The sequence below is a fragment of the Nocardiopsis sp. KDC1DS13DA1 genome (assembly GCF_055632325.1).
The window spans coordinates 1-56172 of the sequence record NZ_JBVMUY010000009.1 but is presented as its reverse complement, the minus strand read 5'-3'; the positions used below and the strand labels follow the sequence as shown (position 1 = coordinate 56172).

The 56172-nt window shown below is 71.5% G+C and carries 50 protein-coding genes and 2 CRISPR repeat arrays; of the genes, 28 read left to right on the top strand and 22 right to left on the bottom strand.

Annotation, left to right across the window (positions count from 1 at the left end):
- The first annotated feature begins 256 nt into the window (after positions 1–256).
- Positions 257–1078: an enoyl-CoA hydratase-related protein gene (locus tag ACTVAJ_RS06665; protein ID WP_470387180.1), complete on the top strand. Its 822-nt coding sequence runs from the start codon at positions 257–259 to the stop codon at positions 1076–1078.
- A 128-nt stretch (positions 1079–1206) separates the two neighbouring features.
- Positions 1207–1860: an MBL fold metallo-hydrolase gene (locus tag ACTVAJ_RS06660; RefSeq protein WP_470387179.1), complete on the top strand. Its 654-nt coding sequence runs from the start codon at positions 1207–1209 to the stop codon at positions 1858–1860.
- 33 nt (positions 1861–1893) lie between these two features.
- Here ACTVAJ_RS06660 and ACTVAJ_RS06655 read toward each other — a convergent pair whose 3' ends face one another.
- The 3 genes from ACTVAJ_RS06655 to ACTVAJ_RS06645 form a co-directional block, all read right to left on the bottom strand.
- Entirely contained in the window at positions 1894–3999 is a 2106-nt protein-coding gene (locus ACTVAJ_RS06655) for a CHAT domain-containing protein (RefSeq protein WP_470387178.1), read from the bottom strand.
- 276 nt (positions 4000–4275) lie between these two features.
- Positions 4276–4698, bottom strand: a complete 423-nt coding sequence (locus ACTVAJ_RS06650; protein WP_470387177.1) for a hypothetical protein — start codon at positions 4696–4698, stop codon at positions 4276–4278.
- Positions 4695–5369, bottom strand: coding sequence for an RNA polymerase sigma factor (locus ACTVAJ_RS06645; protein ID WP_470387176.1), 675 nt, complete (start codon positions 5367–5369; stop codon positions 4695–4697). The genes ACTVAJ_RS06650 and ACTVAJ_RS06645 overlap by 4 nt, the downstream gene beginning before the upstream one ends.
- A gap of 219 nt (positions 5370–5588) precedes the next feature.
- On the opposite strand from ACTVAJ_RS06645, the gene ACTVAJ_RS06640 reads away from it, so the two are divergent.
- Both ACTVAJ_RS06640 and ACTVAJ_RS06635 read left to right on the top strand, forming a co-directional pair.
- Positions 5589–6083: a DUF3145 domain-containing protein gene (locus ACTVAJ_RS06640; protein ID WP_470387175.1), complete on the top strand. Its 495-nt coding sequence runs from the start codon at positions 5589–5591 to the stop codon at positions 6081–6083.
- Positions 6084–6214: 131 nt separating this feature from the next.
- Entirely contained in the window at positions 6215–6751 is a 537-nt protein-coding gene (locus tag ACTVAJ_RS06635; RefSeq protein ID WP_470387174.1) for a MepB family protein, read from the top strand.
- 27 nt (positions 6752–6778) lie between these two features.
- Here the strand turns inward: ACTVAJ_RS06635 and ACTVAJ_RS06630 are convergent, their stop codons facing one another.
- The 4 genes from ACTVAJ_RS06630 to ACTVAJ_RS06615 all read right to left on the bottom strand — a co-directional run bounded on the left by ACTVAJ_RS06630 (position 6779) and on the right by ACTVAJ_RS06615 (position 9931).
- Entirely contained in the window at positions 6779–7246 is a 468-nt protein-coding gene (locus ACTVAJ_RS06630) for a DUF1707 SHOCT-like domain-containing protein (RefSeq protein WP_470387173.1), read from the bottom strand.
- Positions 7247–7372: 126 nt separating this feature from the next.
- Positions 7373–8161, bottom strand: a complete 789-nt coding sequence (locus ACTVAJ_RS06625) for a 3'(2'),5'-bisphosphate nucleotidase CysQ family protein (RefSeq protein WP_470387172.1) — start codon at positions 8159–8161, stop codon at positions 7373–7375.
- Positions 8158–9153: an ATP-grasp domain-containing protein gene (locus ACTVAJ_RS06620; RefSeq protein ID WP_470387287.1), complete on the bottom strand. Its 996-nt coding sequence runs from the start codon at positions 9151–9153 to the stop codon at positions 8158–8160. Before ACTVAJ_RS06620 ends, ACTVAJ_RS06625 begins: the two co-directional genes overlap by 4 nt.
- Positions 9154–9400: 247 nt before the next feature.
- Positions 9401–9931, bottom strand: a complete 531-nt coding sequence (locus ACTVAJ_RS06615) for a YbhB/YbcL family Raf kinase inhibitor-like protein (protein WP_470387171.1) — start codon at positions 9929–9931, stop codon at positions 9401–9403.
- Between the two features lie 263 nt (positions 9932–10194).
- Between ACTVAJ_RS06615 and ACTVAJ_RS06610 the strand changes: the two genes are divergently transcribed.
- Positions 10195–11163: an LLM class F420-dependent oxidoreductase gene (locus ACTVAJ_RS06610; RefSeq protein ID WP_470387170.1), complete on the top strand. Its 969-nt coding sequence runs from the start codon at positions 10195–10197 to the stop codon at positions 11161–11163.
- Between the two features lie 11 nt (positions 11164–11174).
- On the opposite strand, the gene ACTVAJ_RS06605 is transcribed toward ACTVAJ_RS06610, so the two are convergent.
- Complete coding sequence (locus tag ACTVAJ_RS06605; RefSeq protein WP_470387169.1) at positions 11175–12380, bottom strand: PucR family transcriptional regulator; 1206 nt, start codon at positions 12378–12380, stop codon at positions 11175–11177.
- A gap of 156 nt (positions 12381–12536) precedes the next feature.
- On the bottom strand, positions 12537–13433 hold the full coding sequence (locus ACTVAJ_RS06600) for a LysR family transcriptional regulator ArgP (protein WP_470387168.1): 897 nt from the start codon (positions 13431–13433) through the stop codon (positions 12537–12539).
- Positions 13434–13505: 72 nt separating this feature from the next.
- Between ACTVAJ_RS06600 and ACTVAJ_RS06595 the strand changes: the two genes are divergently transcribed.
- Together ACTVAJ_RS06595 and ACTVAJ_RS06590 are read left to right on the top strand one after the other, a co-directional pair.
- Entirely contained in the window at positions 13506–14129 is a 624-nt protein-coding gene (locus tag ACTVAJ_RS06595; protein ID WP_470387167.1) for a LysE/ArgO family amino acid transporter, read from the top strand.
- Positions 14130–14255: 126 nt separating this feature from the next.
- Positions 14256–14708 (top strand): hypothetical protein, encoded by a 453-nt coding sequence (locus ACTVAJ_RS06590; RefSeq protein WP_470387166.1) that lies wholly within the window; start codon positions 14256–14258, stop codon positions 14706–14708.
- Between the two features lie 63 nt (positions 14709–14771).
- Here the strand turns inward: ACTVAJ_RS06590 and rpsN are convergent, their stop codons facing one another.
- The 5 genes from rpsN to ACTVAJ_RS06565 all read right to left on the bottom strand — a co-directional run bounded on the left by rpsN (position 14772) and on the right by ACTVAJ_RS06565 (position 17411).
- Positions 14772–15077, bottom strand: a complete 306-nt coding sequence (rpsN, locus tag ACTVAJ_RS06585; RefSeq protein ID WP_470387165.1) for a 30S ribosomal protein S14 — start codon at positions 15075–15077, stop codon at positions 14772–14774.
- A 1-nt stretch (position 15078) separates the two neighbouring features.
- A complete protein-coding gene (gene rpmB / locus ACTVAJ_RS06580; RefSeq protein WP_470387164.1) occupies positions 15079–15315 on the bottom strand; it encodes a 50S ribosomal protein L28 in 237 nt (78 codons plus the stop codon).
- Between the two features lie 44 nt (positions 15316–15359).
- The gene (gene rpsR / locus ACTVAJ_RS06575) at positions 15360–15620 is read right to left on the bottom strand and encodes a 30S ribosomal protein S18 (protein ID WP_470387163.1); all 261 of its coding nucleotides are present in this window, start codon (positions 15618–15620) and stop codon (positions 15360–15362) included.
- Between the two features lie 13 nt (positions 15621–15633).
- The gene (locus ACTVAJ_RS06570; RefSeq protein WP_470387286.1) at positions 15634–16728 is read right to left on the bottom strand and encodes a CobW family GTP-binding protein; all 1095 of its coding nucleotides are present in this window, start codon (positions 16726–16728) and stop codon (positions 15634–15636) included.
- Between the two features lie 260 nt (positions 16729–16988).
- Positions 16989–17411 (bottom strand): CBS domain-containing protein, encoded by a 423-nt coding sequence (locus ACTVAJ_RS06565; protein ID WP_470387162.1) that lies wholly within the window; start codon positions 17409–17411, stop codon positions 16989–16991.
- Between the two features lie 191 nt (positions 17412–17602).
- Here ACTVAJ_RS06565 and ACTVAJ_RS06560 point away from each other — a divergent pair, with 191 nt between their 5' ends.
- The 7 genes from ACTVAJ_RS06560 to ACTVAJ_RS06530 all read left to right on the top strand — a co-directional run bounded on the left by ACTVAJ_RS06560 (position 17603) and on the right by ACTVAJ_RS06530 (position 25629).
- A complete protein-coding gene (locus ACTVAJ_RS06560) occupies positions 17603–18658 on the top strand; it encodes a LacI family DNA-binding transcriptional regulator (protein WP_470387161.1) in 1056 nt (351 codons plus the stop codon).
- A gap of 227 nt (positions 18659–18885) precedes the next feature.
- Positions 18886–20091 (top strand): MFS transporter, encoded by a 1206-nt coding sequence (locus ACTVAJ_RS06555; RefSeq protein WP_470387160.1) that lies wholly within the window; start codon positions 18886–18888, stop codon positions 20089–20091.
- Between the two features lie 80 nt (positions 20092–20171).
- Entirely contained in the window at positions 20172–20543 is a 372-nt protein-coding gene (locus tag ACTVAJ_RS06550; protein WP_470387159.1) for a cyclophilin-like fold protein, read from the top strand.
- Positions 20544–20708: 165 nt separating this feature from the next.
- On the top strand, positions 20709–21497 hold the full coding sequence (locus ACTVAJ_RS06545; protein WP_470387158.1) for an SAM-dependent methyltransferase: 789 nt from the start codon (positions 20709–20711) through the stop codon (positions 21495–21497).
- A 306-nt stretch (positions 21498–21803) separates the two neighbouring features.
- Complete coding sequence (locus tag ACTVAJ_RS06540; protein WP_470387157.1) at positions 21804–22385, top strand: (2Fe-2S)-binding protein; 582 nt, start codon at positions 21804–21806, stop codon at positions 22383–22385.
- Positions 22385–23389: an FAD binding domain-containing protein gene (locus ACTVAJ_RS06535; protein WP_470387156.1), complete on the top strand. Its 1005-nt coding sequence runs from the start codon at positions 22385–22387 to the stop codon at positions 23387–23389. Before ACTVAJ_RS06540 ends, ACTVAJ_RS06535 begins: the two co-directional genes overlap by 1 nt.
- Positions 23386–25629, top strand: coding sequence for a xanthine dehydrogenase family protein molybdopterin-binding subunit (locus ACTVAJ_RS06530; protein ID WP_470387155.1), 2244 nt, complete (start codon positions 23386–23388; stop codon positions 25627–25629). Before ACTVAJ_RS06535 ends, ACTVAJ_RS06530 begins: the two co-directional genes overlap by 4 nt.
- Positions 25630–25753: 124 nt before the next feature.
- Here ACTVAJ_RS06530 and ACTVAJ_RS06525 read toward each other — a convergent pair whose 3' ends face one another.
- Positions 25754–26728 (bottom strand): NADP-dependent oxidoreductase, encoded by a 975-nt coding sequence (locus ACTVAJ_RS06525; RefSeq protein WP_470387154.1) that lies wholly within the window; start codon positions 26726–26728, stop codon positions 25754–25756.
- 70 nt (positions 26729–26798) lie between these two features.
- On the opposite strand from ACTVAJ_RS06525, the gene ACTVAJ_RS06520 reads away from it, so the two are divergent.
- The gene (locus ACTVAJ_RS06520) at positions 26799–27758 is read left to right on the top strand and encodes a GlxA family transcriptional regulator (protein ID WP_470387153.1); all 960 of its coding nucleotides are present in this window, start codon (positions 26799–26801) and stop codon (positions 27756–27758) included.
- Positions 27759–27769: 11 nt separating this feature from the next.
- On the opposite strand, the gene ACTVAJ_RS06515 is transcribed toward ACTVAJ_RS06520, so the two are convergent.
- A complete protein-coding gene (locus ACTVAJ_RS06515; RefSeq protein WP_470387152.1) occupies positions 27770–29146 on the bottom strand; it encodes a DUF2254 family protein in 1377 nt (458 codons plus the stop codon).
- A gap of 471 nt (positions 29147–29617) precedes the next feature.
- Between ACTVAJ_RS06515 and ACTVAJ_RS06510 the strand changes: the two genes are divergently transcribed.
- Positions 29618–30250, top strand: a complete 633-nt coding sequence (locus ACTVAJ_RS06510; RefSeq protein WP_470387285.1) for a LysE family translocator — start codon at positions 29618–29620, stop codon at positions 30248–30250.
- Positions 30251–30304: 54 nt separating this feature from the next.
- Here ACTVAJ_RS06510 and ACTVAJ_RS06505 read toward each other — a convergent pair whose 3' ends face one another.
- The gene (locus ACTVAJ_RS06505) at positions 30305–31009 is read right to left on the bottom strand and encodes a response regulator transcription factor (RefSeq protein WP_470387151.1); all 705 of its coding nucleotides are present in this window, start codon (positions 31007–31009) and stop codon (positions 30305–30307) included.
- 455 nt (positions 31010–31464) lie between these two features.
- Here ACTVAJ_RS06505 and ACTVAJ_RS06500 point away from each other — a divergent pair, with 455 nt between their 5' ends.
- From ACTVAJ_RS06500 to ACTVAJ_RS06490, 3 genes are all read left to right on the top strand, one after another.
- On the top strand, positions 31465–33012 hold the full coding sequence (locus tag ACTVAJ_RS06500) for a tryptophan halogenase family protein (protein WP_470387150.1): 1548 nt from the start codon (positions 31465–31467) through the stop codon (positions 33010–33012).
- Between the two features lie 21 nt (positions 33013–33033).
- Positions 33034–33612: a flavin reductase family protein gene (locus tag ACTVAJ_RS06495; protein ID WP_470387149.1), complete on the top strand. Its 579-nt coding sequence runs from the start codon at positions 33034–33036 to the stop codon at positions 33610–33612.
- A 95-nt stretch (positions 33613–33707) separates the two neighbouring features.
- Positions 33708–34199: an aminoacyl-tRNA deacylase gene (locus ACTVAJ_RS06490; protein ID WP_470387148.1), complete on the top strand. Its 492-nt coding sequence runs from the start codon at positions 33708–33710 to the stop codon at positions 34197–34199.
- A gap of 6 nt (positions 34200–34205) precedes the next feature.
- On the opposite strand, the gene ACTVAJ_RS06485 is transcribed toward ACTVAJ_RS06490, so the two are convergent.
- Genes ACTVAJ_RS06485 through ACTVAJ_RS06465 form a run of 5 tightly spaced genes read right to left on the bottom strand, consistent with a single transcriptional unit; the run spans position 34206 to position 40048 of the window.
- Positions 34206–35384 (bottom strand): NAD(P)/FAD-dependent oxidoreductase, encoded by a 1179-nt coding sequence (locus tag ACTVAJ_RS06485; protein WP_470387147.1) that lies wholly within the window; start codon positions 35382–35384, stop codon positions 34206–34208.
- A 39-nt stretch (positions 35385–35423) separates the two neighbouring features.
- A complete protein-coding gene (locus ACTVAJ_RS06480) occupies positions 35424–36368 on the bottom strand; it encodes a hypothetical protein (RefSeq protein ID WP_470387146.1) in 945 nt (314 codons plus the stop codon).
- On the bottom strand, positions 36365–36826 hold the full coding sequence (locus tag ACTVAJ_RS06475) for a VOC family protein (protein ID WP_470387145.1): 462 nt from the start codon (positions 36824–36826) through the stop codon (positions 36365–36367). The genes ACTVAJ_RS06480 and ACTVAJ_RS06475 overlap by 4 nt, the downstream gene beginning before the upstream one ends.
- A gap of 33 nt (positions 36827–36859) precedes the next feature.
- On the bottom strand, positions 36860–38671 hold the full coding sequence (locus ACTVAJ_RS06470; protein WP_470387144.1) for a gamma-glutamyltransferase family protein: 1812 nt from the start codon (positions 38669–38671) through the stop codon (positions 36860–36862).
- A 9-nt stretch (positions 38672–38680) separates the two neighbouring features.
- Entirely contained in the window at positions 38681–40048 is a 1368-nt protein-coding gene (locus ACTVAJ_RS06465) for a TrpB-like pyridoxal phosphate-dependent enzyme (protein ID WP_470387143.1), read from the bottom strand.
- Positions 40049–40624: 576 nt separating this feature from the next.
- Between ACTVAJ_RS06465 and ACTVAJ_RS06460 the strand changes: the two genes are divergently transcribed.
- The 9 genes from ACTVAJ_RS06460 to cas2e all read left to right on the top strand — a co-directional run bounded on the left by ACTVAJ_RS06460 (position 40625) and on the right by cas2e (position 53266).
- The gene (locus ACTVAJ_RS06460; protein ID WP_470387142.1) at positions 40625–41383 is read left to right on the top strand and encodes a DUF2637 domain-containing protein; all 759 of its coding nucleotides are present in this window, start codon (positions 40625–40627) and stop codon (positions 41381–41383) included.
- Positions 41384–41708: 325 nt separating this feature from the next.
- A CRISPR array of direct repeats spans positions 41709–43445; the repeat unit is 29 nt; unit sequence GTGAGCCCCGCGAACGCGGGGATGGACCG.
- A gap of 142 nt (positions 43446–43587) precedes the next feature.
- The gene (locus ACTVAJ_RS06455) at positions 43588–46440 is read left to right on the top strand and encodes a CRISPR-associated endonuclease Cas3'' (protein ID WP_470387141.1); all 2853 of its coding nucleotides are present in this window, start codon (positions 43588–43590) and stop codon (positions 46438–46440) included.
- A gap of 502 nt (positions 46441–46942) precedes the next feature.
- Positions 46943–48544 (top strand): type I-E CRISPR-associated protein Cse1/CasA, encoded by a 1602-nt coding sequence (gene casA, locus ACTVAJ_RS06450; RefSeq protein ID WP_470387140.1) that lies wholly within the window; start codon positions 46943–46945, stop codon positions 48542–48544.
- Complete coding sequence (casB, locus tag ACTVAJ_RS06445) at positions 48541–49278, top strand: type I-E CRISPR-associated protein Cse2/CasB (RefSeq protein WP_470387139.1); 738 nt, start codon at positions 48541–48543, stop codon at positions 49276–49278. The genes casA and casB overlap by 4 nt, the downstream gene beginning before the upstream one ends.
- 5 nt (positions 49279–49283) lie before the next feature.
- Positions 49284–50429, top strand: a complete 1146-nt coding sequence (gene cas7e, locus ACTVAJ_RS06440; RefSeq protein WP_470387284.1) for a type I-E CRISPR-associated protein Cas7/Cse4/CasC — start codon at positions 49284–49286, stop codon at positions 50427–50429.
- Positions 50426–51223, top strand: a complete 798-nt coding sequence (gene cas5e / locus ACTVAJ_RS06435) for a type I-E CRISPR-associated protein Cas5/CasD (protein ID WP_470387138.1) — start codon at positions 50426–50428, stop codon at positions 51221–51223. Before cas7e ends, cas5e begins: the two co-directional genes overlap by 4 nt.
- Positions 51208–51909 carry a type I-E CRISPR-associated protein Cas6/Cse3/CasE gene (cas6e, locus tag ACTVAJ_RS06430; RefSeq protein WP_470387137.1) on the top strand — a complete coding sequence of 234 codons (702 nt, stop codon included), beginning with the start codon at positions 51208–51210 and terminating at the stop codon, positions 51907–51909. Before cas5e ends, cas6e begins: the two co-directional genes overlap by 16 nt.
- Positions 51906–52928, top strand: a complete 1023-nt coding sequence (gene cas1e / locus ACTVAJ_RS06425; RefSeq protein WP_470387136.1) for a type I-E CRISPR-associated endonuclease Cas1e — start codon at positions 51906–51908, stop codon at positions 52926–52928. Before cas6e ends, cas1e begins: the two co-directional genes overlap by 4 nt.
- The gene (gene cas2e / locus ACTVAJ_RS06420) at positions 52928–53266 is read left to right on the top strand and encodes a type I-E CRISPR-associated endoribonuclease Cas2e (protein WP_470387135.1); all 339 of its coding nucleotides are present in this window, start codon (positions 52928–52930) and stop codon (positions 53264–53266) included. The genes cas1e and cas2e overlap by 1 nt, the downstream gene beginning before the upstream one ends.
- A 39-nt stretch (positions 53267–53305) precedes the next feature.
- A CRISPR array of direct repeats spans positions 53306–56141; the repeat unit is 29 nt; unit sequence GTGAGCCCCGCAGACGCGGGGATGGACCG.
- Positions 56142–56172: the final 31 nt, after the last annotated feature.

Sequence of the window (56172 nt, the reverse complement as noted above, 5' to 3'; positions counted from 1 at the left end):
CCCGCAGGAGGAGGCTGCGCCGTCAGGTGCCCGCTGAGGGCGGCGGCGCGGGCGTGTGAGCACACGAAAACACAGCCGTGACAGGGACTTAACGAACACGGTGCCGGGCAGCGTGGTGTCTTAACAATCCGGCCGTCTAAGGTTGAACCGGATTCGTGCATACCGCCACAAGCGAGACGTGCCAGGTCGCAAACCGGGCACGTGCGCGTCGCGTCCCCCGGACCCGCGCGCCCACACGGAGAAAGGTCAGCCTGCGATGACGCAGCACCCGTCCCCGGCGTCCCCGGAGGACGCCCCCCTGGTACGCCTGACCGTCGACCGCGCCATCGCCACGGTCACCCTCGACTCCCCCCGCAACCGCAACGCGCTGTCCGCCCGGCTGCGCTCGGAACTGTCCAAGGCCCTGTCCGACGCGATGGCCGACGACGAGGTGCGCGGCATCGTGCTCACGGGGACCGGCCCGGTCTTCTGCGCGGGGGCCGACCTGAAGGAGGTCGGAGCGGCGCTGCGGGGCGAGACGGTCGAACCCGCACCGGAGCTTCCGGCCATCTTCGAGCAGATCATGGGTGCCCCCAAACCCGTCATCGCGGTCCTCAACGGCGCCGCCCGCGCGGGCGGGATCGGGCTGGTGGCCTCGGCCGACATCGCCCTGGCGCCCAAGAGCGCGACGTTCGCCTTCACCGAGGTGCGCATCGGCGTGGTACCGGCGATCATCTCCGTCCCGGTGTCCGCGCGGATGCACTCACGCCAACTCAGCCGTTACTTCCTCACCGGGGAGCTGTTCGACGCCTCGGCGGCGGCCAAGGCCGGGCTGATCACCCAGGCGGTCCCCGACCGGGAGATGGCGCACGCCGTGGACGCCGTCCTCCAGGGGCTGCGCGGGTCGGCGCCGCGCGCGCTGTCGCGCACCAAACAGCTCCTCGACGAACTCGGTTCCGGTGCCCTGGCCAGCGCGGACCGGCGCACCGAGGCCTTCACCCGGATGGGCGAGCTGTCCGCCGAGTTCTTCGCCGGAGAGGACGCCGCCGAGGGGCGCGCGGCCTTCTTCGACAAACGTCCTCCCCGCTGGGCCCAGTAACCGGCCCGCGGGGTCGCGCCCCGCCGTTCCCGCACCCGGCCGCGGCCAGAGGTCGGACGCTCCGGTGACCCCGGCGTCCGATCCCGGCCGGGGTACGCCTCCGTCGGTGGACGGTCCACAATGGAGGGGTGAGCTACTCCGGAGATACCAGGGTCGGCGGCCCCGCCGACCTGCGCCAACTACCGCACCTGACGATCGCCAAACTCTCTGTCGGCCCCATGGACAACAACGTCTACCTGCTGCGTTGCCAGGCCACGGGGGAGGGCGTACTGATCGACGCCGCCGACGAGGCGGATCGGATCCTCGACCTCATCGGTGAGCGGGGACTGGCCCGCGTGATCACCACCCACCGCCACCAGGACCACTGGAGGGCCCTCGCCGAGGTCGTCGGCCAGACCGGCGCTCGCACGGTCGCCCACCCCGCTGACGGGGACGACCTCCCCGTGTCGGTGGACGAGCCCGTCGAGCACGGTGCGCGGGTGCCCGTCGGCGCGTGCTCCCTGACCGTGGTCCACCTGCGCGGGCACACGCCCGGGTCGATCGCGTTGCGCTACGACGACCCCGAGGGCCACACCCACCTGTTCACCGGTGACTCCCTGTTCCCGGGCGGGGTCGGCCGCACGCTGCGCGACGAGGACTTCCGCTCCCTCTTCGCCGACGTGAGCGAGCGCCTGTTCGACGAGCTGGACGACGACACCTGGGTCTACCCCGGGCACGGACGCGACACCACGCTGGGTGCGGAACGCCCCAAGCTCGCGGAGTGGCGCGAGCGCGGCTGGTAGCCGCCCCGGCGACCACCGGGTCAGGCGGCCCGGTCAGGCGCCGAAGCAGCAGAACCCGGCCGGTCCGAGGTGGAGAGCCACCGCCTCGGACGCCGGGACCCCCGCCGCCAGCGCGCGGTGGAAGCGCACCATGGCGTCACCGGTCTCGGTGTCCCGGACGGGGACCGGGCTGGCCACCACCGTGCGTGCGCCGCGGGCGTGCAGGGCGCCGACGAACCCTGACGGAGTCCCCGTGACACCTCCGAAACCGCGCCCGTTCCAGCAGGTCGAGAGGGTCACCAGGGCGGGCACCGCGGTGAGCTTGGTCAGGTCGCGGGCGAGCAGGGGGCCGTCCGCGAGGTCGACTGAGGCGAGCAGGGGTACGCGGTCCGGGACGTGGCCGTGCCCGGCCAGGTGGACGACGTCGGATTCCCCGAACCCGGCCAGCACGTCGGCCGACCGGGCCCTCTCTCCGCCGAGGACGCGCGCTCCCGGATAGACGCGGGTCAACGCGGTCACCTCCCGACACGCTCCGCCGGGTGTGGGGGCGGCCACCAACAGAACCCGTTCCGCCGACGGGCGCGGCCGGTCCGCGCGCTCCACCCAGAACCGGGCGGTGGGCACCAGGTCGACCGGCCGTCCGCACAGGGCGGGCAGCATCCCCCACGGCGGGTCGCCCAGGCGCGGGTCGGCGGCCAGCACCAACGGGCGGTCCCCGAGCAGGGGGAGGAGCGGTGCCAGGAGCGCCCGGGAGGCCTCCGCCGCGGCGCTGCGGACCTCCACCGCGCGGACGCGGCACGCAGGCGCGGGCAGCGCGTGGGTGAACCGCGCCAGGGCCCGGACGGCGGGGGAGAGCGGGCCCAGGGGACGCGCGTGGACCCGCCCGGCGACCGCGACCAGGGCGACGGTGTCGTGTCCGGCCCAGGTGAGGTGGACGAACGCCCGGTCGGGCCCCAACCGGTCCAGCAGTGCGGCGGCGACCGGGGCCGGTACGGCGCGTCCGGTGCGCTCCAGGCCGCCCCGCCCGCGACACGCGCGCCACCGCGCCGCCTCCCACATCCGGGCGTGGTGCTCGGTCCGCGGTCCCCGACCCCGGGCCAGGGCGGTGCGGTATCGCCCGGCCAGTTCGGCCAGGTCCGGGGAGGCGGGCTCGTGCGGCCCCGGAACGTGCGCCGCGGCCCAGGTGCGGGACAGCTCCGCCCACTCCAGCGCGGTCACGGGCGCTCCCGCGAGGAGCGCGGCCTCCAGCCCGGCGCGGACGACGTGCGGGTCGTGGGCGGCCGACCCCAGCCACGGCCCGGGCGCGGGCGCGGCACCCCGGGCCAGGACGTCCAGGGCCCGCAGAGGAGCGGCCCGGAGACGGTGCTTCGCGGGTGGGGCGACGAGGGGAATCCGGACGCGCAGGCCGTTCCTGGCCCGGCCGACCGGGGTCGATCCCCGGGCCGGTCCAGGGTGGGCGTCCGTGGTCGGGCGGGCGGGTGTCCGAGCGGTCGGGGCGGCGGCGAGGGCGAGGCGTTCGAGACGGGCCGCGAGCCGATTCCACAGGGATCCCGGTCCGAACGTGCCGCGTACCCTCCGCGTGAGTTCGACCGCGCGTTGGCGGTCCCCCTCCAGGAAGCGCAGTTTGGCCTCCACGAGCAGGGCGCTCGCGGAGGTCGAGCCGTTCTCGAGCCACGGTCCCTCGTCGAGCGTGGCCGCGGCCTCCTCGACCAGTCCCTCCGACAGCAGGGCCTCGGCCAGGTCCACGTGCAGGGCCTCACGCCGTGCGGTCGGCAGGCGGGGCAGCAGGCCCAGGAAGGTGTCGATGGCCGTGACCGTGTCGCCCCGGTAGAGGGCGAGGCACCCCTGGTTGTGCCGAGCGACCAGTCCCAGGAGCGGGAGTCCGCGTTCGAGGGTGAGCGTGTGGGCCTCGGCGAGGTGGTCCTCGGCCTGGTCGAAACGGCCGCACATGGTCTGGGCCAGCCCCAGGTTGACCAGGACCCCCGGCAGGACCGGTGCGTCCTCGGCGGCGGGGTGGCCGCGCAGGCGGCGGTGGGTGTCGGTGAGGAGGTCGGCCGTGGTCGCGAACAGGCCGCTGCGCGCGAGCCGCACCCCGCGCCTGATCCGGGCCAGGAGGTGTCGGCCGGACGCCGGGTCGGACCGGTGGACGTCGGAGGTCACGTGCGCGCCGCCTTTCGCGAGGGGAGGGCTCGGGCCCGCCGCCCTGCGGGGGCCACCCGGATCCACTGATAGCAGCGGGCGGTCGCGCGGGGGAGCCTTCGCGGTCAAGCTGTGCAAAGGCCCGGGTGCGAAGGCGGACGAAGCGGGTGAAGGCGGGTGCGTCGCGCCGGGTTCGTGTGTGTTCCGAACCCGCTTTCGGAGTGTCCTGTTCTGTGGCGTCCGGTGCGTGGCCGGTGCCCTTCGGACGACCGCCCGCGGTCGCCCGGTTGCCGGGGCTCAGGCGGTGAACCAGCCCGTGACCAACGGTGGGCGGCCGGTCCGGTGCAGGGCGAGGCTGAGCGGTCCGCGCCGGAGCCCGGGCACGGAGAAGCGGCCGTCGGAGCCGACACGGAGGCGGTCGGTGGTTCCGGGGTACCGGACGTCCACGATGACGAACGAGAAGTCCCCGCTGACCAGCCCGGACAGGGACCGGTGCGGCCCGTGGACGCGGATCCGCAGGTCGAGGGTGAGGCCGCCGTGGTCGAACCGCAGCGTGGTCAGCAGGGCGCCGTCGGTGTCGCGCGCGTCCTCGGGGGCCGGCGGAGTCTGGAGGGTGAGGTCGGCGAGGTCGGCGTCGTCGTCGCGGCGGTCGAAGGCGGCCAGGGCCGCCTTCCGGCCCTCGGTGGCCCACGGAGGGAGGTGGTCGGTGCGTTTCCTCACTGCGGTTCCTCCAGGATGCGGCGGAGTCGGCGCCTGACGCGGCGGCGCCGGTTCGCGTCGACGCGGGGGTCGGAGCGGGTGTCGGGGTCGCGCGGGGTGTCGTCGAGGAGGCGCAGTGCCACGATCCGGTCCTGCGGGGGCAGGCGGCGGATCGCCCTGTGCAGCTCGTCGTGCCGTTCCCGCTCCAGGTACTGGGATTCGAGGTCGGGGCCGCCGGGGGCGGGCAGGCGGGTGAGGACGTCCGGGGCGACCGGGCTCTGCCGTGCGCAGTGCCGACGCTGGCGGGCGCACACGTCGTTGGTGACGCGGCGCAGCCAGGCGCGGAGCCGGTCGGGGGAGTGGAGCCGGGGAAGGTGCTGGTTCAGGGTGAGCCACACGGTCTGGACCGCGTCCTCGCGGTCCGGGTCGGAGAGGCGGTAGGAGCGGGCGACCGCGTTCACGAGCGGCAGGTGGCGGTCGACGATGCCCTCCCACGCCCGGGGATCGCCCTCCCGCGCGCCCCGGACGAGGTCGGCGTCGGCGGGTTCGGGGGCGGCGGGGCCGTCGGACTCCGGGGCGGAAGTGGCCGGAACCGGCAACGCGGCAGGGGTTTCGTTCCCGGTATCGGTCCACAGTACCGTTCCCCGGGAGGAGGAAGGGCTGCTCACGTCCTCGTACGGCTGGTCTGGCACACCCGCCCCCACTATGATCAGACTTCCTGTCCGCTCCGGGTGTCACGCTAGTCTCCGGGTGCCCCGGGCGTGGTGGGAACACCGCAAATCCCGGTGTTACCGCTGGTACCCAGAGAGCCCTTAGGGCACAATGGGGCGAAAGGTATTCAGGCGGGTCTGCAACCTTCTCGTGGATACGAGGGCGTCGGGGAAGCGCACTCGTTCGTATCAGGAGGTTCGGTGTCCGCACGTGGCGTCTTGTACGTCCACTCAGCGCCCGCGGCGCTGTGCCCACACGTCGAGTGGGCGGTCGCGGGCGTCGTTGGCGTACCCGTGAAACTTGACTGGGTCGCGCAGCCGGCGGCCCCCGGCCACCACCGCGCCGAGCTGAACTGGCAGGGCCGACCGGGGACCGCGGGCGAGGTGGCCTCGGCGCTGAACTCGTGGCAGCGCCTGCGGTTCGAGGTGACCGAGGAGGGGTCGCCGGGGTGTGACGGCGTGCGTTACAGCTACACGCCGTCCCTGGGCATGTGCACCGCGATCACCAGCGCCGCCGGCGAGGTACTGGTGCCGGAGGGGCGCCTGCGCGCCGCGATGACGCGGTCGGCCGCCAACGGCACCGATCTGGCCACGGAGATCGAACACCTCATGGGGCGGGCCTGGGACGAGGAGTTGGAGCCGTTCCGGTACGCGGGCGACGGAGCCCCGGTCCGCTGGCTCCACGCGGTGGGCTGAGGCCATGGCGGGGCGGGGACCCGAGGGCTCCATGGCCCCGTCGTCCGGCGTCAGCGTGCCGACCGGGTCGAGCATCGGCGGACGGCTGGGGGTCGGAGCGGTGCGCACGGGTGTGATGACAGGATGGCGGCATGGTGACGAATCAGCCGTGGACGGGCCTTCACGGTGACCTGTCGGCGGCGAAGACACTGGTGTACGACCCAATCGGTTTCGCCTGCCCGCCACCGGTGATCGAACCGGAGGGGGCTGACTACGCGGCGTGCGCGTTCACGCTCGACGGTCGCTCGGTCCGGTTCCGCGTGGCCAGGACCACCCCGGCGAAGGTCGGCCAGTTCGTCACCGTGTGGCAGCGCTCCGAGGAGGGGCCGATCCGGCCCTTCGACGTCGCCGACGGCGTGGACCTCTTCGTCGTCAGCAGCCGCGACGCCGACGGCTTCGGACAGTTCGTGTTCCCGCGCGAGGTGTTGTGCGAACGCGGCATCGTCTCCCGCGGCGGCTCCGGAGGCAAGCGCGGGTTCCGCGTCTACCCGCCGTGGGTGACCACGGCCAACCGGCAGGCCCGCGGCACTCAGGCATGGCAGGTGGAGTACTTTCTCGACCTCGGCGGGGGCGGGGGCGGGCCCGTCGACCTGACTCTCGCCCGGTCCCTCCACCACCCGTCGCAGTGACCCGTCCCGGGCGCCCTTCCCGGCCCCTCAGTGCGGTCCGTCCCCACCGGGCCAGACGGTGGCCGCGACCAGCACGGCTCCCCAGACGCCCAACGGCACCAGCGGCCAGTACGGTACGAGTTCGCCCGCGGTCAGGCTCACCACCGCCCACACGGCGGTGAGGACGGCCGCGACACCCGCCCACCACCGCCACTCGTCGCCCCACTCGCGCATCGGCACGGGCGGGGTGAGGTCCCCGTGGGCGGAGCGGTGCTCCCGGCGCGGGTCCGGGGCGGGGTCCGGTGCCGAAGGGGGGTCCCCGGTCCGCGGGAGGTCCGCGGTCAGCGACCACAGCTCCCCGACCAGCACCGAGGACAGGGCCAGACCCACCCTGCGGTCGTACTCCCCAAGGTCCAGGCGGCCCTCCACGAACGCCACGGTGAGGTGGTCGACCGTACGGTCGCGTTCGGCGTCCGAGGCGCGCATCCGGTGCAGAGGCAGACGTCGGTCCTCCACTTCCCACCCCCAGCAGGCGCGGTTGGTGACCACACCATACGCGCCGTGCCGGGCCCGGGGAAGGGATGCGCGGGCCCGCCTCACCACCTCCTCGACGCACCTCCCAGGAACGGGTGTTATCGCAGGTCAGGACGTTAACCAGTGGGCGACGGCGCGGCCCGTGGCGGGGTCGGCGGCGCCCACCAGGCCGGTGTGCTCGTAGGTTCCCCGGTAGTCGAACCCGGACCCGTCCAGCCGGGTGACCCGGCCCCCCGCCTCCTCCAGCACGAGCGCGGGCGCGGCCACGTCCCAGTCGCGCACGGGTACGTCCTTGACGAACAGGTGCGCCGACCCGTCGGCGACCCTGCACAGCTTCAGCGCGATGCTGCCGCTCTCCAGGTAGCCGCGGTACCCGAAGTGGTCGTAGACCCGCCGCGCGATCCCCCGGGGCTCGGGGGTGTTGTCGGTGAGCACGCCCGTCCCGGGCGGGGCCTGCGCGGGTCCGGTCAGGCGGCGGCCGTCCCGGCGGGCGCCCCGGCCCCGGACGGCCGTGTACAGCGTCGCGGTCTCCGGGGCGAACACCGCCGCCACCTCGGGCCGGTCGTCGACCACCAGGGCGGCCTGCGTCACGTAGCCCGGGAATCCGTGCGCGTAGCTGGCGGTCCCGTCGATGGGGTCGATCAGCCAGTAGCGCCGCGGCCGCTCCAGGACCAGCGACGCCGGGTCCTCCTCGCTGACCACGGGGACGTCCCGGTCGATCGCCGACAGCCGCTCGGACAGCGCGCGGTGCGCCATGGCGTCCGCCCGTGCCTTGAACTGGCTCCCCTCCCAGACCCCGCCGAGCGCGTCGGGGTCGGCCCGCCACTTCCTGAGCAGCGCGCCGACCTCCGTCACCGCCGCCGCGGCCGCCTCCGCCAGCGGGCGCGCGCCGCTCACCGGGACACCGTCCCGGCCGCCTCCGGTGCGGGGGACAGGCCGTGCGAGGTGAACTCCTCCTCGCTGATGAACTCGTCCGTCCACCGTCGTACCATCGCCACGCCCTCCCGCCACTCGTCGGTCAGCCGCGGCCCTCCCGTGACCGCCTGCCGCAGCAGCCCGGCGATCTCGTCGACCCCGGCCGCCGCCGTCAGCGCGGCCGTCGAGGAGAAGCGTGGGTTGATCTCGAAGATCCTGGGCCGCCCCGCGGCGTCCAGGCACAGCTGCACGTTGAACGGGCCGTCGGCGCGCAGGGCCGCCTGCACGGCCCGGCAGGTCTTTGCCACCGCCGGGGCGCGGCGGGTCACCGCGTACCGGGTGACCCCTTGTTTGAGGACCACCTCCTTGGGCACCACGGCCTGGACCCGGCCGTCGCGCCACACCACCACGGACACCGTGAACTCGGGTCCGGTGACGCGCTCCTGCACGATGAGCTCCTCGGGCGCGTACCCGCCCGCGGCCACGACCCCGGGCAGGTCGGCCCGGGAGCCGATGACCGCCACACCGCGGCTGCCCCGGCCGCTGCGGGGCTTGACGACGAACGCGCCGGGGGCGTCCCCGGCGTCGGACGGCCAGTCCGTCGCCGGCCAGGTACGGGGCACACCGATCCCGGCCGCGTCCAGCCGCCGCATGAGCAGCCCCTTGTCCAGGCAGGTGGTGACGAACTCCGTCCGGGGGAGCAGCACGCACACCCCCTCGTCGGCGAGCTCCGCGACCCTGACCAGCTCCTCGTCCACGAGGGGGACCACCGCGACCGCTCCCTCGCGGGCGCACAGCTCCCGCATCCGGGGCAGGAAGGCGTCGCTGTCCCCCGGAGGCACCAGGTACCCGCGGTCGGCGAGGTACAGGCCGGGCGCGGCGGGGTCGATGTCGGTGGCGACCACCCGGAAACCCGCCTCGCGCAGGTGGAGGATGGTGCCGGGGGTCGGGGCCGAACCCGCCGTCGTCACCACGACCGTCGGCCTCGTCACTGGTTGCTGGGGCACCGCTGATCCCTCCCGGGGTGTGGGGGCGGTCGGGCGACCGTGCGCCGAGCCTAGAGGTCTCGGGCGGAGTTCGCCCCGGAATTGGCCGAATCCGGCAGCGACGTCAACCGAAGCGGCCTCTCCCGCGTGTATCCCACGCCCCCGGGAGGGAGAGGGGCGGGTGCGGGTGCCCGGCGCCGCCGGGCACCCGCACCCGATCAGTCGGCCCGCGACCTCAGCTCCGCTCGTACACGGGAGCGATGACCGCACGCGCGATGGCGTGCGCGAACAGGTTGAAGCCGACGAAGGCGGGGCTGGCCGAGGCGTCCACGTCGAGGCGGGGTACGTCCAGGGCGTGGACCGCGAACATGTAGCGGTGCGGCCCGTGCCCGGGGGGCGGGGCGGCACCGACGTAGCGGTGGCCCCCGGCGTCGTTGCGCACGGTCACGGCTGGTTCCGGCAGGCCGGAACCCTCACCCGCGCCCGTCGCCAACTCGGTGACCTCGGCCGGGATGTTGCACACCGACCAGTGCCAGAACCCGCTGGCGGTCGGTGCGTCGGGGTCGAAGCAGGTGACGGCGAAGCTCCGCGTCCCCTCGGGGAAGCCGCTCCAGGACAGGTGCGGTGAGACGTCCTCGCCGCCAGCTCCCATGATGCCGCTGACCTGGGGCCTGGACAGGGTCTGCCCGTCGGCGACGTCGTCACTGGCCAGGGTGAACGTCGGCAGCTCTGGCAGGAAGTCGTAGGGGGAGGGTGGCGTGGCCACGGTCGGGGCCTCCTTCGCTCGGGTCGAGTGGGTTCCGGTGCCCGTCGGGTGCGCCGTCGCTCCGCGTCGCCGCTCCGCGCCGGGGCCGCGTTCCTCCGGGCCCTACGAACATACGCCCGGTCGGGGCGCCCCGTCGCCGTCGGTCGCCCGCCGTGTCGGAGGCGGCCGCCCGGGGCAGACGACATACCGACCGCGCGGTATGGTCGGGGTCGACAGCGGACACGAACCGGATGCGGTATCCGGTCCACCGACAGGGAGTCGCCATGACCGCTCGCTGGGGCATCACCATCCCCCTGGAGGGGGTTCCCCTCCTGGAACAGAGGTCCGTCATCGAGCAGCTGCCCGACCTCGGCTACACCGACGTCTGGTCAGCCGAGGCCAACGGCGCCGACGCCTTCACACCGCTCGCGCTCGCCAGCGTGTGGGCGCCGGGCCTCCGTCTGGGCACGGCCATCGTGCCCGTGTACACACGCGGTCCCGCGACCCTGGCGATGAGCGCCGCCGCGCTGGCGGCCGCCGCGCCCGGCCGCTTCGCGCTGGGGATCGGCACCTCGTCCAACGTCATCGTGGAGAAGTGGAACTCCATCCCCTTCGCGGAGCCCTACAAGCGGATCCGCGACACCCTGCGCTTCCTCCGCGAGGCGCTGACCGGCGCGAAGGTCCGGGCGGAGTACGACACCTTCTCCGTCCAGGGGTTCACCCTCGGGGCGGTGCCCGAGCAGGCCCCTCCGCTGCTCGTCGCGGCACTGCGGCCCGGCATGCTGCGGCTCGCGGGGCGCGAGGGCGACGGCGCGATCATCAACTGGCTGTCCGCGGAGGACGTGCGCACCGTCGTCCCCCACGTGCGCGGAGCCGCCGAGGACGGACAGGACCGGGAGGTGGTCGCCCGGATCTTCGCGATCCCCGACACCGACCCGGACACGGCCCGCGGGATCGGCCGCTGGGCCATCTCCGCCTACCTCAACGTGCCCGTCTACCGCGCCTTCCACGAATGGCTCGGACGCGAGGAGCTCACCCCCATGTGGAAGGCGTGGGACGAGGGCGACCGCAAGGGCGCACTGGAGGCCATCCCCGACTCGGTCGTGGACGACCTGATCGTGCACGGCCCCGCGGAGTACTGCCGGGAACGGATCCGCGCCTACGCCGACGCCGGGGTCACCACCCCCGTCATCGCGCCGATCGTGCCCGGGGACCCCGTGGCCGCCGTCCGCGCGCTGGCGCCCGCGACCTGACACCGCGGGGGTCAGCGCGACTCCAGCGGCCCCAACAGGCGGCGGGCGCGCAGTACCAGCTCCAGCTCGAAGCGGGCACCGGGATCACGCAGGCGCGGGCCGAACAGCTCGTCCAGCCTGCGTATCCGGTACCGCACGGTCTGCGGGTGCACGCGCAGGCGGAGAGCCGCCTCGTTGGCGTTGAACCCCGTCTCCAACCATGCCAGCAGGGTGTCGGCCATCCGGTCGCGCTGGGGCGCACGCAGTCGCGCGATCGGGGCCAGCCGCCTCCGCGCCAGTTCCGCCAGCAGGGCCGTGTCCCGCGACAGCAGCAGCGTCGACAGGTGGTCGACCCACCGCATGACGCCGTCGCCGGGCAGCACCCCGTCGCGGACCAGCTCCGCCAGGTCACGGGCCCGCGAGAGTGAGACGGGGACCTCCTCCGGCGCCACACTCGGCCCCAGGGCCGCCGAACCGCCGCGCAGCGACCGCTCCAGGGTCCGCAGCCGCCCGGGTCCGTCGGGGTCGGGCACCAGCGCGCACGGTTCACTCCGGTCCAGGTCCACCAGGACGTCGGACGGCAGTGCGGGGGGTACGGACCGCTCCCCGGGCAGCAGTACCGCAACCGCGACCCGTTCGGGGACCCGCCACCGCGCCGCCCGGGCCAGTGCCGCCACCGTCCCGGCGGCCCCGCCGGCGCCCGCCAGCAGCTCCTCCAGCAACCGTGCCCGGCTGCGCTCGCGCTGGTCGGAGTCGGTCCGGCGCACCCCGGCGTGGCCCTCGGCCGCGGCCGAGGTGAGCTCCTCCTGGAACGCGAACAGCGCCTCACCCAGGACCACCACGTCCTGACGGGTGAACGCGTCCGTGACCGCCAGCCGCCGCCACGCGATCGCCACCGCCGTGCGCATCCCGGTGTGCAGCCGCTCCAGCGTCCGCCCGCCGCGGGCCTCCTCGGCCCCGAACGCGCGGAACTCCTCGACGACGCCGACCGGGCCGTCGGGGCCGCGGCCGTCCTCCACCCGGTCGAGGAAGGCGTACGCCGCCGCCGCGACCAACGCGCGCCACGCCTCGGCGTCACCGGGCTCCAGGGCCGGGCCGTGTGCCTCCGCGCGGCGCCGCACCGCCTCGACCGCGTTCCGCGCCAGCCCCGGTACCAGGGGGCGCAGCCGCGCGCCCACGTTCGGGGGGAACCGGGAGAACGGGTCCGTCGGGGACTCCTCCCACTGCGGATACGCCATGCCACCTCCGGCGCGGACGCACGGCCCAAGCCGGTCGTGGCACGCCCGCGCGTGCTCCGTGCGCCAGAAAGCCCCATCGTTGACGCGGTCCGCCGGGGCGCACCGCGGTCCCATCCCACCAGAGGGCCGCCGCGCCGACAACCCCGATCCTCGGCGCTACAGCGGATGCAGGTGGGCGGCGGCGGAGGCCCGTACCCCCTCCGACACCCGGTCCAGCAGCGGCGAGCGCAGGTTCCAGCGCTGCCAGTACAGCCGCACCTCCACCGGGCGGTCGGGGGCGAGCGCGACCAGCCGCCCCTCCCCGATCTCCGCCAGGCACTGCTGCTCGGGCACCACGCCCCACCCGAGCCCGAGCAGGATGGTTTTGGCGAAGTCCGTCGAGGCCGGGATGAAGTGGCACGGCGCCTCCGGTCCGCGTCCGGTCAGCTCACGCAGGAACTGCTCCTGGAGTTCGTCCTTGCGGTCGAAGTTGACCACCGGAGCGTGCGCGAGCCGTTCGGCGTCGACCGGGTCGCCCAGGTGCGCGGCGGCGAAACCCGGGGTGCACACGGCGTGGTAGCGCATGGTCCCCAGACCCTCGACCGCGCACCCCTGGACCGCCTCCGGGGTCGAGGTGACCGCGGCCATCACGGTCCCGGAGCGCAGCAGCGACGTGGTGTGCTCCTGGTCCTCCCGGTGGACGTCGAACACCGCGCCCAGGTCGGAGGGGAGTTCGGCGAGCGCCTCCAGGAACCAGGTGGAGAGGCTGTCGGCGTTGACCGCCAGCGGAACGCAGACCCGGCCGACCCCGTCCTGCCCGGCCTGGAGTTCGGCCAGCACGTCCCCGTCCAGGAGGACCACCTGCCGGGCGTAGCGCAGGACCACGTCGCCCGCCGACGTCGGCGCCACCGGGTTGGTGCGCCGCACCAGGACCTTGCCCGCGGCCTGCTCCATCGTCCGGATCCGCTGGGAGACCGCCGAGGCGGTCACGTGCAGGCGCCGGGCGGCGGCCTCGAAGGTCCCCTCGTCCACGAGCGTGGTGAGGGTGCGCAGGTGGTCGAACTGGAAGGGCATCAACAGCCTTTCTTAAGGGTTCTAAGAAAGTTTAGCTTTACTGCATACCCTGGGGGTCCTAACGTTCCGGACGTGAACGAATCCCTGCTCGCGGCGGTGCTCGGCCTGGGCACCGGGCTCGCCCTCATCGTGGCCATCGGCGCCCAGAACGCCTACGTCCTCCGGCTCGGCATCGACGGCCGCCCCCGCACGGTCCTGGCCGTGGTCCTGGTCTGCGCCCTGTCGGACGCCGTCCTCATCACCGCCGGGGTCCTCGGCGTCGGGGCCGTCGTCGAGGCGGTGCCGACGGCGCTCGTCGCGGTGCGCGTCCTCGGCGCCGGGTTCCTGGTGGTGTACGGCCTGCTCGCGGCGGTCCGGGTCGTGCGCCCCGGCGCGCTCGCCTCCGACGGCGGTCCGCGCTCCCTGCGGCTCGGCTCCGCGGTCGCCACCGCCCTCGCCATGACCTGGCTCAACCCGCACGTGTACCTCGACACGGTGGTCTTCCTCGGCTCCGTCGCCAACCAGCAGGACGGCGAGGCGCGCTGGTGGTGGGCGCGCGGCGCGGTGACCGCCAGCTTCCTGTGGTTCTTCGCCCTGGGCTTCGGCGCCCGGCTCCTGCGCCCGGTGTTCGCCCGGCCGGGCGCGTGGCGGATCCTGGACGGGGTGATCGCCGTCGTCATGCTCTCGCTCGGCGCCCGCCTGGCCCTCGGCGGCTGACACCGCCCGGGACGTGTCCCGGGGCGCGCCCTACGTCGGGAGGCGACCCGGGGGCCGCCCCCCGGCGTAGCGGGACGGGCTCCGGAGACGACGCGCCGGCCGCGGTCCCGTTCCTAGGGTGGACCCATGACCGACCAGAAGCGGGCCGCCCCCGGCCTGTCGTACCCCGTGCTCGTACTCCTGGCGCTGCTCGCGGTACCCCGCGTGGTCCTGCACGACCTGTCCGTCATCGCGCCGGGCACCCTCGCCAACGGGCTGCTCGTCTTCGTGCCCCCGCTGGTGTGGATCGCCGTGGTCCTGGTCCGGCGGGTGCCCCGCCCGTTCGCGACCCTCCTGGCCGTGGGGGCGGTCTACGGCGTGTTCCTCGCGCTCGGGCACCAGCTGCTGTGGAGCTGGTCCTTCGGCGACGACCAGCCCGCGCTCGGCGGCAACCTCGCGGACCTCGCCCCGGCGGCGCAGACCGTTGTCATCCGCGGATTCTCCGTGGTCAGCAGCCTGGTGACCGGTACGGCCGTGGGTGCGCTGTGCGGGCTGGCGGCCCTGGCCGCCCGGAGGCTCACGGGCACGCGGGCGGCCTGATCCGGTCCGGGACCCGGAGCCCGGGCCGGATCAGGCCCCGAAACGGGAGCGCGGGGTCCGTGCTCACCAACTGGACGTGGTCACACCGGGCAGCTCCCCCCGGTGGGCCGCCTCGCGGAACCGGATCCGCGACAGCCCGAACCTGCGCAGGTGCCCGCGCGGGCGGCCGTCCACCGAGTCCCGGTTGCGGACCCGCGTCGGACTGGCGTCGCGGGGCTGGCGCTGGAGCTCGCGTACGGCGGCCTCGCGCTCCGCCGGGCCCGACTCCGGGCTCCGGATGATCCGCTTGAGCTCGGCGCGCCGCTCGGCGTGGCGGGCCACGATCCGCCTGCGGTGCTCGTTCCGGGCGATCTTGCTCTTCTTGGCCATCTCAGATCCTCTCCCCGCGCGCCCGGATCCGGGCGACCACCCGTTCGATGCCCTGGGCGTCGATGACCCGCATGCCCCTGGCGCTGACCCGCAGTCGGACGTACCGGTTCTCGCTGGGCAGCCAGTACCGCTTGTTCTGGATGTTCGGGTCGAACCGGCGGCGGGTGCGCCGGTGCGAGTGCGAGACGGCGTTCCCGAAGCTCGGGGCACGGCCCGTCACCTGGCAGACACGTGACACGGTGGTTCCTCCTCGTTCGTTCGGTCGGGGCTCTCCGCGGCCGGTCAGGGTTTCCCGGACGCGGGGGTGTGGGGCGGGTACGGGAGCAGGGCCGTCTCGCGGGCGTTCCTCACCGCCGCGGTGACGAGCCGCTGCTGCCCGGCGGTCAGCCGCGTGACCCGGCGGCTGCTGATCCTGCCCTTCTCGGAGACGAACCCGCCCAGCAGTGCCACGTCCTTGTCGTCGACGTGGTCGGCGTCGCCGAGCGGGTCGGCGCATCTGCGGGACGGACCGCTTCCTCCCGTCCGTCGGGATCCGGAGCTCATGGGCGGTCCTCTCTCACAGGGCGTCGGCGAAGGGGTCGTTCCGGAGCGGCCGTCCGGTCTCCTCCTCGGTGACCAGGCACGAGTCGAGCAGCGCGACCAGGCCCTCGGCGTCCAGGTCGACCCCGGTGAAGGCCAGGTGCTGTCCGCGGTCCCCGACGACCGGGTCCCAGTCCAGCCGGGCGGCGGAGCGCCGGGCCTCGGAGACCAGCTCCATGGCGGCTCCGGGCAGGGCGTCCAGCCACGGGCCGCCGCTCTCCAGGACCAGGGCGTCGCTGTGGGCGTCCCAGACCAGGAGGGTGTCGGGTCGGCTGGCCAGCCAGATCCGCCCCCGGCTGCGCAGACCGGCCGAGACCAGCCGCTCCAGCGCCTCGTGCGTGCGCTCCGGGTGCAGCGGCCTCCTCCGGGACCAGGTCACGGTGCGCACCCGGCCGTCCGTGCGGGGGAAGTACCGCGCCCACGCGAGGTTGGTGCGGTTGGCCGCGGCCTCGGGGTCGAACCGGCCGCGTGCGAGGTCGGCCAGAGCCGCTCCGGGCGTGAGGAGGGCGGCGGCCGGGTTGAGCTGTTCCAGCAGCGAGCGCGCCTCGTCGCGGTATCTGTTCCCGTGCAGGGCGATCGCGGTGGGGTACTCGATCTGGCGCGCCAGGACCTCGGCGACGGTGCGGTCGTCCTCCACGGCGATGTCCAGGCCGCGGTCGCGCAGGTCGTCGTGGGTGGCCAGGTCGGGGAGCAGGCGGTCGGCGCTCACCGCGGTCAGGACGGCGGCCAGTTCCAGCTCGGGCCGGGCGGCGACGGTCTCGGCGACCGTCCGGGGTTCGACGACGTCCCAGGCCTCGACCACGCACAGGGTGTGCTCGCCCTCGGCGGCCAGCCGCAGCAGGAGCGGCACGAGGTCCTCGCGCAGGGTGCACGACGCGCACAGGTGGTCCAGTTCGACCGGGGCGCGGTCGAGGGGGCCCCAGCGGTCACGGATGACGCGGTGGACACGGCCCTCACCGATCCCCTCGAGGTCGTGGTGGACCGCCACCGACCTCGGCACCGCGGCGAGCAGCGCGTCCACCGTCCGCCCGCGCTCGGCGCGGTGCAGGCCGGTGGCCACGACCACGCGCATGGGGCTTGTCGGCTCCATCGGGCGACCTCCGTTCTCTGGATGGAAATGATAATCATTATCGTAACCCATCCAGGACGGAGCCTCGGCCGGCGGGCTGTACGGACGGGGGAGGGGCGGATCGGACGGGGAGGGACGCCCGTGCGGGACCGCCACGCCCCGGGCCGTCCCCCGTGGGCGGTCCGGTCGGACGTGGCGGCCGTCTCACCGTCCGGGGGCGTCCGGTCCCCGGACGGGCCGGGACGCGTCCCGGCGGTGGGAGTTCAGCGGTTAGCCTGGGCCGAGCTGATGTCGGCCAGCGCGGAGTGCTCGTCGACGGCCTGGGCCAGGTCGCCGATCGAGATGATCCCCACGAGGTCGTCCTCGTCCACGACGGGCAGGCGGCGCACCGCCTTGGACCGCATCATGGCCACGGCCTCCGACACGCGGCACTGCGGCGGCACCGTCGCCACGTGCGCGGAACAGGTGGCGCCCGCGGTCATGGAGTCGGGGTCGCCCCCGGCGGCCAGGCAGCGCACCACGATGTCGCGGTCGGTGAGGATGCCCATGAGCGAGCCGTCCTCCCGGGTCACGACCACGTCGCCGACGTTCTCGTCCCGCATGATCCGGGACACGGACCGCAGGGACGTGTCCGGTGCGACCGTGCGCGCGGGGCTGGTCATCAGTTCGGAGATGGTCCTCGCCATGATCCCTCTCCTTTCGTCCGGTAGGTGTCCCGCACTGGACCCCTAGCCGATCCCGGGTGGGCCAAACCTGCCGGAGACCGCCCGTCGGCGCAGGTCGGGTCGGTGCCGAGGCCGGTTCCCGCCGTTGTCGGGGGGAGGGGCCGTTGCCACTACCATCGGCAGCACCGAGGCGCCGGGAGGTGGGGGACGGGATGCCGGAGACCGGGAACACGGGCGGATCGCGGCCGGGGGCGCCCCCCGCGCGGCGGCCCACGATGGCCGACGTCGCGGCCCGTGTCGGTGTGTCCCGGCAACTGGTCTCCCTGGTGATGGGCGACCGCCCCGGGCCGAGCGCGGCGACGCGGCAGCGGGTCCTGCGGGCCGCCGAGGAGATGGGGTACTGCGCGGACAGGGCGGCCAGACTCCTGCGCCGGGCCCGCAGCCGTCAGGTCGGGGTGCTGTTCACCATGGAGCACCCGCTCGACGTCCATCTCGTCGAGGCCGTCTACCCGGCCGCCGCCGCGCTGGAGTACGGCGTCGTGCTCAGCGCCCTGCTGCCCACCCGGGGCGAGCGCGAGTCCGTCGACGACCTGGTGGGTCTGCGCTGCGAGGCGCTCATCCTCATCGGGCTCTCCACCGCGGCCCCCGCGTACCTGGCCACGACCGCGGCGCAGGTCCCCGTGGTGGAGATCGGCCAACGTACGGGGGTGGAGGGTACCGACAGCGTCCGGACCGCGGACGCCGACGGAGCGCGCCGGGCGGTGGACCACCTGGTCTCGCTGGGGCACCGCGCCGTCACGCACGTCGACGGCGGGGACCTGCCGGGTGCCCCCGAACGCAGGCGGGGTTACACCGAGGCGATGCGCGCGCACGGCCTCGGGGCGTGGGTCGACGTCGTCGCGGGCGACTACTCCGAGGAGTCCGGTGCCCGGGCGGCCCGCCAGCTCCTGGCGCGCGAGCGCCTGCCGACCGCCGTGGTCGCGAGCAACGACCGCTGCGCGCTCGGCCTGCTGGAGACGCTCGTACGCGCGGGCGTCCACGCGCCCAGGGACGTGTCCGTGGTCGGTTACGACGACAGCCGGACCGCCCGCCTGTCCTTCGTCGACCTCACCTCCGTCCGGCAGGACGCGGCACTGATGGCCCGGATCGCGGTGGGGTGCGCGGCCGAGCGGTTGGACGAGGGGCGCACGGGCGGCAGGCACGTCGTCCTGGAGCCCTCCCTCAGTGTCCGGGGAAGCACCGGACCGCCCCGACCGGGCGCTCTCTGATCGGTGCCCGTCGCCGGAGGCGACCCCGCTCGGGCGGGGCCGTGCCCTCCTCCGCGGCGCCGCGAGGCAGATCACACGTCCGGGCGGTTGGGTTCGGTCCCGCGGAGCTGCGACCCTGGATTTAGCACGTGCCAAATCGTCGGTTCCTCCGACCTGTCCGCGTCCGCACCCCCGGGTCGCGACCCGCACGCACACCCCGCGTCCACCCTCGTGAAAGGGGCACACCCATGCCTCTGGCCCTGCTCGCCCTCGCCGTCGGGGCGTTCGCCATCGGTACCACCGAGTTCGTGATCATGGGTCTGCTGCCCGAGGTCGCCGCGGACCTGGACGTCCCGGTCGCGACCGCCGGATACCTGATCTCCGCCTACGCCGGGGGAGTGGTGGTCGGCGCGCCGCTGCTCACGGCGTTGAGCACCCGCGTTCCGCGCAAGGCCGTCCTGTTGGTCTTCATGGGGCTCTTCCTGCTCGGCAACGTCGCGACCGTCGTGGCCCCCGGTTTCGGGACGGTGCTGGCCGCCCGGGTCCTGGCGGGCCTTCCGCACGGCGCCTTCTTCGGCGTGGGCGCGCTGGTCGCCGCGCACACGGCCCGCCCCGACCGCAGGGCGACCGCGGTGGCGCGCATGTTCCTCGGCCTGACCGTCGCGAACATCGTGGGCGTCCCCGTGGGGACCTTCCTGGGCCAGCTCCTCGGCTGGCGGGCGGCGTTCCTGGCCGTGGCCGCGGTCGCCGCGCTCGCCCTGGTCGGGATCGCCCTCTTCGTCCCCCGCATGCCGGCGTCGGCGTTCGGCGGGGGAGGGCTGCGCGACGAGCTGTCCGCGCTCGGCGGCCGACAGGTCCTCCTCGGGCTGACCACCGCCGTCTTCGGGTTCGCCGGGGTGTTCGCGGTCTACAGCTACATCTCGCCGATGATGACCGAGCTGGCCGGGATGGCGCCCGGCGGCGTCCCGTTCGTCCTCGCCCTCTTCGGTATCGGGATGACGCTCGGCTCGCTGGTCATCGGCCCGCTGGCCGACCGGGCACTGCGTCCGACGATCCATGGCTCCCTCATCTGCCTGGCGGTCGTGCTGGGCCTCTTCGCCTTCGCCGTGCACCACCCCTGGACCGCCGCGGTCGCCGTCCTGGCCCTCGGCGCGTCCGGGTCCGCCGTGGTGACGCCGCTCCAGGTGCTCGTGATGAACAAGGCCGCCGCCGCGCCCTCGCTGGCCTCGGCCTCCAACCACTCGGCCTTCAACCTCGCCAACGCCGGAGGCGCCTGGTTGGGCGGCGTGGGGATCAGCATGGGGCTGGGCTACGCGTCGCCCGCCGTGATCGGGGCGGCCCTGGCCCTCCTCGGCCTCGGTGTGGCGCTGCTCGCCGCCGCTCTGGACCGCTCCGGGCCCCGGGCGGACGTGCGTGCGGAGGAACCGGAGCCGAGGCTCCAGGCCACACAATGATTCCGAAATGCGGAATCTGATATCTGCATTATGGATACCCCGGTGTGAGCTCCGACATCGCCACCCGATACACAGGTCACATGAGGATCAGCATCTCCTGGGCCGGCGGCTCGGTGACCGCCACGCTCGACAGCACCCCGACCTCCGAAGCCCTCTGGGACGCCCTGCCGATCGAGTCGTCGGCCAACACCTGGGGCGAGGAGGTGTACTTCGCCGTCCCGGTGGAGGCCGGGCGCGAGGACGACGCGACCGACACCGTCGACCCCGGAACCGTCTGCTACTGGCTGGCCGGGGCCGCGCTCGCCCTGCCCTTCGGCCCCACGCCGATCTCGGTCGGACCGGAGAGCAGGCTCGCCAGCGCGGCCAACGTGCTCGGGCGGATCGACGGTGACCACCGCGCGCTCGCCGAGGTCGGCGACGGCGACACCGTCCGGGTCGAGCGCGCCGGGTGAGGAACCCCGCGCCGGTCCGGGGGCGACGTCGCACACGCCTTCCGGGCCGACGTGCGCCTTCGTCGGGAAGCCCTGCCGCGTAGGCGATCCGGCTTGCGCGGAGGGTTCCGGGGGCACGAGAATGCGGGGCCCGGAACACCACCGCGACCCCGTCGAGAGGCGCCCATGACCGACACTCCCCCCATCGACACGACCGTGGCCCACTCGGCGCGGGTGTGGAACTACTGGTTGGGCGGCAAGGACCACTACCCCGTCGACCGCGAACTCGGCGAGCAGATCGAGCAGGCCTTCCCCGAGATCGTCGAGATCGCCCGCGCCGAGCGTGCCTTCCTCGTCCGGGTCGTCACCCGCCTGGCGCGCGAGCACGGAATCCGGCAGTTCCTGGACATCGGCACCGGGCTGCCCACCGCGAACAACACGCACGAGGTGGCCCAGTCCGTCGCGCCGGACGCCCGGGTGGTCTACGTCGACAACGACCCCATGGTGCTGGCCCACGCGCGCGCCCTGCTCACCGGCGTCACGCCGGGGAGCACCCACTACATCGACGCCGACCTGCGCGACCCCGAGACGCTCCTGGGGCGGGTGGGCGAGCACCTGGACCTCGGGAGGCCGGTCGCGCTGACCTGTCTGGGCACCCTCGGCCACCAGCCGGTCGGGGAGCGCACCTACGAGATCGTGCGCGCCTACCTGGAGGCGCTCCCCTCCGGCAGCTTCTTCGCCATGTGCGACAGCACGGACACCGGCCAGGAGATCGTGGCGGCCACACAGGCGTGGAACGAGGGCGCGGCCATCCCCTACCACCTGCGCAGCGTCAGGGAGATCGAGGGCTTCTTCGAGGGGCTGGAACTCCTGGAGCCGGGCGTGTGCTCGATCCCGTTCTGGCGCCCGGATCCGGCCGAGGTCGGTGCGGCGCGCGAGATCGCCCAGTTCGGCGGGGTGGGGCGCAAGCCCTGACCGCTGTGTGGCCCCTCACCCAGACCTGTCCGCCGGAGCGGGCCAAGACCCCCTACCAGGACATGGGCGGGGCGCGCCACCGCGGCGCCCCCACGGTGTGACCGCACGGGGGCCCGCCCCGGCCGGGGCGGACCCCAGCGGATCTTTGCGTGATATTGGCTCCCCCCGGAGCCGGGGCACAGGCGCCCGACACATCGAGTTGAGAGCATCCTCAGGAGTCGGCCGTGGCATCACGGCGCCAGCGCGACCAGGGGGATCGCACATGATCACGCACGCATCCGCCCTCTCCGCGACGAGGGGGCTCCGATGAACCCGCGCACCAAACGCACCGGAACCGTCGCACCCGGTATTCCCGAGCAGGCGCGGGGCGTCCGTCCCGGCGGCGCCGAACTCGGACCGGAGGCGGCGGAGATCGAACTGACCGTCAACGGGACCGCGCACCGGATCCGCGTGGAACCCAGGGTGAGCCTGCTCGACGCCCTGCGCGAGCGCCTCGACGCCACCGGCACCAAGAAGGGCTGCAACCAGGGGGCCTGCGGTGCCTGTACCGTCTGGGTCGACGGCCGCCGCGTGGTCGCCTGCCTGACCCTGGCCGTCGCCTGCGAGGGGCACGAGGTCACCACCGTCGAGGGGCTGGCCGAGGGCGACCGGCTCCACCCGATGCAGCGGGCCTTCATCGACAACGACGCCTTCCAGTGCGGGTACTGCACACCCGGCCAGCTGATGTCGGCGGTCGCCCTCGTGGCGGAGGGGCACACCCGCGACGACGCGGAGATCGCCGAGTGGATGAGCGGCAACATCTGCCGCTGCGCCGCCTACCCCAACATCCGTTCCGCCGTCCGGCAGGTGCGCGACACCGCCGAGGGCACGGGGGAGGGCGGTCGCTGATGCGTTCCTTCGCCTACACACGGGTGTCCGACGTGGCCACCGCCATCGCCGAGGTCAGCGGTGACCCCGGCAGCGAGTTCCTCGCGGGCGGCACCACCCAGGTCGACATGCTCCGGATCCGCGTCGCGCGGCCCCGCCGCGTGGTCGACATCAACGACCTGCCCATCGCCGCGATCGAGGACCTGCCCGACGGCGGGCTGCGCCTCGGCGGCCTGGCCAGGATGAGCGACGTGGCCGCGCACCCCGCGGTGCGGGAGCGCTACCCGGTCATCGCCCAGGCCCTGGAGAAGGGCGCCTCCGCACAGTTGCGCAACATGGCCACCATGGGCGGCAACCTCATGCAGAAGGTGCGCTGCTCCTACTTCCGGAACGTGGACCAGGCGTGCAACAGGCGTGATCCCGGCAGCGGATGCGCTGCCATGAACGGGTTCAACCGCACCCACGCCGTCCTGGGGACCAGCGAACACTGCATCGCCACCCACCCGTCCGACGTCGCGGTGGCCCTGACCGCGCTCGACGCGGTCGTCCACCTCCAGGGCCCCGACGGCTCGCGGACCGTCGCCTTCGACGACTTCTTCCCACTGCCCGGGAACACGCCCGACCGCGAGCACCCGATCGCCCACGGGGAGCTGATCACCGCCATCGAGGTCCCCGCGAACCCGGCGGCCCGGGCCTCCCACTACCTGAAGGTGCGCGACCGGGAGTCCTACGAGTTCGCCCTCGCCTCGGCCGCCGCGATCCTGCGGATCGAGCGCGGGATCATCACCGAGGTCCGCATCGGCCTGGGCGGGGTCGCCACCAAGCCCTGGCGGGCACGGCACGCCGAGGCCCTCCTCACCGGGGCCCCGGCGCGAAGGGCCGCCTTCGAGGACGCGGCCTTCGCGGAACTGGCCGACGCCGTGCCCCGGAGCATGAACTCCTTCAAGATCACGCTCGCCCGGCGGGCCATGGTGCGGGCTCTGGACGCGGTGGCGTCGGGGCGCGGACAGGGAGGGAACGTATGAGCACCGGACCGCAGATCGGACGGTCCGTCGACCGGGTCGACGGCCATGCCAAGGTCACCGGAACCGCCCGCTACTCCGCCGAGCGGCACCCGCCGGGCACCACCCACGCGGTCCTGGTCGGCGCGCGGATCGCCAACGGGCGCGTCACCGGCGTCGACACCTCCGAGGCGATGGCCGTCGACGGAGTCCTGGCCGTGCTCACCCACCACAACCTGCCGCGTGTGGCGGTCGCGCCGCGGCCGATCGCCACACTGGCGGGTACCACCGCGCACGCCCAGAGCTTCTTCCCGATGCAGGACGACCGGGTGCACTACGCGGGCCAGCCCGTGGCGATGGTCGTCGCCGACACGCTGGAGCGGGCCGAGCACGCCGCCGAGCTGGTCGGGGTGGCCTACGCGCCGGAACCGGCGGTCACCACGATCGGGCAGGGGCGCCACGACTCCTACGAACCCGAGCGGGTCTTCGCCGACCTCGTCCCCGGGCGGGTCGGGCGCGGTGACGTGGAGGCGGGGCTGCGCGAGGCCGACGTGGTGATGGAGCGCACCTGCCACCTCGCGGCCAACCACCACAACCCGATCGAGACCCACGCCGCCACCGCGGTGTGGGAGGACGCCCGGCTGACCCTGTACGACACCACGCAGGGCCCCACGGCGACCCGGCTCAGCGTCGCCGAACTGCTGGGGATCCCGCCGTCGGACGTCAGGGTGGTCAGCGAGTCCGTGGGAGGGAGCTTCGGCTCCAAGGCGATGATCCACGCGCACCCGACCCTCGCGGCGATGGCCGCCCAGCACGTGCGGGCACCGGTCTCGCTGTCGCTGACCCGGGAGCAGATGTTCACCGGGGCCGGGCACCGGGAGGAGCAGGAGCACACCCTGACCCTGGGGGCGCGCGAGGACGGGACCCTGACCGCGATCCGCCACCACAAGCTCTCACCGACCTCGCCCTTCGACGACTGGGCCGAACCGTCGACCGGCCCGACCGCGCAGTTGTACGCCTGCCCCAACTACGAGGGCCTCTTCCGCCTGTTCAGGGCGAACACCATGACGCCGACGTTCATGCGCGCCCCCGGTGAGGGGTCGGGCGCCTTCGTCCTGGAGACGGCCATGGACGAACTCGCCTACGAGCTCGGCATCGACCCGATCGAACTGCGGCTGCGCAACCACGCCGACACCGACCCAGGCACGGGCAATCCGTGGTCGAGCAAGGGCCTGCGGGAGTGCTACGAACGCGGGGCGGAGCTGTTCGGCTGGAGTCTGCGCGACCCGATCCCGCGTTCGCGCCGGGACGGGAACTGGCTCGTGGGCACGGGTATGGCCAGCGCCATCTACCCCGTGTACACGCCGGTCAGCCCGCAGCGCGCCCGCGCGCGCGTGTACGCCGACGGCCGGGCGGTCATCGAGACCGGCTCCTCCGACTTCGGCACGGGGGTGGGCACGATCATGGCCCAGGTCGCCGCGCAGGCCCTGGGGATGGCGACCGAGGCGGTCGCCGTCCACTACGGGGACACCGACCTGCCCAACACCGTGGCCGCCGTCGGTTCCGCCGGTTCCGGCGCGGTCAGCTCCGCGGTGCACACCGCCGCGGCGGCGCTGCGGGAACGGTTGGTCGGGCAGGCCCTCGCCGATCCGGAGTCCCCGCTGCACGGGGCCGACCCCGCCGGGGTCGCGGTGGCCGGGGGGCGCATGTACCTGCGCGACGATCCGGACACCGGTGAGACCTACTCCGACCTGTTGCGGCGCCACATGACGTTCGACGCCGACGCGCTCGGCGAGTGGGAGCCGCCAGGTCAGGACACCGGCTACGGCATGGCCGTCTTCGGCGCCCAGTTCGCCGAGGTGGGGGTGGACCCGGACCTCGGCCTGGTGCGGGTGCGCCGCCTGACGGGGGTGTTCGCCCCCGGCCGGGTGCTCAACCGCAGGACCGCGCGGAGCCAGTTGATGGGCGGCATGCTCTGGGGCCTGGGGCAGGCACTTCTGGAGGCCACCCACATGGAGCCCGAGCAGGGGCGGTGGGCCAACGCGAGCCTGGCCGAGTACCTGCTGCCGGTGAACGCCGACGCACCGGACGTCGAGGTGGAGATGATCGAGGTCGAGGACCGGATCGTCAACCCGCTCGGGGTCAAGGGGGTCGGCGAGGTGGGCCAGGTGGGGGTCGCCCCGGCGATCGCCAACGCGGTGTTCCACGCGACCGGCCGCCGGTTCCACGACCTGCCGATCACCATCGAGGCGGTGCTGGCCTAGCGCCGGTCTCCTGGAGCGGTCGCCCGAGGGTGTCTGTCGTGCGGGCGCCCGAACACGGTCCGAAGGCCGGCCGGGGGCGGCACCACGCGCCCCCGGCCCCGGCCGCCGTCACGGTCCTGCGGGGTCAGCCCTTCCCGACCACGAGGACGAGCTTGCCCGTCACGCGTCCGGTCTCACCGGCCTCGTGCGCCTTGGCCGCCTCGGCGAGCGGGAAGGAGGCCTCGACGTGGGCCCGCAGGGCGCCCTTGTCCACCAGGTCCGCGATCGCGCTCATCCCGGCGTGGTCGGCCTCGACCAGGAGGGTCTCGACCCGCACACCCAGCCGCGCGGCCTTCTGCGCCTCCTCCGGTGACCCGCCCGGAAGGATCGACACGAGGGTCCCGCCGGGCCGCAGCACGTCCAGGGAGCGGGCCCGGGTGTCTCCGGACAGCGGGTCCAGGACCACGTCGACGTCGCCGGTCGCCTCCGTGAAGTCGACGGACCGGTAGTCGATCACCTCGTCGGCCCCGATCTCCCGCAGGAAGTCGTGCTTGGGGGCGCTCGCGGTGCCGATGACGTGGGCGCCGCGAGCCTTGGCGATCTGCACCGCGAGGTGGCCGACGCCTCCGGCCGCCGCGTGGACCAGCACCCGCTGCCCGGAGGTGACCCCGGCGGTGTCGACGAGCGCCTGGTGGGCGGTGAGGGCCGCGAGAGGCAGGGCCGCCGCCTGTACGTGGTCGATCCCGGCGGGCTTGTGGACGAAGGCGCGGGCGGGGCCGGTCACGTACTCCGCGTGGGAGCCGACCCCGTGCGGGTAGGGCAGCATGCCGAAGACCTCGTCACCCGGCTTGAACAGGGTGACGCCGAAGCCGACCTCCTCGACCACGCCGGAGACGTCCCACCCCAGGACGAGCGGGAGCCGGTTCAGGAACAGGCCGTTCGCGCGGTGCTTCCAGTCGGTGGGGTTGACACCGGCGGCGCGGACGGAGATCAGGATCTGGCTGGGACCAGGGGAGGGCCGCGGGATCCGGACCTCGGTGAGGACGTCCGGGGAACCGTGGGCGTCCTGGCTGATCGCCCGCATGGTCGGTGCGTCGGGAGCGGTGTCGTTCGTCGTCATAGGCCCATCCTGGACGCTGCCGACCGGCGGACGCCATGGCATGATTGCCATCTTTGGATATGATCCTGCCATGACCGGAATCCATCGTGTCGCCGTTCTGGCCCTGGAGGGCGTCTACCCGTTCGAACTGGGGATCCCCAGCCGTGTCCTCGGCGCCGCCCCCGGCCGGTACGAGGTCTCGACCTGCTCGGTCGACGGCCGTCCGGTGCGCGGTAACGCCGACTTCTCGATCGCCGTCGAGCACGGGGCGCAGATCCTGGCCTCGGCCGACACCGTGGTGATCCCGTCGGTCGACATGGCCCACGTCACCCGGGAACCCGCCCCGGCGGTCAGGGAGGCGCTGGAGACGGTGGTGCCCGGCACGCGTCTCGTCTCGCTCTGCACCGGTGCGTTCGTCCTGGCGGGCGCGGGCCTGCTCGACGGTCGGCCGGCCACCACCCACTGGCGGCTCGCCGACGTGTTCCGCGCCTGGTACCCGGCGGTGGACCTGGACGCGGACGTGTTGTTCGTCGACGACGGCGACGTGCTGACCTCGGCGGGCGCCGCCGCGGGGATCGACCTGTGCCTGCACCTGGTGCGCCGGGACCACGGCAGCGAGGTCGCCAACAACGCCGCGCGCACCTGCGTGGTCCCGCCGTGGCGGGACGGCGGCCAGGCCCAGTACATCGAGCAGCCGGTGCCCGAGGACCCGCGCCACGGCACGGCCGCCACCCGGCAGTGGGCGTTGGAGCGCCTCCACGAGCCGCTCACCCTGGCGGAGCTGGCCGACCACGCCCGCATGAGCCTGCGGACGTTCGTCCGCCGCTTCAACGAGGAGGTGGGGGTGAGCCCGGGGCGCTGGCTGATCCAGCAGCGCGTCCTGCGTGCCCGGCACCTGCTGGAGTCCACCGATCTGCCGGTGGACGAGATCGCCGGACTGGTCGGCTTCGCCACGGGGACCTCGCTCCGCCAGCACCTGCGCGCCGCGATCGGCGTGACGCCGCTCGCCTACCGTCGCACGTTCCGGGGCGCGCTGGCCGACGCCTCCTGAACCCGCCCCGGTCAGCTCGTCCGCTCGGGGGGTACCCCGCGTTCCGTGCCCAGGCCCTGCGGGTCGGCGGCGGCGGACAGCCGCCGGTCCAGCGGGTCGGTCCACCACCGGCCGACGCCGCGCTCCAGCGCGTCGAGCCGCTCCCGCAGGGGCGGATGCTGTTCGGGCGGGCACTGGGCGAGCAGCGAGGTGTACAGCGCGCGCAGGCGTCGTTGGATCTGCACGGAGGACGTGCCGAACTGCCGGATCTCGTCGGTTCCCGCCGCGACGTAGTCCTCCCAGCCGCGGGACCAGGCTTGGACGATGGTGGCGTCGGGGTCGTCCACGAGCGCGGCCTGCTCCGCCGCGATCCGGGGGGACAGCCTCGCCAGGATGTCCTCGATCTGGTCGAGCGCCTGGACCGCCCGGGTCGGGTCGTTGACCGCTGGGGACAGGGCCTTGAGCGCGATGTCGGCCATCGACCTGACCGCGCCGAAGGGCCCGCTGTGCGGGGAGTAGGTGTCGCCGAACGCCAGAGTTCCGAGCAGCCGGGCGGTCTGGGCCGACGACGCGGGCGCGCTCGTCCTGAACAGGATCCCGCCGTACTGCACGGCCGTGCCGGCCATGGGGACGAGCTCGATCCGCATGTCCCAGCGGACCTCGAGGTCGAGGAGCCGCCGGGTGTGCACCGCCAACAGGGTGTCCCCGTGCCTGACCGCCCTCGTCCTGCGGATGACGTGCCCCTCCGGCAGGTGCCGTCTGGACACGGTCCCCGCCTCGGTGTGGAACGGGGCGGGGTCGAACCCCATCCCCCGGTATCCGTCCGCCGCCAGGCGACGGAGGAGGATCGCGGGGCTCAGCTGCTGGCAGACCCGGACGACGACGGCGATGAACATGGTCCCGCACCCGATCGTGGCCAGCACGGCGACGGAGGTGGCCACCCACGGTTTGCGGTCGTGCTCTCCCATGGCGATGCCCACGGCGACGATCAGGGAGTAGATGAACGTCCCGACGAACAGCCCCAGCCCCCACCGGATGACGGTGTCCTGCCTGAACACCGGGACGATGCGGACCGACAGCGAGGTGGTGCTGAAGCTCATCGCGGCGGTCAGCGCGGTGAAGACGAGGCCGGACAGCGTCATCATCGCGCCGGAGATCGTGCCCAGGATGCCCGCGACGGTCCCCGTGTCGACGTCGGGGTAGTGGCGGAACAACCGGGCCATCGCACGGTCGAGCGACGGGACGACGAGGCCGACCGCGATCGCGGCCAGGAACAGGCGGAAGGGCACCCCCCACATCGACCTCCCCCGCAGGTGGGACCGCAGGCGGGCCCACGCGCGGCGTTCGGCCCAGCCCTCAGGGCGGCGCCCTGCCCGGCGCCGGTAGGCAGGGGTGTCGGGACCGCTCACGGCGTGCTCCGGGTCCTTCCGGTCATCGGTCCGTCCCGTCCGCGGACGGGGTTGTCCTTCGTCGGCGGTTGGTCGCTCCGGGCGCCGTGGCCGGCGAAACCCACACGGACGTTCATCTCGGGCATGTAGCCGGCCGCGCTCGGGGTCGTCTCGTCCGGCATGGGCCCTTCGCCGCTCGGTCCCTTCGACCATAGCGGACCCGCGGAGACCGGACGGGGAGGACAACGGTGCGTCCGTTGAGGTCGCCTTGGCGGACCGGCGCGTCCGCCGGCCGTGGGAATACCGGGAGCGTGGAATCGCTGCGCTGCGGTTTGTTGGGGTGTGTGGAGAATGTGCCGTTCATGTGGGACGGCGGGCGCCTTCCTTCGCGGCGTTACGCCGGGGAGACGGACCCGTCTTCGGCGGCCGGACGCCCGGGTCGCTCCACAAAGGAAAACATCCCGGTACGGAAGGCGGTAGTCTGCGGGCGTGATGGAATGGGAACGCTTCGCCGCATTCGTGATCGTCGTGGCCGCGCTGATCGTCGTGCCCGGCCCCAGCGTGATTTTCGTGGTCAGCCGAGGAGTCGCGCTCGGTCGGCGTGCGGCCGCGATGACCGCGGTCGGAAACGAGGCGGGTCTGCTCGTCCAGGTCGTGGCGGTGGCGTTCGGGCTCGGGAGTATCGTCGAACGCTCCGTCGTCGTCTTCACTCTGCTGAAAATCGCCGGTGCTCTGTATCTCGTGTACCTGGGCGTCCAGACGTGGCGCCATCGCAAGGACCTGGTGGTGACCGAGGAGGACCCCTCTCCGTCCGGAAACTCCCTGAGGATCCTGCGTCAGGGCTTCATCGTCGGGGCCAGCAATCCCAAGGGAATTCTGATCTTCACCGCGGTACTTCCGCAGTTCGTGGACTATTCGGTGGGCCAGATTCCCGCGCAGATGCTCGTGCTCGGGACGATCTGCGTGTCCATCGCACTCGTCTCGGACGTCACCTGGGGTCTGCTCGCCGGGACCGCGCGCAACTGGCTCGCGAGATCCCCCCGCCGACTTTCGGCCATCGGTGGGGTTTCCGGCGTGACCATGGTCGGACTGGGGGTCCACCTGGCGCTCAGCGGTCAGAACTGAACCCGCGGAGTCCGGGCGCGTGGCTCGCCGGGGGCACGCGCGGCGCCCGTGGCGTCAGTTCGACACGTGCATCGTGGGGATGCCCCACTCGTAGGCGACGGCCACCGCGCTGGCGCGGTTGCGGAGACCGAGTTTGGTCAGCATGTTCTGCACGTGGGTCTTGATCGTGCTCTCGCTCAGCACGAGTTCGCCGGCGATCTCCGAGTTCTTGAGCCCACGCGCGATCAGCGCGAGGACCTGGCGTTCGCGGAGGGTGAGGAGGTCCAACGAGCTCCGCTGGTGGACGGGGCCCGCGGGTGAGCGCGCCCCCGGCGCGCTGACGGCGTATCCGCTCGCCACGATCCTCAGAGCGGACACGATGACCTGCGGGGACTCGCGGGTGAGCACGACGCCTCCGACACCGGTCCGCTCCACCTCGAGGCGGGCGGAGTCGTAGATGTCGTTCGCGAGGAGGAGCACGCGACGGGTACGGGGTTCGCGGATCCGCGCCACCCGCTGGATCAGGCGCGGGACGTCGACCGGGCAGTTGCGTGAGTTGATGACCACCACGTCCACGGAGGAGTCCAGGCAGAACCCGAGGGCTGTCTCCTCGTCGCTCGTGTATCCGACGAGCTCGATATCCGGGTGGTTCTCCAGAATGGAGATTATTCCGACGTGCACGAGGGTGGAGTCGTCGATGAGGAAGATCCTGAGATTCTCGTTCTCTTCGGTGCTGCCACCGGGCCGTGATTTCAGTTGTGTGAAATCCGCTGCGTCCACGTGGTGAGTTCTCCCCTGCCGAGGTCCGTGTGCTGATGGCTTGAGCGGTGTTTTCATTCTCGGTCGTGTCGTCCTCGGCTTGCAAGGACTTTGGTTTGAAAACTCACATTCCTCGCATATGTTACAAATCATCATATATATTCCATGAGTATGGCTGGCACCAGGGAAATCATCCGTAACACGGCATCCGAGTATGCCGCATCTTTGTGACCTGGGGTGACCGAGGATCCGCGGTCGTCTTTCCGAGGCGTGTCGCGGAATCGGGGAACGGGGGATCCGTTCTGGCGCGGCGAGAAACCCGCTGAACAGGATGAACGGCGGCCGGAGTCCGCTCCCCGTGATTTTCCTCTCGTTCGCTCGTCATTTCTGCCTAGTCCCTTTGGTCCGTACGGGTGGAGAAGTCGGCCAGATCGGCCGAGGGCGGGGTGCACCGCGTTTCCCTAGGGTTGGGCACCATGACGAAAAACGTGGTGATTCTGGGCGGGGGAACGGCCGGCTGGATGACTGCCGCCTATCTGCGGGCGGCATTCGCGGACCGCATCACCGTCACCGTTGTGGAATCCCGGCGGGTCGGCACCGTCGGGGTGGGCGAGGCGACCTTCAGCACGGTCAGACACTTCTTCGACTACCTCGGCCTCAAGGAGTCCGAGTGGATGCCCGAGTGCAACGGCACCTACAAGCTGGCGGTCCGGCTGGAGGACTGGCGCGAACCGGGGCACCACTTCTACCACCCCTTCGAACGCATGCGCGTCATCGACGGGGTACCGCTCACCGACTGGTGGCAGCGCCTCACACCGTCGGACAGCTTCGACCGGGACTGCTTCCTGATCCCCTCGCTGTGCGACGCGAAGTCCTCACCACGCCACCTCGACGGCCGGCTCTTCGAGCAGGACTTCGCCGAGGACCCGGACCGGCCGCTCTTCCGCACGACCCTCGCCGAGCAGAACACCCAGTTCCCCTACGCCTACCACTTCGACGCGACGCTCCTCGCGGACTTCCTGGCGCGCTACGCCGTGAAGCGCGGCGTGCGGCACGTGGTCGACGACGTCGTCGACGTCGTGCAGGACGAACGGGGGTGGATCGAGCACCTCGTCACCCGCGAGTCCGGTCTGCTCGGGGGCGACCTGTTCGTGGACTGCTCGGGGTTCCGGAGCAGGCTCCTCGGGCAGGCGCTGGAGGAACCGTTCCTCTCCTACCAGGACACCCTCCCCAACGACCGGGCCGTCGCCCTGCGCGTCCCCGTCGACACGGCACGGGAGGGCATCAGGCCGTGCACGACGGCCACCGCGCGGGACGCCGGGTGGATCTGGACGATCCCCCTCTACGACCGGATCGGTACCGGTTACGTCTACGCGAGTGACTACTGCGAGCCGGACGAGGCCGAGCGCGTCCTCCGCGCCTTCGTGGGACCCGCCGCCGAGGGCCTGGAAGCCAACCACATCAGGATGCGCATCGGCCGCAGCAGCAGGAGCTGGGTCAGGAACTGCGTGGGCATCGGCCTCTCGGCCGGATTCGTCGAACCCCTCCAGTCCACCGGGATCTTCCTCATCCAGCACGCCATCGAACAGCTCGTCAGGTACTTCCCGGGCAACGACCGGGACCCCGTCCTGCGCGACGGCTACAACCGGAGCACCGCCAACGCCATCGAGGGCGTACGCGAGTTCCTCATCCTCCACTACCGAGGCGCCGGCCGCGCCGACAACGCCTACTGGCGGGACGCCAAGACCCGGCGCGTCCCGGACGCCATGGCCGCCCGCCTGGAGCAGTGGCGGGGCAGGCTGCCCGACATCGACAGCACCTACCCCCACTACCACGCGTTCGAGCCCTACTCCTACGTCTGCATGGCCCTCGGCCTCGGCGGTCTCAGCCTGAGTCACCCGCCGGCGCTGGACCTCTTCGACTCCGCACCCGCGCGCCGTGAACTGGCCCGGGTCCGGTCGCAGGCCCGCGCTCTGGTGGACACCCTGCCCAGCCAGGTGGAGTACCTCTCCCGCATGCACTGACGCACCGACCACGCCGCACACGTGAGCGGTACCGCCCGCACCGCCCGTACCGACCCGTCCGAGGGAGCCGCCGCCATGACGATGCCCGACACGGAGGCGGGGGAGGGGGACTTCCGCGCGCTCATGGCCGGGTTCCCCTCCGGGGTCGCGGTGGTCACCGCGATGGACCGGGGCGGCCGTCCCCGGGGAATGACCTGTTCCTCCCTGTGCAGTGTCTCCCTGAGGCCGCCGATGCTCCTCGTCTGCCTCCGGCGGGGCAGCCCCACGCTGGACGCGGTGGTACGCGGGAGGGCGTTCACCGTCAACCTGCTCCACCACGGAGCCCGGGGCGTGGCGGAGCTGTTCGCCTCCGGGGACCCCGAGCGGTTCTCGCGGACGCCCTGGTCCCTTCCACCGGGGGCCGGGGGCCCGCACCTGTGGGAGGCGGCGCACGCCGTCGGCGACTGCCGGGTCGAACGGGCGGAGCGGATCGGAGACCACACCGTGGTCGTCGGGGAGGTGGGACGGGTCCGCGTCACCCTCTCCGATCACGCCCCCCTGATCTACGGGCTGCGGCGGTTCGCGGCCTGGCCCGGTGACAGGAACCCCACCGCCCCCTGATCCGAAGCCCTGCGGCGCCGGGGCGTCTGTGCGATAGTGCTGGCGAGCATGCGGGTTCTTCCGTTGAGTCATCCGACGCCGACCAAGGAGTGCTTGTGCAGAATCCGGACGGCCCCCAGGCCCGCGGTGTGTTGTCCCCGGAGGAGGTCATCCAGGCCTCGGGGACGCCGTTCACCGCGATGGACCACGCCCCGATCGTGGGGCGGGACGACGCCGAGGAGAAACTGGGACTGCCCGCGGAGCAGTTGCTCAAGACCATGGTGTTCCGGACCGCCGACGGCGGTTTCGTCCTCGCCGCGCTCCCGGTCACCGGCCGGGTCAACTACGGCAGGCTGGCGAGGGCGGCCGGGGTCTCGCGTGCGAAGCTCAGCCAGGCCGCCCCCGAGGACCTCCGTCTGCTGGGTATGGAGCCCGGCGGGGCCAGCCCGGTCTGCGCGGTACCGGACGTCGTCACGGTCTTCGACGAGTCCGTACGCCGGATGGGCACCGTCTACTGCGGCAGCGGACGGGCCGACCGGACGATCAGGATCCGGGCCGACCAGCTGATCGAGCTGGTCGGCCCGAAGGTCGAGGCGCTCTCCGGCTGACGCCGGTCAGCCGAACCGTTCCGGAGCGAACGGTTCGGCCCCCGCAGGACGCAGTCCGTCCACGAGGTACTCCGCCAACAGCCGCGAGGTCCCCGGGGCCAGGGGCATGCCGTCGATCCCGTACCCGGACAGCAGCCACAGTCCCTCGGCCCCCGGAGCCGGACCGACGATCGGCAGCCCGTCCGGGGACATCGGCCGCACCCCCGACCACACCGCCCGGACCGGCTCCTTCGCCAGCGCGGGGACGTGCCGCGCGGCCGCGGCGGAGATCAGCGGGACCGCCCGCTCCCCGTCGTTGGGGTCGTCGAGCTGGAGCGCGGCCCCGTTGCTGGAGCCCAGTACGACCTCGCCGCTGGGCAGGGGCTGGAGGGAGAAGACCACCTGGGGCTCCGCCCCCTGCGGATCGGCCACCTCGTCCAGCGGCGGCGGCCCGGACCGCTTGAGGCCCGCCGCGCCGTGCCACGTGGACTGCATCATCGTGTGGCGGAAGGCCGCGCCCGCGACGGGCGCGGTGCGGACCAGCCAGCCCCGGGCTCCGAACACCGGAAGGTCTACCCCGGCCTGCAGTGCGAGGCTGCGGGACCACGGACCCGCCGCGAGCACCACCGCACCCGCCGTCACGGCCCCCTCGTCGGTGATCACCCCGGTGACGCGGTCGCCGGAGCGCAGCAGCCCCCGTACGAGCGCGTGTGTGCGGACGGTCGCTCCCGCGCGCCGGGCCCGACGGGCGAGCGCGACCGTCGCCAGCACGGGGTGGAGCGCGTGCGCCCCCCCGACCACGACGGCGCCCGCCAGGTCGGGGGCGAGGGCCGGTTCCAGTTCCAGGAGTTCGCGGGGGTCGACCTCATCCGCGGGGAACCCGGCCTCGGTCAGCGCCCGGCCGTGGCCGCGGGCCCGTTCCAGGCTGTCCTCGTCGCCCGCGACCAGCAGGTAGCCGTGCGGACGGAGGCGGAAGGACACGTCGCCCTCCTGCGTGACCCGCTCGTAGTACGCGACCGCCTCGGAGTAGAGGCCGCCGCAGGCGGGCAGCGGGCTGGGCAGCAGCCCTCCCTGGTTCCGGCCGGTCGCGGCCCCGGCCAGGGAGCCGCGTTCCAACAGCAGGACGTTCAGGCCGTGCTCGGTCAGGCGGGCCGCGCAGGCGCATCCGGCGATGCCGCCGCCGACCACGATCACGTCGTGTGCCATGACTTCCACTCATCTTCCTTGGGGGCTCGGGGCCGAGGGCTACGGACTGGTCGGCTCCGCCACGTGCCGCACGGCATCACGGGCGACGCCCACGACGAGGTGGGCCATCTCCTCCTCGGTCTCCTCGATCTCCACCGTGGTGAGCGCGGTCGGCTTCTCGTCGCGGCTGGACGCGGACGAGGGGTACAGGCCGTTGGAGACGAGGTCGTCCCGAACCGCGTGGACCCGGCGCAGCAACTGGACCAGGACCGCGGAGTGCGGCAACGGTACGCGGAGCGTGAGGAAGTAGGTGTCGAAGAGGATGGAGAGCATGTCCCGGTGCAGGGGCCGCCCGTGGCCGGCCGACGACTCGAACAGGGAGGGTTCGCCGGGGACGAGCTTGTCGGCGACGCCCTCGTGGACCGTGGCGTTGAGTGCGCACTCCCGCAGGACGGCATCGGCGGCTCCGTCCCAGGCTGCGGGGGCCTGCCCCCGTAACAGTGACCGGACCGGGCCGTAGTCGGAAGCCCAGGCGCCGCTGAAACCGGGGTGTTGCAGGGCCATGCTGGGGCGGATCACCCGGTGGTAGACCTCCCGGGTGCACGAGCCGGTGTACAGCAGCATGGCCGAGTAGGCACGGACCAGCCGTGCAGCCCGGTTCGGGGCGTCGGCCCGCGGTTCCGGCCCGGCCGACGTCCTGGGCAGGAGCCGTCCCAGTTCCTGCCACAGGATGAAGGTGATCTGGTGTCCGGTGATCCACCGGAACCAGAACAACTGGTCCGCCGTTTCGGGAGCCGGCGGACCGCCCGGAGGTTCCAGCGCCGACTCGATCAGCCGCTGTCGCCCGTCGGGCTCCGCCCAGGCCGCTCCGCCCGCCGCCTCCTCGGAACCGCGAGGGGGTGTGGGCGGGAGGGCCAGGGGCTCCAGCCCGTAGGCGTGTCCGCCGAAGTCCTTGGGGCCGGTCTCCCACGGGTACGCGGCGCTGTTGCCGTTCAGAGCGGTCACCTCCCCTCGGCCTCGGTCGGTACGTGGGCGAACTCGTACTCCAGCCCGTTGACGTCGTAGGCGTAGAAGCTGCTCACCCCGTCGGAGTCGATCACGATCCCCGTGGCGGGGCCGGGCCGGGCGAACGTGTACCGCCCGGACTCGTACAGGCGCTGCCAGTGGCCGCGCCAGCGCTCCAGCTCCTCGTACGTGGCGGTGGTCATGCAGACGTGCTGGAACTGGGGTGTGTCGGGCAGCGGACGAGCGTACACGGTGGACCGGGTGAACAGATGGAACCGCGTGTCCGCTGCCACGACCTCGGTCAGCCGGACGATGCCGGGCAGCCTGCTGCGGGTGAGTTCGGAGAAGGAGTCGAGCGTCCAGGTGGCGGTCCCGCCGAAGAACTCGGTGTACCAGGTGACGCAGTTGTCCAGGTCCGCGGTCTCGACGGCCAGGTGGTGCAGGTCGGCTTTCAGCATGCCCGTCTCTTCCGTTTCTTCACGGGTTTCCCTTCATCTGGCGACGGCGTACGCCTGTTCGCCGCGGGGGGAGGCGGCGGCCCGGACCATCCCGTCGGCCGCGTCGACTCCCACGGCGCAGACCTTGCCGAGCGACCAGTCCGGCGCGGACTCGATCTCGTGCCCCCGTTCACGCAGGTCGTTCCCGACCTCCTCGGGGCAGCGGCTCTCGATCCTGACCGTGCGTGGACGCTGCGTGCGGGGCACGAACGACGAGGGGACGTGCTCCGTGTGGAAGGCGAGCGTCTCCGTGGCGGCCTGGAGGCCGAGTCCGAAGTCGACGCGGGCCAGAAAGTGGCCGAGGGTCCACTGGTCCTGCTGGTCGCCGCCCGGCGTTCCGAACGCCATGTGGGCCCGGCCGTCTCGCAGGACCAGCGTCGGACTGAGGGTCGTGCGGGGCCGTTTCCCGGGCGCCAGCGTGTTCGGGTGGCCGTCGGACAGCCAGGCCATCTGGCCCCTCGTACCCAGGGGGAAACCGAGCCCCGGGACCACCGGGGAACTCTTGAGCCAGCCCCCGCTGGGGGTCGCCGCCACCACGTTTCCGTGGCGGTCCGCGACCGTGAGGCAGCAGGTGTCCCCGCGTGCCTCCGTCAGCCGCACGACGGAGGGCGTCACGGTCGGCAGGCCCTGGGACAGCTGGGCCCGCCAGCCCGGTCCGTCCGGGGGCGCCGAGACCCGTTCCACGGCGGGGATCCACGGCCGCCGTCCCCCGGGAGAACCGGGACGCAGGACGTCGGACGCCTCCGTGCCGACGAGTTGGCGGCGCTCGGCGGCGTAGCGGTCGTCCAGCAGGTCGTCCAGCGGCACGTCGGAGAATTCGGGGTCGCCGTACCACGCTTCCCGGTCGGCGTAGGCCAGCTTCGCGCACTCGGTGACGGTGTGCAGGTAGTCGGCGCTGTTCAGTCCCATCCCGGCCAGGTCGAAGCCGTCGAGGAGCGCCAGCTGCTGGAGGAAGACCGGCCCCTGGGACCAGGGGCCGCACTTGTGCACCTCCAGGCCGTGGTAGTCCAGGCTCGCGGTCGTCTCCGTCCGGGGCGTCCACTCCGCCAGGTCGTGGCCGTCCAGCAGGCCGCGGTGCCTGCGGCCCGTGGCGTCCAGGACCTCGGCCGAGCCCAGGTACCCGTCGATGGCCTCGGCCACGAAGCCGCGGTAGAACGCGTGGTGGGCGGCCTCGACCTGGCGCTCCCGGTCGGACCCCGCAGCCTCGGCCTCCTTGAGGACGCGCCGGTAGGTCTCCGCGAGAACCGGGTTGCGCATCCGTGCCCCGGGCCTGGGGGCGGAGCCGTCCACCAGGTAGGTGCGCCCGGACTCCGCCCACTCGTCCGCGAACAGCGGGGCCAGCGCGGCGATCGTCTCGGCGGCCTTGGGCAGTAGGGGGTATCCGTCCGCGGCGTACCCGATCGCGTACTCCAGGACCTGGTCGAGGCGCAGCGTGCCGTACTCGGCGAACAACCGCATCCAGGCACCGAACGCCCCGGGAACGGTGGCCGGGAGGACCCCCGACCCGGGGACCCGTGCCAGGCCGAGGGCGCGGAACACCTCGGGCGTGGCCGATCGCGGCATCGGCCCCTGGCCGCACACGGACCGCACCCGCCCGGTCGCTGACGCGAAGGCGAGGATCGACACGTCGCCGCCCGGGCCGTTCAGGTGCGGCTCGACCACCTGGAGGACGAACCCGGTGGCCACGGCGGCGTCGAAGGCGTTGCCGCCGCGTTCCAGGACCGCCATACCCGCCGCCGAGGCGAGCCAGTGCGTCGAGGCGACCGCGCCGAAGGTACCGCGCAGTTCGGGGCGTGTCTGAACCATGTCCGCCCCTCAGACCGCGGTCGACGGCTCGGGCAGGTCGCCGAGGCTGAGCGCGATCTGCTCGTCGGAGACGGACGGGTTCTCCAGGTTGCCCGCCAGGAAGGAGTCGAAGGCGGCCAGGTCGAAGTTGCCGTGCCCGGAGATGTTGAACAGGATGACCCGCTCCTCCCCGGCCTCGCGGGCCGCCAGCGCCTCCACGATCGCCGCCTTGAGGCCGTGGGACGACTCCGGTGCGATGACGAAGCCCTCACTGCGGGCGAACCGCACCGCCGACTCGAAGACCTCGGTCTGCGGGTAGGCCCGGGCCTCCAGGAGCCCGTGCTCCTTGAGCAGGCAGAGGCTGGGCGCGTCGCCGTGGTAGCGCAGCCCGCCCGCGTGGATGGAGCCGGGAATGAAGCCGTGGCCGAGGGTGTGCATGTACAGGACGGGGCCCAGGCCCGCGGTGTCCGGGTAGTCGTACGCCAGCTTGCCGCGGGTGAGGGTGGGGCAGGCCTCCGGCTCGGCCGCGATGAAGCGGGTACGGGGGGACGCACCGGTCAGCCGGTCCCGCATGAACGGGTAGGCCAGCCCCGCGTAGTTGGAACCGCCTCCGACGCAGCCGATGACGGCGTCGGGGTACTCGCCCATGACCTCCATCTGCTTCTTCGCCTCCAGACCGATCACCGTCTGGTGCAACAGGACGTTGTTCATGATCGAGCCCAGGGCGAATTTGGTGTCGTCCCTGCTGAGCGCGTCTTCGACCGCCTCGCTGATGGCGATGCCGATGCTGCCCGGGGAGTCGGGGGATTCGGCCAGGATGTCCCGACCGGCCCGGGTCCGCGGAGTCGGGGAGGAGTGGACCCGCGCGCCCCATGTCCGCATCAGCGACTTGCGGTAGGGCTTCTGCTCGAAGGAGGCCCGCACCATGTAGACGTCGACGTCGAGGCCGAAGAGCGCACCGGCGAAGGAGAGGGCGGAACCCCACTGGCCCGCGCCGGTCTCCGTGGTCAGCCGCCGGACCCCCTCCTCCGCGGCGTAGTAGGCCTGGGCCACGGCGGTGTTCGGCTTGTGGGAGCCGGGGGGCGACCCTCCCTCGAACTTGAAGTAGATGTGCGCGGGGGTGTCCAGGGCGCGCTCCAGCCGCTCCGCCCGGCACAGCGGGGAAGGACGCCAGATCTTGTAGGCGTCCCGGACCGGTTCGGGGATCTCCACCCAGCGTTCCCGGGAGAACTCGTCGTCGATGACCCTCGACGGCAGCAGCGGGGCCAGGTCCTCGGGCCGCAGGGGCTCCATCGTCTCGGGGTTCAGGGACCCCGGGAGCGGGGCGGGGAGGTCCGGAAGGATGTTGTACCAGCGGTCGGGGAGATCGGACTCGGACAGCAGGACTCGCTTCAGCATCCGGTGTTACCTTCCATCGAGGGCTGGGGCCGGAGACACCCGAGCATCGTATGGAGGGGTGGACCCTTCTGGCTTCGGCCGTTCTGTCTGGTTGGCACTGTGCGGACTGCTCTGAAGGACCTAGGTCGAAAGTGCCGTCGAAGCGGGGCCGTCGGTTTTCCCGGCCGTCCTCCGGCTCCGGGCGGCCGGTGCGCGTCATGGTCCGGGAGGGGCGGAGGCTCCGGTCTCCTCGCTCCGCGGTCGGAGGCCGAGGAGCGGGACCCCGGACACAACGAGAACGGGCTCCCGAAGGAGCCCGTTTCGAGGGTGATGCTGGTGGGCGATACAGGATTCGAACCTGTGACCTCTACCGTGTCAAGGTAGTTCGAGGGTCACGGCGACCTGCGCCGACAGGCACCCGTGCAGTTCAGAGGGTTCCGTTGAGGGATCTTCACGGTGGTTGGGAGCCGTTGGGAGAGGTTCGCGTCTCCCAGAAATCTCCCAGCCTGGGGTGGGAGACGCCCGTCTCCCACCCCACCCGGAAGGGCGGCTCCCGCCCCGTGGAGATCCCTCGGTCACCAGGAAAGGGTGATCGGGATGGAGTCCTCCCGTTGGTCACGATGGGTCACCATCGCGGCTGTGCTGCTGCTCTCGGGTATCGCTGCGGTGGTGTCCTACTCGCACATGTACGAACTCGCCTTGCGCCACGGCGAACCCGAGTGGCGCGCGGCCCTGTTCCCGCTCTCGGTGGACGGGATGATCGTCGGCGCGTCCATGACCTTGTTGAGCGACGCGCGCCACGGCCGACGAGGCGGTCTGCTGCCGTGGACGCTCCTGGTCCTCGGGTCCAGCGCTTCCCTCGCCGCCAACGTCGCGGTCGCCGACCCCACGATGTGGTCGCGGATTATCCACGCCTGGCCGTCGTTCGCGCTGATCGGTGCCTACGAGCTGCTCATGCGCGAGTTCCGCACGGCTGCCCGGAGCGTACCCGGTGCGTCCGCAGCCGATGAGCAGATCCACCCCGACACGGGGGCCGAGGAGCACGTGAGCTCGGACAGGGAGAACGAAGGCCGGTTGCAGGGACACCTCCATGTCGTTCCCGAGCCGGACGCCCGTACCGGGAGTGAGCCCTCGGACGCTGCGGAGGAGCGACAGACCGTCGCTCCCTCCGGCATCCAGGTGGAGGCGTGGAGGTGGGCTCTGGAGAACCGGAGGGCGGATGGTTCGTTGCCGACGGAGGAGCAGATCGCGGTGCGCTTCGGCCGTAAGGAACGCTGGGGGCGGTTGATCAAGCAGCGGGGGCAGCAGGGCTGGTTCGAGCCGTCGGCTTCGGTGGCCCGTGCCGTGTCAAGGTAGTCACGGTCTGGGGCGACCTGTGCTGTTGGGTATCCGTGCGGTTCGGAGGGTTTGGTTGAGGGATCTTCGCGGCGGGTGGGAGAGGTGCGCGTCTCCCAGAGATCCCTCGGCCCGCCTGGCATGGTGGCTCTCTCTCCGTGGAGATCCCTCGAGCATCATGAAAGGGTGATGGGGATGGAGTCCTTCGATGGCCACGATAGGTCAACGTCGTCGCACATGTTCGAGTTTCGCGCTGTGCAATGGCGAACCCGAGTGGTGCGCGGTCCTTTACCGCTATCTGATGTTGCGGGAAGATAACGCTTGGCGTTGTTGCAGGTCATTTGCGGTGAGCCCCGCGAACGCGGGGATGGACCGTAACTGTCTGCGGACTGGTTGATCACCCCGTCGTGAGCCCCGCGAACGCGGGGATGGACCGGCGCCCGCGTTGCAGATGCGCCGGTCGAACCGGTGAGCCCCGCGAACGCGGGGATGGACCGGAGACGAACGTGGACGACATCGAGCTGTGGGAGTGAGCCCCGCGAACGCGGGGATGGACCGGCGGGCGGGACCGCGTACATGGTCACGTTGACGTGAGCCCCGCGAACGCGGGGATGGACCGGAGGGTGGGCCTTCGGGGTGTCCGAGGTGTGCGTGAGCCCCGCGAACGCGGGGATGGACCGGCGGTCTGGGGTGCGGCTACTGGTCATGTCCCGTGAGCCCCGCGAACGCGGGGATGGACCGGCGTCCGACAGGCCCGCGGCTACGCCGGATCCGTGAGCCCCGCGAACGCGGGGATGGACCGTTGGAGGTGACCGCGAGCAGCATCAGGTCGCCGTGAGCCCCGCGAACGCGGGGATGGACCGGCCGCAGGCGGACTAACCCACATCCTCTCCGCGTGAGCCCCGCGAACGCGGGGATGGACCGAAGCGGCTGACCACGATCACCGACACCGTGCTGTGAGCCCCGCGAACGCGGGGATGGACCGGACGAGAAGGCCGACGGCGGCGAGGGCGACGAGTGAGCCCCGCGAACGCGGGGATGGACCGGGTGACGGGGCGGTCTCCCGGTGAACCCATCCGTGAGCCCCGCGAACGCGGGGATGGACCGTCGCGGATCCTGCCGATCTCCACCAGCCAGTTGTGAGCCCCGCGAACGCGGGGATGGACCGTCGCCGGGCGCGTCGAAGGTCACCGCCCCAGAGTGAGCCCCGCGAACGCGGGGATGGACCGGATCACGTGGTGTCCACGATGCGGGAGATCGCGTGAGCCCCGCGAACGCGGGGATGGACCGAGGCGCTGCATGTGCTGCTCCTTGGGGGTGTGGTGAGCCCCGCGAACGCGGGGATGGACCGATCGTCAGGCGCGTGAGGCGGCCGTCCATCACGTGAGCCCCGCGAACGCGGGGATGGACCGCGGCTCTTGGTGCGCTCGGTCACATACAGGGCGTGAGCCCCGCGAACGCGGGGATGGACCGGAGCATGTGCCCGCCGGCCCCGCCCCGCTGCCGTGAGCCCCGCGAACGCGGGGATGGACCGACCCCGCGAGCTTCTACGTCTCGCCGCGGGTGGTGAGCCCCGCGAACGCGGGGATGGACCGGTCCGCGCCATCGGCCAGCACAACAGCCTGCCGTGAGCCCCGCGAACGCGGGGATGGACCGGCCCCAGCGGAGCTGACCCGCTGAGGCCCGGAGTGAGCCCCGCGAACGCGGGGATGGACCGGCGGAGCACGCCCCCGACGTTACGGACGGAGTGTGAGCCCCGCGAACGCGGGGATGGACCGGTGTTCGGCGTAAGCCTGCCCGAACGCCCGGCGTGAGCCCCGCGAACGCGGGGATGGACCGGCAGGCGGACCCGTCCGCCGCGCCTTGAGGATGTGAGCCCCGCGAACGCGGGGATGGACCGAAGGTCACCCAGCCCCCGGCGGCGCCATGCCAGTGAGCCCCGCGAACGCGGGGATGGACCGGGCCGCAGGGCGGGCCTGATCGCCCTCCTGGTGTGAGCCCCGCGAACGCGGGGATGGACCGGGTGCGCCTACGCCGCCGTCAAGAGCGCACCCGTGAGCCCCGCGAACGCGGGGATGGGTCGACTCACGACCCCTGCGGATACTCGTGAACGTGTGAATCCTGGGGACGTATACGGAGCACGCCTGACCGTCTCGGCGACAGGTTTTGTCAGACCTGCCGTCTACTGTTGCCCAGCGCTACGGGTCTGATGCGAAGGGGAACTTATGGCGTATCCGTTCGGCCCTTCGACGGCGCCTGAACACCTGGTTGACCTACGCCTGTGGGCCAAGGAACGCGACCTCGGAGGCTATCGCCACCCGCTCGTGTGTCACGCTATGGATGCGGCCGCGATGGCGCTCGCACTGTGGGAGGAGTATCTGGCCCCCGGTCCGCGCGCCACGATCTCCAGCGAGTTAGGCGTCGATGCCGAACAGGCAGGTCGCCTCATCGCTTACTGGGCTGGCCTGCACGACATCGGGAAAGCCACTCCGCAGTTCCAGCACCAGATCCCCATCGATCTCCCCTCCTACCCGACTCAGCGGGACCTCGCCGAACGCGTAGGCCACGCCACCGCCACTGCCCGCTGGCTGGAAACAGCGCTTCCACAGGTCGGCTACCCCCCGACTGATGAGCCGGGCGCAAGTACTATGCTCGTCGCGCAACTCCTCGGCGGACACCACGGCCTGTTCCCGGAGTTCTTCGACTCCCAAGGCAACAACCCTCTCCGCGATGCCGGTTTCGACGAGGACCGGTGGAACGATCAACGCTGGCAGATCCTGCACACCCTCACAGAGCTTCTCGGCAAACCTCAGGCTCCGGAGACTCTCCCAGAGCCGATCGCCGGTGTTGTCTGCGGGCTGGTCATCCTCGCCGACTGGCTCGTCAGCCAGAAGCGACACGTCCTCGCCCAGAAACCCCACAAGCCCAAGGTGGGGGACAGGGCGAGCCTGCGGTCCTACTTCGAGCGTCAGAGGTCCGTTACCCCGAAGCTGCTGGATGGCTCCGGTCTGCGACCGCTGACCACCACACCCGCGACCTTCCCGGAGTCGTTCCCCGAGATCACCACGCCCAACGGCTTGCAGACCTCCGTCGCCGAGCACCTACCCCAGGTGTGCACCGGCGCGGGACTGCTGCTCATCACCGCGCCGACGGGGATGGGAAAGACGGAAGCGGCATTCCACGCGGCGGACATCATGGGCTACGAGGCGGGGTGCCCGGGACGCTACATCGCGCTGCCCACGATGGCGACGGCGGACCAGATGTACGACAGGCTTCGCGGATACGCCGAACACAGAGCGGACGTCCCACGTCCCCTGACTCTGCTGCACTCCATGGCCTGGCTCAACGAGGAGTACCACCCAGGGGTGCTTGAAGCCGCGCCTTCAACCGTTCTGACCTCAGGCCCGGATGGTCAGGGGTTCAAGGTCACCGACTGGCTGTTCGGCCGCAAACGAGGCCTTCTGGCGTCCTGGTCCGTGGGAACCATCGACCAGATCCTCATGGCTGTGCTCAGGCTCAAGCACAACGTGGTCCGGCTTCTCGGCCTCATCGGGAAGGTCGTCGTCGTTGACGAGGCGCATGCGGTCGACCCTTACATGCAGGAGGGGCTTGAGCGGCTTCTCAGGTGGTTGGGGAAGCTGAACGTCCCTGTGATCCTCCTGTCGGCGACCCTGCACCGGGCGGTCGCGGACGCCTATGTCACCGCTTACCTCGAGGGCGCGGGCAAACGTCGCCGCACCAGGCTCGGCCGCAGACGGAGGAAGTCCGCGGCCCCCGCGCCCGCCGTGGACAGCATCGACTATCCAGGATGGATCTACGCGGACACCGGCACGGGCACCATCACACGAAACCCCGAACCGATCATTGGCGAGGAACGCGATCCCCTCCACCTCGACCTGGTCCCCGTCCCGCAGGAGGGGAGCGGTCGGGAACGCAGAGTGGACCGTGCTGGTGCTCTGAAGGACGAGCTCGCTGGCCTGTTCTCCTCCGGGCAAGGGTGTGCGGCGGTCATCTGCACCACGGTCGCCGAGGCCCAGGAGACGTATGACCTGCTCGACGGCGTATTGCACGAACGGTTCCCCGACCCGGCGGAGCGCCCGGAGCTGCTCTTGCTGCACGCGAGGTTCCCAGGATGGCGACGGGACGAGATCACGGAGAAGGTGGTCCGATTCTTCGGCAAGAAGGATGTGGAAAAGAACCGTCCGAAATCAGCGATTCTCGTTTCGACGCAGATCATTGAGCAGAGCCTCGATCTCGACTTTGATTCGATCATCACCGATCTCGCGCCGATCTCGCTTCTGCTGCAACGAGCTGGGCGGTGCTGGCGGCATGAGCGTCTGGGTGTGATCACCCGTCCGGCTTGGGCGCAGCGTCCGCGCGTGGCCGTTCTCGCCCCGGAACAGCCGACCAAGTCGAAGATGCCTGAAGTATGGACGTTCGTCTACGCCGCCTCTCTGCTGGTGCGGACGCAGAACCTCCTGCTTGAACGGGAAGGTAGGCCCGTCGAGGTTCCTGGAGACGTTCAGAAGCTCGTGGAGCGGGTGTACGAGGACCCCGGTCTCATCGATGACATGAAGCACGACATCGACCGCCTCGGCAAGGACATGGGCATGCGGACCCTGGCGAAGGACATGTTCGTGTCACCAGATGGTCTGAGCGGAGGTCTGTACGAGCTCACGGCAGGGTCGTTCGGTGTGGACGAGGAAGCGGCGTCCACCCGGTTCGACGCCGACTCGGTTCGCGTCCTCTGCTGCTTCAAGGACGCGAGGGGCGAAACCTGGCTGGACCGAGAGTGCACGGTCCGACTCCCTGAGCGTGGGGCAGGGCCGGAGGGGGTGTTCACCGAGGCCGACCTGGCGCAGGTGATCCGCAGGACCATCCCCGTGAGAGGCGGGCAATGGGTGCCGCCGCAGAAAGCGCGTGAAGGGGCCTTGCCGCAGGTGTGGCGGAGGGACTTCAGACTCCGTGAGTTGATCATGATCCCGCAGTACGTGAAAGCCGACGGAGCTGTCGAAGAGGGTGAGGTCGGCGATCGATCCTGGACTCTGCATAAAGAAAAAGGACTTATGTGGAGATAGGTTAAATTTGTCTGATTTGTGGCCTCCTGGGAATGCGCGGAAATCCCCGAGGGCTGGTACAGTTTCGCGCGACGTAGGTAAGTCATTTTGGCAACCGGCATCAGCCAGCTTTGGGGGGTTGTGCGCGAACGAGCTCAGTCACTCCGAGGGAGACAAGCTGTGAGGCTCTCTCCGTGCCGTCCTGATCGTTGCCCCAATGTCGGTACTCGGCCAGGGGTGTGGTTCGACGGCCTGATCTCGGGCTGAGCCTGCTTGACGGCGACGAGGCCGGCGGTCCTGTCGGGGTTGCCGACTTCCCCACTTCCGTGGGGGCTGTGAGTAGACCCGGCTCAACCTGCGTCAGCCAGCGGTCCATCCCCGCGTCTGCGGGGCTCTGAGGGCTGAATCCAGGCGGACTCGTTCAACGCGAGCAAGGCGTGGATGAAGCCATTGAGAGGACAACATAGCAGGTCACGGCTGTTGCCTTGACAGTCGGGTTCGTAGGAACGGAGAACGAGAGGCCATGACGGCTTCCTATCGGCTCGACGAAGAGCCTTGGCTGCCTGTGCGGTGGCTGGACAGCGGTCCAGACGATGGCGGTGAACACCGATCCGAACGCGTGGGGTTGCGTGAACTCTTCCTGTCATCCCACAGCATCGCGGACGTGGAGCTCCCGTTGCCTCCGGCCTCGGCGGGCCTGTGGCGCATTCTCGCCCTGATCACCGCACGCGTCACTGAACTTGATGAGGCCGACAATAAGACGGAGTGGGGTCAGCGGAGGCTGGAGGCGCTCCGAGCGGGGAGATTCGATGCCGACGAGGTCGCGTCCTACTTCGACGACTACGCGGAACGCTTCGACCTTTTCGGAGCCAGCGGGCGGCCCTGGCTCCAAGACCCCCGCCTTGCTGAACAGTGCAAGTCCACCTCCGGTATCAACAAACTGTGCTGGGGCCGCAGCGCGGGCAACAACCAGGTGTGGCTGGGAGGCCACGCCACCGATCTCGCCCCCGAACCCATCACGCCGGACATCGCGGTCCAGCATCTGATCGCCACGGTCTACTACGGGCCTTCGGGACGCTGCACCGCGCGAGTCGTCGACGAAGTCAACAAGGCCGACACGTCGGCGGGGCCGTTACGGTCATCGCTGTCGTTCCACCCTCTCGGGGAGAACCTCTTCACCAGCCTGGTCATGAACATCCCCTACCCCGAGGACGGCGAGCACGACAAGGCGCCGTGGGAGAGGGACGAGCTCGACGACCCGACCGGCCTCCCCGCCGAGGCCACGGGCCTGGCCGGGATCCTGACTAACCAGTACCGTCACGCGGTTCTCCTCCACCCCTCCGACGACGGTCGGAGCGTCACCGACGCCACCATCACCTGGGGGTTCCGCATCACCAAGGAGTTCCGTGAGGCGTGGTCAGCGCCGACCGACCCCTTCCAGATCTATCTGACCTCCAAAGAAGGCAAGCGCTACGGGAAACCGGCGGACGCCGCGCGCGCCGTGTGGCGTGATCTGGACGCCCTCCTGCGGGACGACGAAAGTTCGGGTCGGAGGCGTCCCGTGCTGTTCAACACCTGGAATTCGTATGAAGGTGTCTCCAAGGAACTGCAGCGCACGCTGAGGGTTCGGGCCTTCGGCTTCGACCAGGACGGCCAGACCCGCGACCGGCAGTGGTTCGCCGCCGTGACCCCCGCCGTTCTGCAGTGGCTCAAGAACAGCGCCTCCGACTCCGAAGAGGCGGACCTCGCTCGGCGCAGGATCCGACTGTCCGTCTCCTCCGCCGAAGGGGCTGGGCGGCGGCTGGAGAGCGCGCTCAAAGCCGCCTGGAAGGAGAGCAACAGCCCGAGCGGCGGGGACTCCCGCAAGGCGGATACGGGAACCGGTCCCTGGCTGCGTCCGGGGATGTCCCTGTACTGGTCGGAGGCAGGGCGGATGTTCTGGCGGATCGCGTTCGATGGTGCGGTCGAATCACCCGGCAACGACTTCGTTCTCGCGGCCGCCCGAGCCTTCGAGCAGGTCACGGACTCCTACGCCTCCAGGCCGAGGACAGCGAGCGTCATCGAACACCATCGCGGCCGACTCTTCAGACAATGGACCCAACAGCGGGAAGACGCCGAATCATGAGTACACGAGAGCGTGGGGAGATCAGCTTCCTCGCCGATCGGATGGTGACTCATCTGCAGGAGCGGATCGTCACCTCCCCCGGTGACCGATCGGTGCTACGGAGGATGGTGGGTCACCCACCCACCCATCCCACCGCCCGGCCGGCGCACGGCGTGGTCTACAGCTGCCTTCGAGGCCCACACGGCGAACCGCTCGACCTTCCCGACGGTCTGGCGGAGGAATGGGCCTTCTACGGGGTGGCCGCGCTCATGGCCGCGCAGCCGCGCACAGCGAGGGACGAACACGCGGCGGCCGACTCGGAAGAGTCCGAAGGGCAGGGCGAACCGAGTGCCGACGGCGCCACGAACGAGGACTCTGGCCCCGACGACGGTCGGACGCCGCAGGAGAAGAACGGCCGACTCAACCTCGGGGCCTCGCTTGCTCGGGGGGTCAGGACAGGCGATCTCAAGGTCGACACGACAGAGAGCAGGCTCCACCGGCTCTGCCGCCTGGACCTCGCTGGCATCCACAAGCGCCTGCCAGCACTGGTCCGCCAAGCCCGGACCCGCCAGGTCTCTGTCGACTGGGTGGTGCTGATCGAGGATCTGGCGCGATGGGGCGGTGAGCGGGACATGGTCGCCAAGGAATGGCTGCAGTCCTACCACCGCACACGCAACCGGGATCTCCACGAGGAAGAGAAGCAGAAGCGACAAGAAGGCGGCGACACCGCCTCCGGCAACGACGAGGAGCAGTGACCACCATGAAGGCCGCCTACATCGACGTACACGCCCTTCAGACCCTGCCGTACTCAAACACGAACCGAGATGACCTGGGATCTCCCAAAACGGTGGTTTTCGGGGGGTATGAGCGCACGCGGATCTCCAGTCAGAGTTGGAAGCGCGTCATCCGCCACGAGGTGGAGAAGCGGCTGGGCGACCCCGCGGTGCGGACCAGGCGCCTGGTCGGAGCTGTCGCCGAAGAACTGCGCAGGCGTGGATGGGACGACGGCCCCGCGGAGGAGGCCGGGCGTCAGATCATCGTGTCGGCCGGGATGAAGCTCGAGTCGAAGAAGAAGGGACAGGAGGACAAGGCGCAGGACACGTCCGTGCTCTTCTACCTCCCCCAGGCCGCGATCAGCGAACTCGCCGACGTGGCGTCCGGGTACGCGGAGGCCATCGGAGAGGAGATGGCCAAGAAGAAGCCCTCGAAACAGGGCGTCCTTCCCACCGACGAGGTCACTCAGATCCTCAAGTCGCGCAGCGGTACCATCAACCTCTTCGGGCGCATGCTCGCCGAACTGCCGGGCGGGCAGGTCGACGGGGCCATCCAGTTCGCGCACGCGTTCACCGTGCACGGCACAGCCGTGGAGACGGACTTCTTCACCGCGGTCGATGATATCCCCCGGGAAGACGACCACGGCAGCGGCCACATGAACGTCGGTGAGTTCAGCTCGGGCACGTTCTACCGCTACGCCAACATCAACCTGGCGCAGCTGCTCGACAACCTGGGCGGCGACGAGGAGACCGCACGAGAACTGGTCGCCCAGTTCCTCAGGGCGTTCATCGCCACCGTACCCACCGGCAAGCAGAACGCCACGGGCGCCCAGACGGTGCCCGAGCTGGTCCACGTCAGCGTGCGCGCCGACAGGCCTGTGTCCTACGCCGCGGCCTTCGAAGAGCCGATCCAGTCCGCTGCGGGCTTCGCCGCGCGAGCGCAGACGAGGATGGACAGCTACGCCGAACAGCTCAACCGGGTCTGGTGGGACGGCACCTCCACTGCCTTCCACACAGGCATCAACCTGGACAAGGAGCTGCCCAACCTCGGGAGCCGAGTCGAGTCGTACCCCGGTCTCATCAGCTCCGTTCTGGAGAACACCGGTGGCACGGCCGGGGACGCGAACACGTGAGCGGCCTGCTGTTCCGGCTCACCGGCCCGATGCAGAGCTGGGGGGAACACAGCAGTTTCAGTGACCGCGACACCATCGACCACCCCACGCGGTCGGCTCTGATCGGGATGTTCGCGGCGGCTGAAGGACGTGATCGTTCCCAGCCACTTGAGCGCTACGAGCCGTTGACGTTCACCATCCGCATCGACCGGCCCGGCGTGAGAATGGTCGACTTCCACACCATCGGAGGCGCTGTGCCAGCTCGGCGGAGCGTTCCGACCGCTGAGGGCAAACGGCGCCCCGAAGGCCAGGGAACGATCGTCACACGCCGCTCCTACCTGTCTGACGCGGTGTTCACCGTCGCTGTCGAAGGCCCTCCACGGCTCACCGAGGAGGTGGCCATGGCTCTGGAGTCGCCGTGTTGGGCACCGTACCTCGGCAGGCGGGGCTATGTTCCCGATGAGCCGCTGCTGCTCCGCGCCCAGGCGGAGGACCCGGTACGGAAACTGCGAGAGGAAGTGCCTCTCGCTCCGCGCACGGGCGGGCGGATCGAGTGGGGTGAGGACCGCAGACCCGTCAGCGTGCGGATCCCGTTCGTGGAGGAAACGGCCTCAGCGGAGCAGGGAAGCGACCGGAGTGTGGCGGTTCTCAACGACGTGCCGGTCAGTTTCTCCGGGCAGGCGCGTGTCTACCGCTTCCGATCAGTGAGCACGGGCCTCGAACGGCTTCCCGGAGCGCTACTCACCCGAGGCCCAGACGAGTACCGCAGGCGCATCCTCAAGTACGTGGGGGAAGGGCGATGCCAGTCCAACTGACCAAGATCGAACTCGATGATCGCGTGAGGGACGTCCGACGCGCCACCGCGGGTGACCAACACCGGATCCTGATGAAGTTGGTCGAGGAGAGCCTGGGTGGGAACAAGATCGACTCCCCGAGACAGAAGGCCGGATTGCTCTTTCGGGTCGAGGAGACCAGGGCAGGCCGTCACATGCTCGTGCAGAGCCGTTGTGAGCTGAGCGAGGAACACCTGCCGTCGGGATTCGACATCGCGGGGGTCAAGGACCTGTCACCACTGCTCGACCGGTTGAGCAAGGGGGACGTCGTCAGGTACCGCATCGTGGGCAGCCCCATGAAGCGACTGGGAAAGAGCGACCGGCCCCGCGAGCTGAGGAAGCGGAACGGCGAACAGCTGAGTTCGGACGCGCACGAACTTCCGCTGGTCGGCGCGGCGGCTGACGCCTGGTGGGAGAAGAAGGCCGATCAGAGTGGTCTGGAGCTGATCAGCGCGACCGCGACGCGTCTCAACGAGCGAATCGACTACAGGGGCAAGCGTGCGGTCCGGATGCCGGCGGTCCGTTTCGATGGACTGGCCCGAGTCAGTGATGCCGAACCGCTCAGAGAAGCGGTGGTGAATGGTGTGGGGCGGGGCAAGGTCTTCGGCTGCGGCATGCTGAGCCTCGCCTACGTGCGAGTCGGCAGTGTGGGGGCAGAGGCGTCATGACCACGTGGAGAGGCAACGCGAAGAAGGAGCTGCTGCGTCCGACCCTGGCGATGTTGCCGAGAGTCTCGGACGGGTTGTCGTTCTTGTACGCCGACGTCGTGCGAATCGTCCAGACCGACTCGGGAGTGTGCGCGGAGACGGAGACCGACTCCGGCGTGGTGCATAGGGTCCCCATCCCGACGGCGGCGCTGGCGTGCCTCCTACTGGGGCCTGGAACGTCCATCACGTCGTCGGCCATGGCGACCCTCTTCCGACACGGCACGACGGTTGTTAGTACGGGCTCCGGAGGCATCCTCCACTACGGCGGCTGGACGTCACCCGACCGGACGGCCAAGTGGATGGATCTCCAGGCCCGGGCCTACGCCGACGATGAGCAGCGCCTGGACGTGGCGTACGCCATGTTCGAGCTCCGTTTCGGCGAGGAGGTGGCTGAGGGAACCTCGATCGAGACCCTCCGTGCCCTGGAGGGCAGGCGCATGCGCAACCTGTACCAGGGCCTGGCCAGCAAGTACCGGCTCAAGCCGTTCAAGCGGAACTACAACCCAGAGTCCTGGGGTGACCAGGACCCGGTGAACAAGGCCCTCTCCTCCGCGAACGCCGCCCTGTACGGCGTGGTGCACTCGGTGGTGATGCACCTGGGGTGTCATCCGGGGCTCGGGTTCGTGCACAGCGGTAAGCAGAACTCGTTCGTCTACGACATCGCTGACCTGTACAAAGCCGAGACGACGATCCCCTTGGCGTTCTCTCTGCATGATGCGGAGAACCCCGAATCGGCTGCCAGGAGGAGACTGCGCAGTGAGCTGAAGCTGTACCGGATGATTCCCCGGATCGTCCGTGACATCCAACTGCTGCTCGATCCTGATGCGGCCGGAGTCGAGGCGGAGGCCCCGAAACGCTGGCGCGTCGTCGACCTGTGGGACCCACAGCGTGGGGCGGTAGCTGGTGGAGTCAACTACGGAGACCAGGCAGGGAGCCCCCTGGAGTCTCCGTTCGACGATCTGGGAGAGGAACTCGGCTGATGGCGGGAATGGTCGTGATCTCGACGACGGCGGTTCCGCCACATGTCCGTGGCGCGCTGACCCGCTGGATGGTCGAGCCACAGGCAGGGCTGTATATCGGCACGATGGCGGCTCGAGTCAGGGACCGGCTCTGGGAGCTGGTGAGCGAGTCCGTTGAGGAGGGGTCTGCTGTTTGCGCGCACCCAACCGACAATGAGCAAAGGTTCATCGTGAAGACGGCCGGGGAGAGCCGCAGGGAGGTCGTCGACTTCGATGGGCTCCAGCTCATCCGGTTCATCGGAGTCACAGACGAGGAGGACGACGCGTCGACGGCGGGTCCGCCCTCTGAAGCAATATAACGCGAAGATAACGCTCTGTGTTGTTGCAGGTCATTTGCGGTGAGCCCCGCAGACGCGGGGATGGACCGCCGTGCGGAGTGAGGAGCGTGAAGGCATGACTGTGAGCCCCGCAGACGCGGGGATGGACCGGCAGAACCCATCATGCAGCACCCCAACGAGGAGTGAGCCCCGCAGACGCGGGGATGGACCGTCCAGGGGAACATCGGGGGCTCCGGCTCCCACGTGAGCCCCGCAGACGCGGGGATGGACCTCCAGGATCGTCCGCCGGAAAACGTGGTGCAGCGTGAGCCCCGCAGACGCGGGGATGGACCGTCCCGTGCCAACGGGCAGAAGTCCCAGCAGATGTGAGCCCCGCAGACGCGGGGATGGACCGTAGGCGGTGTCCTTCATGACCGCCAGTGGCGCGTGAGCCCCGCAGACGCGGGGATGGACCGTTGATCCACGCGCGCGCCGCGTCATGCTCACCGTGAGCCCCGCAGACGCGGGGATGGACCTGATCTTTTGGGAGGCCGGTCCATAAACTGAGCGTGAGCCCCGCAGACGCGGGGATGGACCGGACAAGAAAACCCCGGTCGCTGACGTGGTGGCGTGAGCCCCGCAGACGCGGGGATGGACCGACGATGAAGCGGTGCTGTGGCACGTCCGTGGGGTGAGCCCCGCAGACGCGGGGATGGACCGGACCTGGTCAACCGCGCCGAGACCATCAACCGGTGAGCCCCGCAGACGCGGGGATGGACCGGACAAGGGCATCGGCTACCTGGTCGGCGTCCAGTGAGCCCCGCAGACGCGGGGATGGACCGCGCGGCCCCGCCCTGGGCATCATGCTGCTGCTGTGAGCCCCGCAGACGCGGGGATGGACCTGGTGGCGGCCGTGCGCACCCGGGGGTGGACCTGTGAGCCCCGCAGACGCGGGGATGGACCGCGGGAGGAGTGGCTCCCGGCGAAGCTCTCCCAGTGAGCCCCGCAGACGCGGGGATGGACCGCCGCCACTGGTGCGTCGGCATGAGGTGGACAGGTGAGCCCCGCAGACGCGGGGATGGACCGCCGCCACTGGTGCGTCGGCATGAGGTGGACAGGTGAGCCCCGCAGACGCGGGGATGGACCGCCTCAGTGACCTTCGAGCCGATCGAGACCGACGTGAGCCCCGCAGACGCGGGGATGGACCGCCTCCGCCGACGAGCGGTTCGCCGAAGCCGGAGTGAGCCCCGCAGACGCGGGGATGGACCGGATCTCGGCGTCCTGTGGGCCCTCGGTGGTCCGTGAGCCCCGCAGACGCGGGGATGGACCGTCACATATACGCGGCTCGTGACAAGGGTCTAGGTGAGCCCCGCAGACGCGGGGATGGACCGCTCATCGGCTTTGACGTGGTGTTCTTCGTCGGGTGAGCCCCGCAGACGCGGGGATGGACCGCGGTCGGCCGGGAGGGCGGGAGCCCGCTGGAGGTGAGCCCCGCAGACGCGGGGATGGACCGTCGTCACGGCCACCATCGAGCTGACGCCCGGTGTGAGCCCCGCAGACGCGGGGATGGACCGCGGTCGGCCGGGAGGGCGGGAGCCCGCTGGAGGTGAGCCCCGCAGACGCGGGGATGGACCGTCGTCACGGCCACCATCGAGCTGACGCCCGGTGTGAGCCCCGCAGACGCGGGGATGGACCGGCCCACCCCGAGCGGGGTGGGCCTTCCGCGCGGTGAGCCCCGCAGACGCGGGGATGGACCGAGCGGTGCGCCCGGACCATCGCCACCTACGCCGTGAGCCCCGCAGACGCGGGGATGGACCGGACTGCGGTCTGACGTTCCTGCACGTGCTGATGTGAGCCCCGCAGACGCGGGGATGGACCGGTCCGGGCCGAGCGGCGAGTGGAGCGCCTGCGGTGAGCCCCGCAGACGCGGGGATGGACCGGGGTTGATCGACGTCTCCATGTCCGCGATCACGTGAGCCCCGCAGACGCGGGGATGGACCGGGGGTCGTGGCCGCACGCTCCGGCGACCTGGAGTGAGCCCCGCAGACGCGGGGATGGACCGTCAGCCAGGCGGGAGTATGTTCCGCCTGGGCCGTGAGCCCCGCAGACGCGGGGATGGACCGGTGGCGCGGGAGTCATGGCCCGGCCGCCGGGTGTGAGCCCCGCAGACGCGGGGATGGACCATCGCGGACGCGGCGGCGTCACGGACCTTCCTGGTGAGCCCCGCAGACGCGGGGATGGACCGGATCAGGCCGCTCATGTCGCGCCGTCCTCGGTGTGAGCCCCGCAGACGCGGGGATGGACCGGCGCACCGGATGCGCGAGTGGGACCACTGCCCGTGAGCCCCGCAGACGCGGGGATGGACCGTGGCGCCCGGAGTGCCCAGGCCCGTCCGGGTGGTGAGCCCCGCAGACGCGGGGATGGACCGACGGGGAGTGCCCCGGGCTCCCACACCAGGATGTGAGCCCCGCAGACGCGGGGATGGACCGCCCCCGGAACTCCCGCCCGAGCGCCATGTGCGGTGAGCCCCGCAGACGCGGGGATGGACCACGACCTCGCCACCCCACCGGAGACCGCCGTGAGTGAGCCCCGCAGACGCGGGGATGGACCTCCAGGGGGTGGTGGCGCACTGGCAGCAACTCGGTGAGCCCCGCAGACGCGGGGATGGACCGCCAAAGCACGGCGCTCCCTGGCCACCGCTCAGGTGAGCCCCGCAGACGCGGGGATGGACCGAGGGATGACCCGCGCCTGCTCCCCGCGCACGCGTGAGCCCCGCAGACGCGGGGATGGACCGCCGCCCTCACCGCCGCACGACCCCAACCGGAGGTGAGCCCCGCAGACGCGGGGATGGACCGGAGTTGTCCGAGGCGGACGCCTCAGCGACGGAGTGAGCCCCCGCAGACGCGGGGATGGACCGGAGTTGTCCGAGGCGGACGCCTCAGCGACGG

Excerpts from the sequence above, each read along its gene's own strand:
- ACTVAJ_RS06665 (WP_470387180.1), top strand. The coding sequence starts at position 257 with ATGACGCAGCACCCGTCCCCGGCGTCCCCGGAGGACGCCCCCCTGGTA.
- ACTVAJ_RS06635 (WP_470387174.1), top strand. The coding sequence starts at position 6,215 with ATGGTGACGAATCAGCCGTGGACGGGCCTTCACGGTGACCTGTCGGCG.
- ACTVAJ_RS06610 (WP_470387170.1), top strand. The coding sequence starts at position 10,195 with ATGACCGCTCGCTGGGGCATCACCATCCCCCTGGAGGGGGTTCCCCTC.
- ACTVAJ_RS06605 (WP_470387169.1), bottom strand. The coding sequence starts at position 12,380 with ATGGCGTATCCGCAGTGGGAGGAGTCCCCGACGGACCCGTTCTCCCGG.
- ACTVAJ_RS06600 (WP_470387168.1), bottom strand. The coding sequence starts at position 13,433 with ATGCCCTTCCAGTTCGACCACCTGCGCACCCTCACCACGCTCGTGGAC.
- ACTVAJ_RS06590 (WP_470387166.1), top strand. The coding sequence starts at position 14,256 with ATGACCGACCAGAAGCGGGCCGCCCCCGGCCTGTCGTACCCCGTGCTC.
- rpsN (WP_470387165.1), bottom strand. The coding sequence starts at position 15,077 with ATGGCCAAGAAGAGCAAGATCGCCCGGAACGAGCACCGCAGGCGGATC.
- rpsR (WP_470387163.1), bottom strand. The coding sequence starts at position 15,620 with ATGAGCTCCGGATCCCGACGGACGGGAGGAAGCGGTCCGTCCCGCAGA.
- ACTVAJ_RS06570 (WP_470387286.1), bottom strand. The coding sequence starts at position 16,728 with ATGCGCGTGGTCGTGGCCACCGGCCTGCACCGCGCCGAGCGCGGGCGG.
- ACTVAJ_RS06565 (WP_470387162.1), bottom strand. The coding sequence starts at position 17,411 with ATGGCGAGGACCATCTCCGAACTGATGACCAGCCCCGCGCGCACGGTC.
- ACTVAJ_RS06560 (WP_470387161.1), top strand. The coding sequence starts at position 17,603 with ATGCCGGAGACCGGGAACACGGGCGGATCGCGGCCGGGGGCGCCCCCC.
- ACTVAJ_RS06555 (WP_470387160.1), top strand. The coding sequence starts at position 18,886 with ATGCCTCTGGCCCTGCTCGCCCTCGCCGTCGGGGCGTTCGCCATCGGT.
- ACTVAJ_RS06550 (WP_470387159.1), top strand. The coding sequence starts at position 20,172 with ATGAGGATCAGCATCTCCTGGGCCGGCGGCTCGGTGACCGCCACGCTC.
- ACTVAJ_RS06545 (WP_470387158.1), top strand. The coding sequence starts at position 20,709 with ATGACCGACACTCCCCCCATCGACACGACCGTGGCCCACTCGGCGCGG.
- ACTVAJ_RS06540 (WP_470387157.1), top strand. The coding sequence starts at position 21,804 with ATGAACCCGCGCACCAAACGCACCGGAACCGTCGCACCCGGTATTCCC.
- ACTVAJ_RS06535 (WP_470387156.1), top strand. The coding sequence starts at position 22,385 with ATGCGTTCCTTCGCCTACACACGGGTGTCCGACGTGGCCACCGCCATC.
- ACTVAJ_RS06530 (WP_470387155.1), top strand. The coding sequence starts at position 23,386 with ATGAGCACCGGACCGCAGATCGGACGGTCCGTCGACCGGGTCGACGGC.
- ACTVAJ_RS06525 (WP_470387154.1), bottom strand. The coding sequence starts at position 26,728 with ATGACGACGAACGACACCGCTCCCGACGCACCGACCATGCGGGCGATC.
- ACTVAJ_RS06520 (WP_470387153.1), top strand. The coding sequence starts at position 26,799 with ATGACCGGAATCCATCGTGTCGCCGTTCTGGCCCTGGAGGGCGTCTAC.
- ACTVAJ_RS06510 (WP_470387285.1), top strand. The coding sequence starts at position 29,618 with ATGGAATGGGAACGCTTCGCCGCATTCGTGATCGTCGTGGCCGCGCTG.
- ACTVAJ_RS06500 (WP_470387150.1), top strand. The coding sequence starts at position 31,465 with ATGACGAAAAACGTGGTGATTCTGGGCGGGGGAACGGCCGGCTGGATG.
- ACTVAJ_RS06485 (WP_470387147.1), bottom strand. The coding sequence starts at position 35,384 with ATGGCACACGACGTGATCGTGGTCGGCGGCGGCATCGCCGGATGCGCC.
- ACTVAJ_RS06475 (WP_470387145.1), bottom strand. The coding sequence starts at position 36,826 with ATGCTGAAAGCCGACCTGCACCACCTGGCCGTCGAGACCGCGGACCTG.
- ACTVAJ_RS06470 (WP_470387144.1), bottom strand. The coding sequence starts at position 38,671 with ATGGTTCAGACACGCCCCGAACTGCGCGGTACCTTCGGCGCGGTCGCC.
- ACTVAJ_RS06465 (WP_470387143.1), bottom strand. The coding sequence starts at position 40,048 with ATGCTGAAGCGAGTCCTGCTGTCCGAGTCCGATCTCCCCGACCGCTGG.
- ACTVAJ_RS06460 (WP_470387142.1), top strand. The coding sequence starts at position 40,625 with ATGGAGTCCTCCCGTTGGTCACGATGGGTCACCATCGCGGCTGTGCTG.
- ACTVAJ_RS06455 (WP_470387141.1), top strand. The coding sequence starts at position 43,588 with ATGGCGTATCCGTTCGGCCCTTCGACGGCGCCTGAACACCTGGTTGAC.
- casA (WP_470387140.1), top strand. The coding sequence starts at position 46,943 with ATGACGGCTTCCTATCGGCTCGACGAAGAGCCTTGGCTGCCTGTGCGG.
- casB (WP_470387139.1), top strand. The coding sequence starts at position 48,541 with ATGAGTACACGAGAGCGTGGGGAGATCAGCTTCCTCGCCGATCGGATG.
- cas7e (WP_470387284.1), top strand. The coding sequence starts at position 49,284 with ATGAAGGCCGCCTACATCGACGTACACGCCCTTCAGACCCTGCCGTAC.
- cas6e (WP_470387137.1), top strand. The coding sequence starts at position 51,208 with ATGCCAGTCCAACTGACCAAGATCGAACTCGATGATCGCGTGAGGGAC.
- cas1e (WP_470387136.1), top strand. The coding sequence starts at position 51,906 with ATGACCACGTGGAGAGGCAACGCGAAGAAGGAGCTGCTGCGTCCGACC.
- cas2e (WP_470387135.1), top strand. The coding sequence starts at position 52,928 with ATGGCGGGAATGGTCGTGATCTCGACGACGGCGGTTCCGCCACATGTC.